40 protein-coding genes and 1 pseudogene (1 of these 41 cut by a window edge) are annotated in these 41,553 nt (G+C 67.8%); 22 read left to right on the top strand and 19 right to left on the bottom strand.

Going from position 1 to position 41,553, the window contains the following annotated elements:
• The coding region (locus tag H7I57_RS00620; RefSeq protein WP_443678325.1) for an Rv1157c family protein at positions 1–518 on the top strand (518 nt) is incomplete at its 5' end.
• 87 nt (positions 519–605) lie between these two features.
• On the opposite strand, the gene H7I57_RS00615 is transcribed toward H7I57_RS00620, so the two are convergent.
• On the bottom strand, positions 606–752 hold the full coding sequence (locus H7I57_RS00615; protein WP_011893038.1) for a DUF1059 domain-containing protein: 147 nt from the start codon (positions 750–752) through the stop codon (positions 606–608).
• Between the two features lie 49 nt (positions 753–801).
• Between H7I57_RS00615 and H7I57_RS00610 the strand changes: the two genes are divergently transcribed.
• Positions 802–1,461, top strand: a complete 660-nt coding sequence (locus tag H7I57_RS00610; RefSeq protein ID WP_264021268.1) for a nitroreductase family protein — start codon at positions 802–804, stop codon at positions 1,459–1,461.
• Between the two features lie 31 nt (positions 1,462–1,492).
• Positions 1,493–1,888: a recombinase family protein gene (locus tag H7I57_RS00605; protein ID WP_264021267.1), complete on the top strand. Its 396-nt coding sequence runs from the start codon at positions 1,493–1,495 to the stop codon at positions 1,886–1,888.
• A gap of 3 nt (positions 1,889–1,891) precedes the next feature.
• On the opposite strand, the gene H7I57_RS00600 is transcribed toward H7I57_RS00605, so the two are convergent.
• Positions 1,892–2,467: an HhH-GPD-type base excision DNA repair protein gene (locus H7I57_RS00600; protein ID WP_264021266.1), complete on the bottom strand. Its 576-nt coding sequence runs from the start codon at positions 2,465–2,467 to the stop codon at positions 1,892–1,894.
• A 40-nt stretch (positions 2,468–2,507) separates the two neighbouring features.
• Here H7I57_RS00600 and H7I57_RS00595 point away from each other — a divergent pair, with 40 nt between their 5' ends.
• The 8 genes from H7I57_RS00595 to H7I57_RS00560 all read left to right on the top strand — a co-directional run bounded on the left by H7I57_RS00595 (position 2,508) and on the right by H7I57_RS00560 (position 11,423).
• Positions 2,508–3,734 (top strand): sensor histidine kinase, encoded by a 1,227-nt coding sequence (locus H7I57_RS00595; protein ID WP_264021265.1) that lies wholly within the window; start codon positions 2,508–2,510, stop codon positions 3,732–3,734.
• Positions 3,731–4,546: a LytR/AlgR family response regulator transcription factor gene (locus H7I57_RS00590; RefSeq protein WP_264021264.1), complete on the top strand. Its 816-nt coding sequence runs from the start codon at positions 3,731–3,733 to the stop codon at positions 4,544–4,546. Before H7I57_RS00595 ends, H7I57_RS00590 begins: the two co-directional genes overlap by 4 nt.
• On the top strand, positions 4,533–4,907 hold the full coding sequence (locus H7I57_RS00585; RefSeq protein WP_264021263.1) for a hypothetical protein: 375 nt from the start codon (positions 4,533–4,535) through the stop codon (positions 4,905–4,907). The genes H7I57_RS00590 and H7I57_RS00585 overlap by 14 nt, the downstream gene beginning before the upstream one ends.
• Positions 4,904–6,646 carry a sodium/solute symporter gene (locus tag H7I57_RS00580; RefSeq protein WP_264021262.1) on the top strand — a complete coding sequence of 581 codons (1,743 nt, stop codon included), beginning with the start codon at positions 4,904–4,906 and terminating at the stop codon, positions 6,644–6,646. Before H7I57_RS00585 ends, H7I57_RS00580 begins: the two co-directional genes overlap by 4 nt.
• Before the next feature lie 152 nt (positions 6,647–6,798).
• Positions 6,799–7,149 (top strand): DUF485 domain-containing protein, encoded by a 351-nt coding sequence (locus H7I57_RS00575; protein ID WP_264021261.1) that lies wholly within the window; start codon positions 6,799–6,801, stop codon positions 7,147–7,149.
• A complete protein-coding gene (locus H7I57_RS00570; protein ID WP_264021260.1) occupies positions 7,146–8,777 on the top strand; it encodes a monocarboxylic acid transporter in 1,632 nt (543 codons plus the stop codon). The genes H7I57_RS00575 and H7I57_RS00570 overlap by 4 nt, the downstream gene beginning before the upstream one ends.
• Positions 8,778–8,853: 76 nt before the next feature.
• Positions 8,854–10,077 (top strand): MFS transporter, encoded by a 1,224-nt coding sequence (locus H7I57_RS00565; RefSeq protein ID WP_372510075.1) that lies wholly within the window; start codon positions 8,854–8,856, stop codon positions 10,075–10,077.
• 47 nt (positions 10,078–10,124) lie between these two features.
• Positions 10,125–11,423: an acyltransferase family protein gene (locus H7I57_RS00560; RefSeq protein ID WP_264021259.1), complete on the top strand. Its 1,299-nt coding sequence runs from the start codon at positions 10,125–10,127 to the stop codon at positions 11,421–11,423.
• A gap of 6 nt (positions 11,424–11,429) precedes the next feature.
• Here the strand turns inward: H7I57_RS00560 and H7I57_RS00555 are convergent, their stop codons facing one another.
• Positions 11,430–11,621: a DUF5302 domain-containing protein gene (locus tag H7I57_RS00555; RefSeq protein WP_264021258.1), complete on the bottom strand. Its 192-nt coding sequence runs from the start codon at positions 11,619–11,621 to the stop codon at positions 11,430–11,432.
• A gap of 29 nt (positions 11,622–11,650) precedes the next feature.
• Entirely contained in the window at positions 11,651–12,094 is a 444-nt protein-coding gene (locus H7I57_RS00550; protein ID WP_264021256.1) for a PPOX class F420-dependent oxidoreductase, read from the bottom strand.
• A 118-nt stretch (positions 12,095–12,212) separates the two neighbouring features.
• On the opposite strand from H7I57_RS00550, the pseudogene H7I57_RS00545 reads away from it, so the two are divergent.
• Both H7I57_RS00545 and H7I57_RS00540 read left to right on the top strand, forming a co-directional pair.
• A pseudogene (locus H7I57_RS00545) lies at positions 12,213–12,509 on the top strand (DUF1697 domain-containing protein); the annotation flags it as partial.
• Between the two features lie 98 nt (positions 12,510–12,607).
• The gene (locus tag H7I57_RS00540; RefSeq protein ID WP_264021255.1) at positions 12,608–13,432 is read left to right on the top strand and encodes a class I SAM-dependent methyltransferase; all 825 of its coding nucleotides are present in this window, start codon (positions 12,608–12,610) and stop codon (positions 13,430–13,432) included.
• On the opposite strand, the gene H7I57_RS00535 is transcribed toward H7I57_RS00540, so the two are convergent.
• Positions 13,433–13,798 carry an Rv1152 family transcriptional regulator gene (locus H7I57_RS00535; RefSeq protein WP_264021279.1) on the bottom strand — a complete coding sequence of 122 codons (366 nt, stop codon included), beginning with the start codon at positions 13,796–13,798 and terminating at the stop codon, positions 13,433–13,435.
• 36 nt (positions 13,799–13,834) lie between these two features.
• Here H7I57_RS00535 and H7I57_RS00530 point away from each other — a divergent pair, with 36 nt between their 5' ends.
• A complete protein-coding gene (locus H7I57_RS00530) occupies positions 13,835–14,548 on the top strand; it encodes an NAD-dependent deacylase (protein WP_264021254.1) in 714 nt (237 codons plus the stop codon).
• Between the two features lie 15 nt (positions 14,549–14,563).
• Here H7I57_RS00530 and H7I57_RS00525 read toward each other — a convergent pair whose 3' ends face one another.
• From H7I57_RS00525 to H7I57_RS00515, 3 genes are read right to left on the bottom strand one after another with little or no spacing between them, the layout of a single operon-like run.
• Positions 14,564–15,196 carry a class I SAM-dependent methyltransferase gene (locus H7I57_RS00525; protein ID WP_264021253.1) on the bottom strand — a complete coding sequence of 211 codons (633 nt, stop codon included), beginning with the start codon at positions 15,194–15,196 and terminating at the stop codon, positions 14,564–14,566.
• Positions 15,177–15,884 carry a TetR/AcrR family transcriptional regulator gene (locus H7I57_RS00520; RefSeq protein ID WP_264021252.1) on the bottom strand — a complete coding sequence of 236 codons (708 nt, stop codon included), beginning with the start codon at positions 15,882–15,884 and terminating at the stop codon, positions 15,177–15,179. Before H7I57_RS00520 ends, H7I57_RS00525 begins: the two co-directional genes overlap by 20 nt.
• A 1-nt stretch (position 15,885) precedes the next feature.
• Positions 15,886–18,270 carry an MMPL family transporter gene (locus H7I57_RS00515; RefSeq protein WP_264021251.1) on the bottom strand — a complete coding sequence of 795 codons (2,385 nt, stop codon included), beginning with the start codon at positions 18,268–18,270 and terminating at the stop codon, positions 15,886–15,888.
• A gap of 152 nt (positions 18,271–18,422) precedes the next feature.
• On the opposite strand from H7I57_RS00515, the gene H7I57_RS00510 reads away from it, so the two are divergent.
• Both H7I57_RS00510 and H7I57_RS00505 read left to right on the top strand, forming a co-directional pair.
• Positions 18,423–18,965, top strand: coding sequence for a DoxX family protein (locus H7I57_RS00510; protein ID WP_264021250.1), 543 nt, complete (start codon positions 18,423–18,425; stop codon positions 18,963–18,965).
• Positions 18,966–19,071: 106 nt separating this feature from the next.
• On the top strand, positions 19,072–19,203 hold the full coding sequence (locus H7I57_RS00505) for a hypothetical protein (protein ID WP_264021249.1): 132 nt from the start codon (positions 19,072–19,074) through the stop codon (positions 19,201–19,203).
• 107 nt (positions 19,204–19,310) lie between these two features.
• Here H7I57_RS00505 and H7I57_RS00500 read toward each other — a convergent pair whose 3' ends face one another.
• From H7I57_RS00500 to H7I57_RS00490, 3 genes are read right to left on the bottom strand one after another with little or no spacing between them, the layout of a single operon-like run.
• Complete coding sequence (locus H7I57_RS00500) at positions 19,311–20,309, bottom strand: NAD(P)H-dependent flavin oxidoreductase (protein WP_264021248.1); 999 nt, start codon at positions 20,307–20,309, stop codon at positions 19,311–19,313.
• Positions 20,310–20,315: 6 nt separating this feature from the next.
• On the bottom strand, positions 20,316–21,068 hold the full coding sequence (locus H7I57_RS00495) for a 3-hydroxyacyl-CoA dehydrogenase (RefSeq protein WP_264021246.1): 753 nt from the start codon (positions 21,066–21,068) through the stop codon (positions 20,316–20,318).
• 37 nt (positions 21,069–21,105) lie between these two features.
• Positions 21,106–22,200 carry a CaiB/BaiF CoA transferase family protein gene (locus tag H7I57_RS00490; protein WP_264021245.1) on the bottom strand — a complete coding sequence of 365 codons (1,095 nt, stop codon included), beginning with the start codon at positions 22,198–22,200 and terminating at the stop codon, positions 21,106–21,108.
• A 118-nt stretch (positions 22,201–22,318) separates the two neighbouring features.
• Here H7I57_RS00490 and H7I57_RS00485 point away from each other — a divergent pair, with 118 nt between their 5' ends.
• The 5 genes from H7I57_RS00485 (at position 22,319) to H7I57_RS00465 (ending at position 27,901) form a co-directional block, all read left to right on the top strand.
• Entirely contained in the window at positions 22,319–23,140 is an 822-nt protein-coding gene (locus H7I57_RS00485; protein ID WP_264021244.1) for an enoyl-CoA hydratase, read from the top strand.
• A gap of 123 nt (positions 23,141–23,263) precedes the next feature.
• The gene (tet(V), locus tag H7I57_RS00480; RefSeq protein ID WP_264021278.1) at positions 23,264–24,517 is read left to right on the top strand and encodes a tetracycline efflux MFS transporter Tet(V); all 1,254 of its coding nucleotides are present in this window, start codon (positions 23,264–23,266) and stop codon (positions 24,515–24,517) included.
• Between the two features lie 73 nt (positions 24,518–24,590).
• On the top strand, positions 24,591–25,889 hold the full coding sequence (locus H7I57_RS00475; RefSeq protein ID WP_264021243.1) for an NtaA/DmoA family FMN-dependent monooxygenase: 1,299 nt from the start codon (positions 24,591–24,593) through the stop codon (positions 25,887–25,889).
• Between the two features lie 2 nt (positions 25,890–25,891).
• Complete coding sequence (gene ribB / locus H7I57_RS00470; RefSeq protein ID WP_264021242.1) at positions 25,892–26,995, top strand: 3,4-dihydroxy-2-butanone-4-phosphate synthase; 1,104 nt, start codon at positions 25,892–25,894, stop codon at positions 26,993–26,995.
• A gap of 102 nt (positions 26,996–27,097) precedes the next feature.
• Positions 27,098–27,901, top strand: coding sequence for a GntR family transcriptional regulator (locus H7I57_RS00465; RefSeq protein ID WP_264021241.1), 804 nt, complete (start codon positions 27,098–27,100; stop codon positions 27,899–27,901).
• A 4-nt stretch (positions 27,902–27,905) separates the two neighbouring features.
• Here H7I57_RS00465 and H7I57_RS00460 read toward each other — a convergent pair whose 3' ends face one another.
• The gene (locus H7I57_RS00460; protein ID WP_264021240.1) at positions 27,906–29,222 is read right to left on the bottom strand and encodes an NtaA/DmoA family FMN-dependent monooxygenase; all 1,317 of its coding nucleotides are present in this window, start codon (positions 29,220–29,222) and stop codon (positions 27,906–27,908) included.
• Positions 29,223–29,548: 326 nt separating this feature from the next.
• Here H7I57_RS00460 and H7I57_RS00455 point away from each other — a divergent pair, with 326 nt between their 5' ends.
• The gene (locus H7I57_RS00455; RefSeq protein WP_264021238.1) at positions 29,549–30,319 is read left to right on the top strand and encodes a GntR family transcriptional regulator; all 771 of its coding nucleotides are present in this window, start codon (positions 29,549–29,551) and stop codon (positions 30,317–30,319) included.
• Here the strand turns inward: H7I57_RS00455 and H7I57_RS00450 are convergent.
• The 7 genes from H7I57_RS00450 to H7I57_RS00420 all read right to left on the bottom strand — a co-directional run.
• Complete coding sequence (locus tag H7I57_RS00450; protein ID WP_264021237.1) at positions 30,291–34,214, bottom strand: ABC transporter ATP-binding protein; 3,924 nt, start codon at positions 34,212–34,214, stop codon at positions 30,291–30,293. The genes H7I57_RS00455 and H7I57_RS00450 overlap by 29 nt on opposite strands.
• A 72-nt stretch (positions 34,215–34,286) precedes the next feature.
• Positions 34,287–35,282 carry an ABC transporter permease gene (locus H7I57_RS00445; RefSeq protein WP_264021236.1) on the bottom strand — a complete coding sequence of 332 codons (996 nt, stop codon included), beginning with the start codon at positions 35,280–35,282 and terminating at the stop codon, positions 34,287–34,289.
• A gap of 12 nt (positions 35,283–35,294) precedes the next feature.
• Entirely contained in the window at positions 35,295–36,179 is an 885-nt protein-coding gene (locus tag H7I57_RS00440) for an ABC transporter permease (protein ID WP_264021234.1), read from the bottom strand.
• A 145-nt stretch (positions 36,180–36,324) separates the two neighbouring features.
• A complete protein-coding gene (locus tag H7I57_RS00435) occupies positions 36,325–37,458 on the bottom strand; it encodes an MFS transporter (RefSeq protein WP_264021233.1) in 1,134 nt (377 codons plus the stop codon).
• Between the two features lie 111 nt (positions 37,459–37,569).
• Positions 37,570–38,955, bottom strand: a complete 1,386-nt coding sequence (locus tag H7I57_RS00430; protein WP_264021231.1) for an NtaA/DmoA family FMN-dependent monooxygenase — start codon at positions 38,953–38,955, stop codon at positions 37,570–37,572.
• Positions 38,956–38,990: 35 nt separating this feature from the next.
• Positions 38,991–40,274, bottom strand: a complete 1,284-nt coding sequence (locus H7I57_RS00425; protein WP_264021230.1) for an NtaA/DmoA family FMN-dependent monooxygenase — start codon at positions 40,272–40,274, stop codon at positions 38,991–38,993.
• 144 nt (positions 40,275–40,418) lie between these two features.
• On the bottom strand, positions 40,419–41,553 hold the 3' portion of the coding sequence (locus H7I57_RS00420; protein ID WP_264021229.1) for a dipeptide ABC transporter ATP-binding protein. The gene runs 854 nt beyond the window's last position; only the last 1,135 of its 1,989 coding nucleotides appear in the window; the start codon falls outside the window, past its right edge; its stop codon occupies positions 40,419–40,421.

Below are 41,553 nucleotides of genomic sequence, written 5' to 3'. Positions count from 1 at the left end.
CGGCTCCGGGCCCGGCTCCCGCACCTGCGCCCGTTGCGGCGCCTGCGCCTGCGCCCGCTCCGGCGCCCGGTGGAGTCGCCCCCGCGGGCACCACGGAGTTCGGGCCGGACGCGCCGGTCACGCAGGACTTCCTATATCCGTCGATCAGCAACGGCTGCCTGTCCGACGGTGGGAACGTGCTGGCCACGGCCATCTCGGTGGCCGGCCCCGCGACCATCCCGCTCCCGGGTCCCGGGCCCGGGCAGACCGCCTACGTCTTCACCGCGATCGGCACCCCCGGCCCCGCCGCGGAGCAGAAGCTGCCGCTGAATGTCACCTGGGTGAACCTGAGTACCGGCAAATCCGGCAGCGCGACGCTGACGCCGCGCGCGGACATCAACCCCGCCGGTCCGACCACGCTGACAGCGATCGCCGACACCGGGTCGGGCAGCATCATGTCGACGATCTTCGGCCAGGTCACCACGACCGAGAAGCAGTGCCAGTTCATGCCGACGATCGGCTCCACCGTCGTCCCGTGACCGGTCGTCCTGCACCGGCCGCGCCGAACGTGCGTTCCCTGTCGTCAATCCCTTCGGATCGCTACAAGGAATGCACGTTCGCGGTGATCAGTAGGCCATGAAGAGGATGGCGTCGCGGTCGTAGTCGCGGCCGGGATGTACCTCGGACAGGTGCGCCTGGGCCTTCTCCACGAGGTCTTCCTCGTCCTTGCCGGTGATCGCTTCGCCACAGGGGCAGTTCAGGTGTGTCTTCATCTCTTCACAATGTCACAGCGGCCGCGCGACCATGGGTCAAGATCGACACATGGAGTGCTATGACGTGATGCGGACGACGGGGGCCGTCCGCCGGTTCACCGACGAGCCCCTGCCCGACGATGTTCTCGAACGCATCCTCGACAACGCGCGGTTCGCGCCGAGCGGCGGCAACCGGCAGGGCGTGCACGTCATCGCGATCCGCGACCGCGCCACCCGGCAAGCCCTCGGGGAGTTGAGCGTGACCGGCGCCCGTCGCTACATCGCGCAGACCCGCCACGGCGAAGGCCCGTGGAACCCGTTGCACCCCATGGGCGTATCGGCTGAGCAGCTCGCCGCCACCGAGGTGCCCGCCGAGTTCTCCACCCCGCTGCTGACCTCTGCGGTGGCGCTCGTGGTCTGCATCGACCTCGCGGTGGTGGCCGCGTTCGACCAGCACCTCGACCGGATCGGTGTCATCGCCGGCGCATCGGTGTACCCGTTCGTGTGGAACGTGCTGCTCGCGGCCCGCAACGAGGGATACGGCGGAGTGCTCACCACGATGGCGGTCGCCGAGGAACCAGCGGTCAGAGAACTGCTCGGCATTCCCGACGACCACGCCGTCGCCGCGGTGCTCCCGCTGGGTAGACCACTGCGCCAGGTCACCCGGCTCACGCGCAATCCCGTGGCGCAGTTCGTCACCCGGGAGCGTTTCGACGGCGAGTCTCTGTGACCGCAGGCTCACCTCGTGAGACCTTGAAGAGGTGACGGTCACGTTGGGTTATGCGACGGTCGCAGGTAACGACCGGGAGCTCGACGAGCAACTCGCCGAACTCGCCGCCGAGGGCGTGGACCCTCGGCGGATCTTCACCGACAGGACGTCGGGGCCCGCGGACAAGATGCGCGCGGGGCTGCTGGCCATGCTCAGCTACGCCCGCTCGGGTGACGTCGTCGTGGTGGCGGCGCTCGATCGGCTGGGCAGATCGGCGACCGAGGTCCTCCAGACCGTCTCGGACCTCACCCGCCGCGGAATCACGCTGCGCTGCCTGGACAACGGCCTCGACACGGCCACCGCGACCGGACGCGTGGTGGCCGGGATTCTCGGCGAACTCGCGACCCTCGACGGCGTCGCCCACGGCGAGACTGCGCACAGATCGTGACGCTCAGCCCTTGGCCGCCTTCGCCGCCGCTTTGGCTTCCTTCTTGTATGTCCGCACCTTCTGCAGCGACCCGGCGTCCTTGACGTCGGCCACCGACATGTGGGTGCCCGCCTTGCCGTAGTCGCCGGCGGCGGCCCGCCAGCCCTGCGGCGTCACGCCGTACTGCTTGCCGAGGAGCGCGAGGAAGATCTTGGCCTTCTGCTCGCCGAAACCGGGCAGCGCCTTGAGCCGGCGCAGCACCTCTTTGCCGTCGGCGCCGTCCGACCAGACGGCGGCCGCATCGCCGCCGTACTCGTCGACGATCACCTGCGCCAGCGCCTGCACCCGCTTGGCCATCGAGCCCGGAAACCGGTGGATCGCAGGCGTTTGCGAGCACAGCGCGGCGAACTCCTCGGGGTTGTAGTCGGCGATCACGCGGGCGTCGAAGCCGCCGATGCGGTCGTCGATCTTCTTCGGGCCCGCGAACGCCACCTCCATTGGGATCTGCTGATCGAGCAGCATCCCGACCAACAGAGCGAACGGGTTGGCATCGAGCAGCGCGTCGGCCGCGGGTTCCTGAACTAACTGCAGTTTCGCCACGTCGCCAGTTTAAGGTTGCCTCAACTGCACACGAGGTGAGATGTCCGGCGAGCTCGCGATAGCCCTGACGACCGCGCTGATCCTGGCCGCGGTGGCCGCGGTGGTGCTCGCCGTGCGAACCAGGCGAGTGGTGGCCACCCCGACCGAACGCGCCGTGCACACCGCGCTGCATACCGCGTCGCTGGCCGCCCGGGCACTGCGCCAGGGCCTCGACGCCGAGTCCGCCGGGACGGCCGCACCGTTCCTGCGCGGGCTCACCGGCACCGATGGGGTGGCCCTGTTCGACGGTGACGGCCAGTTGCTCGCCCGTGACCCGGACGGGGACGGCATCTGGGACGACGACATCCTCGACGCGTGCGACGGCGCGGCGCAGCAGTCGATCGCCGGCGAACGCCGGGTGCTCACCCACGTGAAGGCCTCCGCGGTCGTCGCCCAGCCGCTGCTGGCCGAGAACGGCGACATGCTCGGCGTGCTGGTGGTGGTGACGACCCGCTCCCCCGCGCCGGGAATGCTCGGCGCTGTCGGTGAGGTCGCCCGCTATGCCGCCAGCCAGATCGAGCTCGCCGAACTCGACGCGTCACGCGCTCGACTGGACCGCGCCGAGGTGCTGGCACTGCGCGCCCAGATCAGCCCGCACTTCATCTACAACGCGCTCAACACGATCGCCTCGTTCGTGCGCACCGACCCCGACCGCGCCCGCGAGCTCATCCTCGAGTTCGCCGACTTCACGCGGTACTCGTTTCGCGCCGCAGGGCAGTACACCACCCTGGCCGACGAACTGCGCAACATCGACCGCTATCTCAACCTGGAACGCGCCCGCTTCGGCGCGGCGCTGACGGTCACGCTGCGGGTGGCGCCGGAGGTGCTCAACGTCGTCGTGCCGTTCCTGGCGCTGCAGCCGCTGGTGGAAAACGCCGTCCGGCACGGATTCGCGGGGCGCGGTAGCGGGTCGATCGAACTCGTCGCCCGCGACGAGGGCTCCGACTGTGTCATCACCGTCGAGGACGACGGGGTGGGGATGGACCCAGACGCGCTGCGCGCCGGCCCCAGCGACGCCCTTTCCGACGGGAGCCCGGTCACCGATGGGAACTCCGCGCACGTGGGCCTGACCAATGTGGACCATCGCCTGCGGGCGGCGTTCGGGAACGACTACGGTCTGGTGGTCGAAACGGCGATCGGCGCAGGCACCAAGGTGGTGATGAGGGTGCCGAAGTTCAGGTCGGGCGTGCGGGCCAGCGGAGGTGCGTTCGGGGTGGGCAAGCAGTGACGAAGCCACTCCTCGTGCTCGCGGTCGACGACGAGGCCCCCGCCCTCGACGAACTGGCGTACCTGCTCGGCAAGCACCCCGACATCGGTGAGGTCTTTCGCGCCGGCGACGCCACCTCGGCACTGCGGGAACTCAACGCGCGCACCATCGATGCCGTCTTCCTCGACATCAACATGCCCGGCCTGTCGGGTATCGAGTTGGCCGGCGTGTTGACGAACTTCTCCCAGCGGCCCGCCATCGTGTTCGTGACGGCCCACGACGACAAGGCCGTCGCCGCCTTCGATGTCGGCGCTGTGGACTACCTGCTGAAGCCGATCCGCGAGGACCGCCTCGACGAGGCGATCCGGCGGGTGACGGCGGCCCAGACGCCGGCGACGAGCCCCGCCGTCGAGGACCGGGACGGAAACGCCGCCAGGGAAACCGAATCCGACGTCGTCCCCGCCGAGTTGGGCGGCGTCACCCACTTGGTCCCCCGCGACAGCATCGGCTGGGTGGAGGCCGAGGGTGACTACGCCCGACTCCATTCGGCGTCGGGAAGCCATCTGGTGCGGATACCGTTGAGCACCCTCGAAACCCGTTGGCGTGACCATGGTTTCCAGCGGGTGCACCGTTCGTACCTGGTCGCGCTCCGTCTCGTCACGGGCCTTCGGACCACCGACGGCGCGGTGCTGGTGCGGTTGCGGCCCAATGGCGCGTCACCGGCGGTGGAGCTTCCCGTCAGCCGCCGCCAGGCCCGCGAACTCCGTGACCGTCTGATACGCAACCCCATGCGCAGCCTCCGACCCGCAGGGAGCGCCGATGACGAGCGGTGAACGACCGCAGCGCGAACGCGTGGTGCTCGCCCACCGGAGGGGAGCCCGGATGGTGCGCACCCGGGTCGAGGTCCAGGAGCAGACGCAGGTCGGCGACGCGCTGGTCCGCGGCCTGGTGCGCGCCCAGCTGGGCCTGGCGTTGCGGCTGGCCGCGGTCGTGGTGTGCCTGCTCGGCGCCATCCCCCTCCTCAATGCGGTCCTTCCAGGCCTCGGCGCCGTCACGGTGTTCGGGATACGGCTGAACTGGCTGGTACTCGCGGGTCTGGCGTACCCGCTGCTGTACGGGATCGGCTGGTTCTACGTGCGGCTCTCCGAACAGGCGGAACGCGACTTCGTCGGCGTCGTCGACGCGGAGCCATGACCGGCTCCCCGCTGACGGCCGTCGCGTTGCTCGCAGCGGCGGTGGCCACCGTCGCGATCGGCGCCTACGGCGTACGGTTCTCCCGCACCACATCCGACTTCCTCGTCGCGTCGCGCACCGTGGGATCCCAGTGGAATGCCGCCGCCATATCAGGTGAATACCTTTCGGCCGCATCGTTTCTCGGGGTCGCCGGGCTGATCGCCAAGTACGGCGCCGACGCGCTGTGGTATCCGGTGGGATTCACCGCGGGCTATCTCGGGCTGCTGTTGTTCGTGGCGGCGCCGCTGCGCCGCTCGGGCGCCTACACCGTCCCCGATTTCGCGGAGTTCCGCCTCGGCTCCGCACGCCTGCGCAAGGTCGCGATGCTCGTGGTGGTCGTCATCTGCATCTTCTATCTGGTGCCGCAGTACCAGGGAGCCGGGCTTGCGCTGAAAACGCTGTTGGGCATCCCGGTGTGGCTCGGACCTCTGGCCGTCGGTGCCATCGTGATCACCAATGTGGTGGCCGGTGGAATGCGCTCGATCACGTTCGTGCAGGCATTCCAGTACTGGCTCAAGCTGACCGCGATCGCCATTCCCGCGCTCGCGCTGACGGGGTTGTTCCTCACCGACCGCGGGGGCGAGCTGGGGGGACCGCTCCCGCCGATGGTGCCGCAGGCCACCACGGTGGCCATCGAGACCGACGTCGTCGTGCAGGTTCCCGAGCCCGCGGGCATCACCGTGACGGGAACACTCGATGGTCGCCGCGTCGACGCCGCGGCCATCGACTCGGCCGGGGAGCACACCCTCGGCGCCGGCAGCACGCTCGAGCTGGCCGCAGGGGCGGCGACCCCCGTGGTGGCGGGAACCCCGGCCGCGGGCGCCGACTGGATAGCTTCCGGCGGTGGCCTCGGTGGGCACCACCCGCTGTTCCAGGTGGTGTCCACGATGGTCGCGACCTTCCTGGGCACCATGGGGTTGCCGCATGTACTGGTGCGGTTCTACACCAATCCCGACGGCCGGGCCGCACGTCGCACCGCGCTCGCGGTGATCGCGCTGCTGTCGCTGTTCTATCTGTTTCCGACGCTGCTGGGCGTCTTCTCCAGGCTCTATGTCCCGCAGCTGCTGATCACCGGGACTGCCGACGCGGCAGTGCTGTTGGCGCCCGGCTCGGCGATCGCGGGCGCGGCAGGGCAATTGCTCGCCGCGCTGGTCGCCGCGGGGGCCATCGCCGCGTTCCTGGCCACCTCGTCGGGCCTGTTGGTCAGTTTCGCCGGCGCCCTGGCGACCGACGTGCTTCCGGGACGGGTCCGCGACTTCCGACTGGCCGCCGTCATCGGCGGGCTGATACCGATTCCGCTGGCGCTGGCCGCTTCCGGTGGTCTGGAGCTGTCCCGCAGCGTCGGGTTGGCGTTCGCGGTCGCGGCGTCCACGCTATGCCCGCTGCTCGTCCTCGGCATCTGGTGGCGCGGGCTGACGGCGACGGGGGCGACGTGTGGCCTCGCCGTCGGCGGACTGCTGTCCGGTGGCGCGGTGACCGTCGCGGTGGCCGGCGGCGTCAACGAGGACACCCTCGGCGGTTGGCCGGCCGTGCTGATCGGTTACCCGGCCGCGGTCAGCTTCCCGCTGGCCTTCATGACGATGATCGTCGTCAGTCGCCTCACCCGCGCCGCCGTCCCTGCGGACGTGGCGCAGACGTTCGCGCGCATGCATGTGCCGGAGAACCTGGGGATGGGCATCGAACGGATGCCCAGGGGCTGACTACCTCCCACCGTTCATCGACGGTGATCGACCGCTCACCGCACCGGCGCCCGACCTCACCGTGTCACCTGCGGCAACTGTGGGTATGTGACCCACATCTCAACTAGTTTCGCCGGAGAGCCGGTTCACTCAGTCAGGAGCGTGAGATCAAGGTGTCCGAGACAGATCTTCCCATTCGCCCGGAAGCCATCAGCGGTGAGCGCTATCTGGAAGTCCAAGCCAGCCCCGAGTTCCAGGAACTCCGAAGTAGGTTGCGCCGGTTCGTGTTCCCCATGACCGCAGTCTTCCTCATCTGGTACACCACCTACGTTCTGCTGGGCGCTTTCGCGACCGGCTTCATGGGCACCCGGGTCTGGGGCGACATCAACGTCGGCCTGCTCATCGGGCTGGGCCAGTTCCTCTCGACGTTCCTGATCACCGGAATCTACGTGCGGTTCGCCAACCGCGAACTCGACCCACGCGCCGGTGCCATCCGCGCCGAACTGGAGGCTGAGATCAAATGACAACCCTTCTGGCCCAAAGCGAGACGATCGGCAATCCGGTCGCCAACATCGGCATCTTCAGCCTGTTCGTGGTGGTCACGATGGTGGTGGTGATCCGGGCGAGCAAGAAGAATGCCACCGCCGCAGAGTTCTTCACCGGCGGGCGCGGGTTCTCGGGCACGCAGAACGGCATCGCGATCGCCGGTGACTACCTTTCGGCCGCCAGCTTCCTCGGCATCGCCGGGGCGATCGCGGTGTACGGCTACGACGGCTTCCTCTACTCGATCGGATTCCTGGTCGCGTGGCTGGTCGCCCTGCTGCTGGTAGCCGAATTGCTCCGCAACACAGGGAAGTTCACGATGGCTGACGTGTTGAGCTTCCGGCTCAAGCAGCGGCCGGTCCGTCTCGCAGCCGCGACCAACACGCTGACGGTGTCGCTGTTCTACCTGCTGGCCCAGATGGCAGGGGCCGGCGGACTGGTCGCGTTGCTGCTCGACATCAACAGCCGCAGCGGCCAGTCCGTCGTCATCGCAGTCGTCGGAATCCTGATGATCGTCTACGTCCTGGTCGGCGGCATGAAGGGCACCACCTGGGTGCAGATCATCAAGGCCGTCCTGCTGATCGCAGGCGCCGGGCTGATGACCGTCATGGTGCTGGCAAAGTTCGGCCTGAACTTCTCCGAGATCCTCGGCTCCGCGCAGTCGGCGATCAGTGGCGCCACCACCGCGGGTGTCGCCGATCGGGACGTGCTCGCACCGGGCGCTCAGTACGGCGGATCGCTGACGTCACAGATCAACTTCATCTCGCTGGCCATTGCCTTGGTTCTCGGCACGGCCGGCCTGCCGCACGTACTGATGCGCTTCTACACGGTGCCCACCGCCAAGGAGGCGCGCCGGTCGGTGGTGTGGGCGATCGCGCTCATCGGCGCTTTCTACCTGTTCACCCTCGTGCTCGGCTACGGCGCGGCCGCCCTGGTCGGTCCGGACACCATTCTCAGCGCGGCGGGTGGGGTCAACTCGGCGGCACCGCTTCTGGCTTTCCAGCTCGGTGGGGTGATCTTGCTCGGCGTCATCTCGGCGGTGGCGTTCGCGACCATCCTCGCGGTGGTCGCCGGCCTGACGATCACCGCGTCGGCCTCGTTCGCCCACGACGTCTACGCCACCCTGCGGAAGGATCACACGGTCACCGAATCCGAGCAGGTGCGGGTGTCCCGCATCACCGCGGTGGTGCTCGGCGTGCTCGCCATCGGGCTGGGCATCCTGGCCAATGGACAGAACATCGCGTTCCTGGTGGCACTGGCGTTCGCAGTCGCCGCGGCGGCGAACCTACCGACGATCGTCTACTCGCTGTACTGGCGGCGGTTCAACACCCGCGGCGCGCTGTGGAGCATGTACGGCGGCCTGATCTCGACGATCGTGCTGATCGTGTTCTCCCCCGCGGTGTCGGGGTCGCCGACCGCGATGATCCGCAGCGTCGACTTCGCCTGGTTCCCGCTGGCCAACCCGGGCATCGTGTCGATCCCGCTGGCCTTCATCCTGGGCATCGTCGGCACGTTCACGTCGCCCGATGACGAGGACCCGAAGGTCGCCGCCGAGATGGAGGTGCGTTCGCTCACCGGGATCGGCGCCGAGAAGGCCGTCGCCCACTAGACAACATGCGCCGAAACGGCATTCCAGCAGGCGAATCGCGAGAAGCGGCCTGCTGGAATGCCGTTTCGGCGGAATAATGGGCCGAGCCGTGCCGCTGTCATTGGTCGTGTCGAGAACCCGCTATCCGATGGCCCTGCTGGCCTACGCTTTCGCCGCGATCATGGTGGGCACGACCCTGCCCACCCCGATGTACGCATTGTTCGCAGACGACCTGCAGTTCCATGTCCTGACGACGACGGTCATCTTCGCCACGTACGCGGGCGGCGTGCTGTTCGCACTGCTGGCCTTCGGTCGGTGGTCGGATGTCCTCGGCCGGCGGCCGCTGCTGCTGGCAGGCATCGGGTTCGCCATCGTCAGCGCCGTCGTGTTCGTACTCGCCGACTCGGTGACCGAATTGCTGATCGGCCGGGTGCTCTCCGGACTGTCGGCGGGCATCTTCACCGGGACGGCCACCGCGGCCGTCATCGAGGCCGCACCCCCGGCATGGCGCGACCGCGCCGCTGCGGTCGCCACCGTCGCCAACATCGGCGGGTTGGGACTCGGGCCGATACTGGCCGGCGTGCTCGTCCAGTACGCACCGCACCCACTCGACCTCAGCTTCGTCGTGCATCTGGTCCTGGCCGCGTTCGCCGTCGTCGCGGTGCTGGCGGCGCCGGAGACCTCGCCGCGCACCGGCCGCCTGGGCATCCAGCGGCTGTCGGTCCCGCCGGAGGCTCGCTCGGTGTTCGTGGTGGCGTCCCTCGCCGCATTCGCCGGTTTCGCCGTCACCGGACTGTTCGCCGCGGTCGCCCCGTCGTTCCTGGCCGACATCCTCGGCATCGAGAACCATGCTCTGGCGGGGCTCATCGCCGGTTCGATTTTCATCGCCTCGGCGATCGCCCAGGTTGCGACCAGAACGGTGGATCCTCGACGGGCCGTGGCGGTCGGCTGCGCGATCCTGGTCGTCGGCATGATCGTTTTGGCTGCGGCACTGCACTTCTCGTCGTTGCCGGGGCTGATCGCCGCGGCCGTGGTGTCGGGTGTCGGTCAGGGCATCAGCTTCGGCCGTGGTCTCGCCGCGGTCGCGGAACGCACCCCTGCGGGCCGCCGCGCCGAGGTCAGCTCGACGTACTTCACCGTCGCTTACGTGGCGATCGCGATACCGGTGATCGGCGAGGGTCTCGCCGCGCAGGCCTGGGGACTGCAGACATCCGGCGTGCTGTTCGCCGTGGCGGTCGCCGCCCTCGCCACCGCCTGCCTGGCCGCCATCGTGCGCCAGACCCGCCGCGAGTCCCCCCAGGCCCAACTCGTGCACAGTTGAGTGCTTCTACTCACGCGTCGAGTCACCGGTGCGCCTAGATTCGCCGTATGAGCGTCGCCGCGCTGTTTCCCCGGCCCGCAGAGGTCGAGGCAAGCACTCCGCCTGAGCGTGATCGGGCGATCGACGTCATCCGGATCGCGGCACTCGTCGGCGTCGTCGTCGGTCACACCGTCATGGCCACCAGCACGGTGCGCGACGACGTCTTCATCTGGAGCAACCTGCTCACCGCATCTCCGGTGTTCCAGGCACTGACGTGGCTGTTTCAGATCATGCCGCTGTTCTTCTTCGCCGGCGTCGCCGCATCCGTGCAGTCATGGACACCCGGGACCAGCTGGGGGAACTGGCTGATGCGTCGGTGCACCCGGCTGTACCGACCGGTGTTCTACTACCTGGGGTTCTGGGGTGTGACGCTGGCGGTGCTGCGACTGGTCCTGCCGGTTCACGTCTACGAACCCGTCGCCGGGATCTCCGTTCAGCTGCTGTGGTTCCTGGGCGCCTACGTCCTGGTGCTGGCCGCGGTGCCGATCCTGGCGCGCATCACCTCCACGGGCCGGTTCGTCGCCGCCGCGGCCGCCACGTACGGCCTGATCGCCGTCGTCGACCTCATCAGGATCAACGCGACCCAGTGGTCGACGCTGGGCTATCTCAACCTCACCGTGTGGCTGATCCCCGGGATGTTCGGGGTGGCCTACCGTCGCGGTCTGCTATCTCCCCGGGCGGCCCTCGGCGTCGGCGCCGCGATGTTCGCCGTCAATGTGGCGCTGATGACCTGGGGCCCATACGAACTCAGCCTCGTCGGCCTCGAGACCCAACAACTCAAGAACATGTCACCGCCGTCGCTTCTCCTCGCCGGACACGCGATCATGATGTGCGCGTTGGCGATCGCCGCCGCGCCCGCGATCGCCAGATGGGCGCGCCGGCCACGGGTGTGGTGGCTGACGGTGATCGGCAACTCCGGAGCGATGACGCTGTACCTCTGGCACCTTCCGGCACTGCTGGCCATGCACCTGGGGTTCGACTACCTCGGCTATCCGCGCTTCGATCCCGGCGCTGCGAACTTCGTCGCGCTGTCGGTGCTGCAGGTGCTCGTCATGGCGGTGCTCGTCACCGCGGCGTTCGTGCTGCTGCGTCCGCTGGAGAGCAATCCGCTACCGCTCTGGGACGGCGGCTTCGTCGCGGGGCCGGGCCTGCGCAGCGCCGCGGTCGGCCTATTGCTGTGCACCGCGGGTGCGGCCACGCTGGCGTCGGTCGGGTGGGGGCTGAAGGACGAGGGCCTGTTCTGCGTCGCGGCGATGCTGCTCGCGCTGGTCGCCGCCCGCGCGCTCGCCGACGAGCGTCCGGATTAGCGCGGACTATCCGCTCTTGCGGCGGAATTCGCGACGGTTCTCCACCGGGCCGTGGGCGCGGGGCTGCTTGGGCCCGCTGTCGGCATGGGATGACCCGCCGCCTGACTTGGCCTTCTTGCGCTCCAGCGCCTCGCGGAACTTGCGCTTGGTGTCGTCCTCTGCCGGCTCTGAAGACTCAGCCGACCCCTTGGATGCCATGACCGCAGCCTAGCCTCTCGGCGCGCCGCTCAGCGGATTCCCGGTGGCATGCCGTAGACGTGAGAGATGGGCAGCGTCATCAAGACCCGCCGGTCGTCGACCATCGCCCTGCGGTAGTCGTCCCAGTCCGGATGCTCACCCGCGATGTCGCGGTACAGCGCGATCAGTCCCTCGACGGTGTCATCGCCGGGGTCGGCGGCGGGCGGACTGAGGACGGCGTCACCCTCGGCGACCGCGTAGGCCCAGCCGTCATCGGAACTGACGTGCAGCGCGGCGCGCGGATCGCGGCGCAGATTGCGGGTCTTGGCCCTGGGCTCGGTGATCGACGCCGAGATGGTCAGCGCGCGGGCGTCGAAGTGGTAGGAGACGTTGGACAGCTGCGGCCTCCCGTCGCGCTTGAGCGTGGCCAGCACGCCCAGCGAGTTCCCGGCGATCACCGCCAGCAGCTTGTCGTCGAAGACATCGCGCGTCATGCCAACGAGCCTACGTCCAGCGTCGGTCTGGGATGATCGAACAGATGGCAGGATTCTCCTCGATCGGCGACGACGTCCCCGGCGGCCCCTACGCCACTACGAACCGGACGCCGTCGCGATGACGCGCTATGCCGCGTTCCTGCGCGGGGTGAACGTCGGTGGCGTCAACCTCAAGATGGCCGCGGTCGCGCAGGCACTGGAGGCGGCGGGATTCGGCGACGTCAAGACCATCCTGGCCAGCGGCAACGTCCTGCTCGACAGCCGCGCCGGGGTGGCCGCCGTCCGGAGGACAGCCGAACAAGCGCTGCGTGATGAATTCGGTTACGACGCCTGGGTACTCGCCTACGACCTGGACACGCTCGCCGAGATCTCGGCGGCGTACCCGTTCGAGCGCGAGGTGGACGGCCACCATTCCTAGCGCTTCAAGTCGTCGACCACCACGCGCAATCTGCGCACAATCGACAAAGTCCTGCGCGGGTAGCGCAGGGCCAGATGGATCCAGATAGGAACCAGATGACGGGAAAACACACCGCCGACCTGACCGGGGTGTCCGAGACCGCACTGATGACGCTGCTGGTCAGAGCGACGGAGGCCAGGCGGCCCGACGCCATCCTCGACGACCCCATGGCGATTCACCTGGTCGACTCCATCGACTACGACTTCGCCAAGTTCGGCTTCATCCGGCGCCAGGATATGGCGTTGCGCGCGTTGACCTTCGACAAGCACGCCCGCCGCTACCTCCTCGACCACCCGAAGGCCACCGTGGTCGCGCTCGCCGAAGGCCTCCAGACCAGTTCCTACCGGCTCGACGCCGCCGGCCTCGGCGACCAGTTCCGTTGGCTGACCGTCGACCTCCCCCCGATGATCGAACTGCGCCGCAAGCTGCTGCCCGCATCCGACCGGGTGCAGCTGTGCGCGCAATCGGCCCTGGACTTCAGCTGGATGGACCAGGTCGATACCGATCACGGCGTGTTCATCACCGCCGAGGGGTTGCTGATGTATCTGCAGCCCGATGAGGCGATGGCGCTGATCACCGAGTGCGCGTCTCGCTTTCCCGGCGGGCAGATGATGTTCGACCTGCCGCCGTCGGGCTTGGCGGCGCTGGCCCGTCGCGGGGTGCGGACCTCGCTGCGCTACCGGGTGCCCTCGATGCCGTTCACGCTGTCGGTCGCCGAGGTGGCCGATCTCGTCAACACCGTGCCGGGGGTGCGCGCCGTGCACGACGTCCCGGTGGAGGGCGGACGCGGGCGGCTGGTCAACGCGCTGCTGTGGACGGTGCCGCGCTTCCGGCTGCTCGACCCCATACGACCGCTGACCACACTGCTCGAGTTCGGCTGATCAACCGAAGGCCGTCTCCACGTAACGCAGCGCCTCACCTTTGTCGACGCCCAGCGCTCGCGCCGCGGACACGAACGTGTGCGCCGCGGTCGCCATCGCCGCATCGGCCGGATCCGACCGCGCCACGAAAGTGCCGAATCGACCTCTCGTTTCGAGAATGCCCGCTGCTTCCAACTCCCGGTACGCACGCGCCACGGTGTTGACCGCCAGGTTGATCTGACCCGCCAGCTCACGGACCGTCGGCAGCCGGGTGCCCGGGGCGAGCTGCCCGTCGCGTACCCCGTCGATGATCTGCGATCTGAGCTGGTCGAACAACGGCCTGGCGGCGTCCGGATCGACGCGTACCCAATCCCCCAACTCGGCCACGTGCCCAGTATCACCCACAGCGACTAGTTTGGGGGGGTGCAGGTGACGGTGTTCAGCGGGGCCGGGATCTCGGCCGAGAGCGGTGTGCCCACATTCCGCGACGTGGAGACCGGGCTGTGGGCCAAGGTCGACCCCTACGAGATCTCCAGCGCTCAGGGTTGGCAAGCCCACCCCGAGCGGGTGTGGGCCTGGTACCTGTGGCGCCACCACATGATGAGGGCCGTCGCCCCCAACAACGCCCATCGAGCCGTCGCCGCGTGGGAGGACTATGCCGACGTGCACGTCGTGACCCAGAACGTGGACAACCTGCACGAGCGTGCCGGCAGCAGCCGGGTGCACCACGTCCACGGCAGTCTGTTCGAATTCCGTTGCGACCTGTGCCAATCCGCCTACCACGGCGACGTACCCACGATGCCGGAGCCGGTCGAGGCGGTCGAGCCGCCACGCTGTGAATGCGGCGGGTTGGTGCGGCCCAACGTGGTGTGGTTCGGCGAAGCGCTACCCGACGACGCGTGGCAACAGTCGGTGGACGCGGTGGCCAACGCCGACCTCGTCGTGGCGGTCGGCACGTCGTCGGTCGTCTATCCCGCAGCGGGCCTGCCCGAGATGGCCGTCGCCAACGGCACCCCCGTGATCGAGGTCAACCCGGAGCCCACGCCGCTGTCGAGGAGCGCGACGCTGACGCTGCGCGAGTCGGCGGCGACGGTGCTTCCGGGGCTGTTGCAGCGGCTGCCGGCCCTGCTGGGCTGACCGTACTTCGCCCGGTCAGGCCGGCTTGACCGCGACACCGATCGCGAACTCGGACACCGGCAGCGGCACCCAGGCCGGCAGCGCCCACTCGCGGCGGGCGCCCTCGACCCGGAATCCCGCCCCGACGATCGTCTGCTCGGTGTCGCGGTGGGTGTGGCAATTGCCCAGCATCTTCGGCCAGACCGTGGCGTCGGCGAACTTCTGCAGCCGGGCGCGGGCGCCGGAGCCTGCGATGTGTTCGAGGTAGCGAAGCTCCCCGCCGGGGCGCAACAGTGAATACAACTGCCTGACCACCTGTTGCGGATCGTCAACGGAGCACAGCACCAGCGAGCACACCACGGCGTCGAACTGTCCGTTGTCGGCGAACTTCTCGACGGTGCCGGTGTCGACCGTGACCGGTATCGGTGCGTCGGCGGCCGCGCGTTCGGCCACCTCCGCGAGCCTGCGTTCGGGCTCGACGGCGACCACCTCGGTGACGGTGCCGGGGTAGAGCTCGAAGTTGGTCCCGGTGCCGGCGCCGACCTCGAGCACCCGGCCGGACAGCCCGGCCAGGTTCTCGCGTCGCAACCTCCGAAGCGATTCGGGTTCCCGCGACGACATCGCGGTCCACAGCCGGGCGAAAAACGGATTATCGACGGTTTCGCTCATCCACAGCCTCCTTCAACCAGGTCACCGTGTCGCGTGGCGGATCGGCGGGCCGGATCGCGCCGGACACGATGTGCCCACAACAGACCGAACGCAACACCCGATCTGCGAACTCTTCCACATCTCCCCAGGGCAGGTAAGGACGGGAGATCAGCAGCGCCGCCACACCGTGCGCCACGGTCCACAGCTCGAGTGCCAGGGCGGTGGGGTCCCCCGGCGGGTAGATCCCCTCGTCGATCAGCGCCTCCACCGACGTGCGCATGTGGACGAACGCCGAACTGTTCAGCGTCATGTCCACGTCGCTCCCAGGGCTGCCCTGCCCCATGGTCGCAATGCGGTACAGCTCCGGGGTTTTCAGCGCGAACCGGACGTACGCCAGGCCCTGCGCCCGCAACACGTCCACCGCGGAGGCGCCGACGTCCCCCGCCCGCCCTGCAACCTCCTGCATCTCCTCGTCCAGTTTCTCGAAGTACCGCACGCACACCGCATCCAGCAGCGCGTCCTTGTCGGCGAAGTGCAGATAGATCGACGGCGGTGTGACGCCGACCCGCTGCGCCACCGACCGGATCGACACTGCTTTCGCGTCGCCCGTGTCGAGCAGCAGATCAGTTGCCGCGTCGAGTATCTCGTCTCGAAGCTGATCGCCTGATCCCCTGGGCGCCCGGCGGCGCCGGAGTCGTTGGACGCTCACGCTAACCGGCCCGCTTTCCCGACGTGATGCGATCGCCTGCGGCGGGTTCGCCGGGCAGGTCGTCGGCGAGGGTCTCGCGCAAGCCGATCCGTTCGTGCAACTTCACCAGGGGTGCGGGGGCCCACCAGTTCCAGCGGCCCAGCACATGCATGAAGGCGGGCACCAGCAGCATGCGGACCAATGTGGCGTCGGCCAGGATGGCGAGTGTCAGGCCGACACCGAACATCCGCATGAACGACACCTGGGCGGCGATCAACGCGGCGAACGAGATCGACATCACCAGTGCCGCGGCGGTCACCACCCGCCCGGTTCTTGCCAGACCGAGGGCGACGCTCTCGTCGCTTCGGACGTGAGGATCGATCGGGGTGCCGTCCGCGGCGGTCCGTTCCGAGTTGAGCCAATACTCCCTGATCCGGGAGACGAGGAAGACCTCGTAGTCCATCGACAGGCCGAAGGCGATGCAGAAGAGCAGCACCGGCATGTTGGCCACCAGGGTTCCCGTCGGGGTGGTGCCCAGCGCGCCGAGATGGCCGTCCTGGAAGATCCACACCAGTGCGCCGAACGCGGCGGTCAACGACAAAACGTTGAGCACCAACGCTTTCAGCGGCAAGACGACGCTTCCGGTCAACAGGAACAGCAGCACGAAGGTGATGGCCGCGATGACGGCGAGGACCAGCGGCAGCCGCGAGGTGATCGCGGTGGCGCTGTCCCGGTTGATCTGGGCCAGTCCGGTCAGCTGCACCTGCCCGCCTGCGGGCGGCTCGACGGAGTGCAGCCGGTCCAGTTGCGCTTCGGACGCGTCGGTGAACAGGGGTGCGCTGCTGGCGACGGTGAGGAAAGCACTGCCGTCGGCGAAGCCCGTCGCCGCCGACGGCGGACCGACTAGGGCTCCGTCGACGAACGTGCCGCCGGGCGCCGATACCGACGAGACGTCGTCGACGCGGGACAGTTCACCGGCGTAGTCGTCGAGCGTGCGTGGGGTGACTCCGGCGGTGTCCGGCAGCATTACCGTGACGTTCGTCGCGGAGTCGACCTCGAAGTCGCTGCGCAGTTGATCACCGATCTGGCGGGCCGACGCCGAGGGCGGGAGAACCCGGTCATCGGGGAACCCCCATGTGGCCCCGAGAAACGGAACGCCCAGCAGAATCAGCAGCGCGACGACCGCGAATCCGATCGGAATCGACCGGCGCATCACGAATTTGGTCGACCGGTACCAGAACATCTGCTCGATCGGCTTCGGCACCGGGGTGGGTCGGCCGAAGACGCGGCGCAGCAGCCTGCGCACATCCAGCGAGTCGAGCCTCGCGCCCGCCAGGACGATCGCGGCGGGCGCCACGACGATGGCGGCCAGCGCTGCGAACCCGACCACGGCGATGCCCGCGTAGGCGAACGACTTCAGGAAGTACATCGGGAACAGCACCATCGCGACCATGGACAGCGCCACCGTCAAGGCCGAGAACAGCACCGTGCGGCCGGCGGTCATCATGGTGCGCACCAACGCGCGTTCACGATCGGCGGAGCCGATCAAACGGCTCGAGTCGGCGGAGCCGATCAAACGGCTCGAGTCGGCGGAGCCGATCAAACGGCTCGAGTCGGCGGAGTCGGCGAGTTCGTCGCGGTATCTGCTGATGATCAGCAGCGTGTAATCGATCGCCAGCGCCATACCCATCGCGATCGTCAGGTTCAGCGCGAAGATCGAGACGTCGGTGACCAACGTGACGGCGCGCAGCACCGCCATGGAGCCCAGGATCGCGAACGCGCCGACGGCGAGCGGCAGTGCCGCGGCGAGCAGCCCGCCGAAAACCCACACGAGGACGACGAAGCTCAACGGAATCGCGATGGCTTCCATCAACAGCAGGTCTTTTTCACTCTGGCTGTTGATCTGCACATAGGTCATCGCCGTACCGCCGGCCCGCACGGTGACCCCGTCACGGTCGTGCACCAGTTCGTCGGTGAGTTCCTTGGCGTGCTTCTGGGCGCCGCTCTCACCGCCGGTGATCCCCGCGACGATCAGACCGGTCCTGCCGTCCTCACTGATCAGTGCCGGGGCGGCGCCTGGCGGCGCCGTCCACGCCGACGTCACGTTCCCCACGAAGGGGGACTCGGCCAGTTCGGCGACGATGTCGGTGCCGACGCCGCGTGCGGCTCCCTCGACTCCGGACTCTGAGGTCACGCCGATGACCAACTCCATGTCGCCCTGGCCGAACTTGTCGACCAGCAACTGGGTGGCTTCGGCGGACTCGGTGGTCGGATCCTGGAAGCCTCCGGCCGACAGGTGCTTCATCACCGGGACGCCGAAGAGGCCGCAACCCACCATCGCGAGCAGTGCCACGACCAGGATGCGCCGCGGCGCCGCGATGGCCATCAGTGCGATCCGGTGCAACAACGCGCGCCCTCCTGAGATATCGGCGCTAAGTTATCAGCGATAACTTGAAGGGGTCAATGCCTCTCCGATGACTTTTCGGACAGCGTCGAGTCGACATGGGCATGACCGAGGACACTGCACAGAAGTCACCGACCGCGATAAGTTCGTCCGCGATGACAACCGACCAACCAGCACCGTCGCCTGCTCGGAACGCCGGCCTGACCGACATCGGCCTGTTGGTGCTGAGGCTCGGCGCCGGCGGCGCCGCCCTCCAGGCGGGACTGATCAAGGCCTTCGATTTCTCCACGACGTCGCAGTTCATGGCGGACGCGGGATGGCGACTCCCGAAGTTCGCCGCGTTCATGGTGACGACCGCCGAGACCGTCGGCGGCATCGGGCTGTTACTGGGCGCGCTGACCCCACTGGCGGCGTGCGCGGTGCTCAGCGCGATGCTCTGCGCCTGGGCGGTCAACGTCTCCGGTGCGGCATTCTGGTCCGAACCGTTCAACGTCCCGTTCCTGATCGGCATCGGCGCGGCCGCCCTGCTGTTCGCCGGTGCGGGCAGCTACTCCGTGGACAGCCGGTTCTTGCGGCGTTTCTCCTGGTCAAGCCGGCTCATCATCGCCCTGCTGGTGCTCGCGGTGGCCGCAGCGGTGCTGACCTGGGTGGCCCTCTACGGCGTCAACCCGATCCATTTCACGGCGCCGGCGACATGATTGCTACCCGCCGGTAGATCACGGATCCTACCGAGCGGTAAGAATGCCATCATTTTGCGAATCGCAGCTCAAAGAATCCTTAAGAGCCGTGGTTACTGTTCAGTACATGTGGATCGACGACACCAGTGCTGATGTCATCAAGGTTGATTTCGATGCTCTCTACCACGGCGATGTCCTGGTAGAGGGAATCACCTCCGAGCAGCTCGACGACGAGCACCAACTCCCTACCGCAGTGTGAAAGAACGCGCGCCCCGCGGGGCGCGCGTTCCTCACTGATCGGTTTGCCTGACGCCGGGCGTGCCCCTTGACGGGCGTTCCCCACAGACGTCCCAGTCGATTCCCGGGCTACACGCCTATACGCGCGGCGGACTTCGTGACCATTCCCGCCAGTCGATCGCTGATGAGGCTTTCGGCCTCGCCGACGATGCGCGCAACCAGATCCCCGACAGTCGGGATGTCGTTGATCAATCCCATGGCCGTGCCCACGGTCCAGATTCCCGCGTCGACATCGCCCTCGTCGAAGACCCGACGCCCACGAACGCCGGCCACCAGATCCTTGACGTCCTCGAACTGACCGCCGTCCTTCAGGATCTGCACCACCTCGCGCGACACCTCGTTGGACGCCACCCGGGCGGTGTTGTGCAGGGTGCGGAAGATCAGCTCCGTGCCCCGCTCGTCACCGGCCACGATGGCCTCCTTGACGTTCTGGTGGATGCAGGACTCGACGGTGCACATGAACCGCGACCCCATGTTGATGCCGTCGGCGCCGAGCGCCAGTGCGGCGACCAGGCCGCGGGCGTCGGCGAAGCCGCCGGAGGCGATCATCGGGATCTCGATCTGGTCGGCCGCCGCGGGAATCAGCACCAGGCCAGGAACGTCGTCCTCACCCGGGTGACCGGCGCACTCGAAGCCGTCGATGCTGATGCCGTCCACGCCGAGACTCTGCGCCTTGACCGCATGCCGCACCGAGGTGCACTTGTGCAGCACCTTGATGCCGTTGTCGTGGAACATCGGCAGGTGCGGCGCCGGGTTGGAGCCGGCCGTCTCGACGATCTTGATACCGGCGTCCACGATTACCTGGCGGTACTCGTCGTACGGCGGCGGGTTGATCGCGGGCAGGATCGTCAGGTTGACCCCAAACGGCTTGTCGGTCAGGTCACGGGTCTTGGCGATCTCGTTGGCCAGATCCGCAGGGGTCGGCTGGGTCAGCGCGGTAATAAATCCTAGGCAGCCCGAGTCAGCAACCGCCGCAACGAGTTCCGCGCGTCCCACCCATTGCATACCACCCTGGGCGATCGGATGCTCGACGCCGAAGGTCTCGGTGAACTTCGTCTTCAGTGACATCGCGGCCTACCTCGGGGCCATGCGGATGGCGCCGTCCAGGCGGATCGTCTCGCCGTTGAGCATCGGGTTCTCGACGATGTGCACGGCCAGCGCGCCGTACTCGTCGGGGTCGCCGAGCCGGGCCGGGTGCGGTACCTGCTTGCCCAGCGAGGCCTGCGCCTCCTCGGGCAGCGAGCCCAGCAGCGGGGTCTTGAACAGACCCGGGGCGATGGTGCAGACGCGGATCAGCTCGCGCGACAGGTCACGGGCGATCGGCAGGGTCATGCCGACCACGCCACCCTTGGACGCCGAGTAGGCCGCCTGCCCGATCTGGCCCTCGAACGCCGCGACCGACGCGGTGTTGATGATGACGCCGCGCTCGCCGTTGATGGGCTCGGTCTTCGCGATCCGCTCGGCGGCGAGCCGGATGACGTTGAACGTGCCGATCAGGTTGACCTCAACGACCTTTTTGAAACCGTCCAGCGGGAACGGTCCGTCCTTGCCCAGCGTCTTGGCCGCGTTGCCGATGCCGGCGCAGTTGACGTCGATGCGCAGCGGACCCATCTCCTCGGCGGCGTCCAGCGCGGCGGCCACCTGCTCGGGGTCGGTGACGTTGGTCTCGACGAACTTGGCGCGCGCACCGAGCTCCTTGACGGCCTCCTCACCCCTGAGGTCCATGACCACGACCGAGGCGCCCCGGTCGAGCAGTCGCTTGGTGGTCGCCAGGCCGAGGCCGGACGCACCTCCGGTGACTACGGCTACGGCGTCTTTGATCTCCACAGATCTTGTCCTTTCATTCCTGAATCAAAAAGCGGGGTCAAACCCATTCCTGCAGAACAGCTTCGGTGTCCGCGCCAGGTACGCCGGGAGGCGTGGGGGCTGCCGGCGCGCTGCGCGAGAACCGCGGCGCGGGCGCCGGGTACAGGTAGCCGTTCTCGCGGTAGAACGTGTCGCGCTCGGTGTTGTGCGGTTCGGACTCGACTTCGGCGAACGACAGCACGGGCGTGACGCAGGCGTCGGTGCCGGCGAAGACCTCGGCCCAGTGGTCCCGGTCCTTCGCCGCGAAGGCTTCGGTGAACCGCGCCTTCAACTCCGGCCACCGGCTCATGTCGTTCTGGTCGGGCAGGTCGGCCACGTCCAGCCCGAGACCCGAGAGCAACTGGGCGTAGAACTGCGGCTCGATCGCCCCGACCGCGACGTAGCGGCCGTCGGCGCAGGTGTAGGTGTCGTAGTACGGCGCGCCGGTGTCGAGCATGTTCACGCCGCGCTCGTCGCTCCACATGCCCATGCCGCGGAACGCCCACATCATCATCGACAGCACGCTGGAACCGTCGACCATCGCGGCGTCGACGACCTGCCCCTTGCCGGACCGCTCCCGTTCGTACAGGGCCGAGAGCACCCCGACGAGAAGGAACATCGAGCCGCCGCCGAAGTCACCGACGAGGTTCAGCGGGGGCACCGGGCGTTCGCCGGCCCGGCCGATGGCGTGCAGCGCGCCGTTGAGCGAGATGTAGTTGATGTCGTGCCCGGCCTGCTGGGCACGCGGGCCGTCCTGACCCCAGCCGGTCATCCGGGCGTAGATCAGCTTCTCGTTGACTTTGGCGCAGTCCTGCGGACCGAGGCCCAGACGTTCGGTGACCCCGGGCCGAAAGCCTTCGATCAGCACGTCGGCCTTGGCGATGAGCCGCAGCACCATGCCGCGGTCCTCTTCGCTCTTCAGGTTCGCCGCCACCGACCGGCGGTTGCGCAGCAGGTAGTCGCCACCGGGTTTGGTCGCCGGTCCGGGGCCCTTACCTGGCCGTTCGATGCGGACGACGTCGGCACCGAGGTCGCCGAGAATCATTGCCGCATGGGGTCCGGGGCCGATACCGGCCAGCTCCACAACTCGAAGTCCCTGTAGTGGTCCAGCCATGCCTGACCGCCCTTCATGAGTATCGCTCGGTTGACCGCGACATAGCTTACTTGTATAACCAAGTCGACCGGCCACGGGGCTTCAGCAGTCCGGAAGGCCCCCAATGAAGGGGACATTCATGACCACCACCGACCCGAGCACCGACGTCTACGAAGGCATCGACGACCTCACCGTGAGCCTCGACGAAGGCGTCCTCACCGTCACCCTCAATCGGCCGAACAGCCTGAACTCGCTCACGGCACCGATGCTGCAGACGTTCGCGGCGACGCTGGAACGCGCCGCGGGCGACCCGCGGGTCCGGGTGGTGCGCATCGGCGGGGCGGGCCGCGGCTTCTGCTCGGGCGCAGGAATCAGCGAGGAAGACCACGCTAACCCCGGCGCGGCGGGGCCCCCGACCGACGTGCTGGACGGGGCGAACCGCTGCATCCGCGCGATCGCGCACCTGCCACAGCCATCGGTGGCCGTCGTACAGGGCGCCGCGGCGGGCGTGGGTGTGTCGCTGGCCCTGGCCTGTGACGTCGTAATCGCCTCGGAGAGGGCATTTTTCATGCTGGCGTTCACCAGGATCGGGTTGATGCCCGACGGTGGGGCTTCCGCCCTGATCGCGGCTGCGGTGGGGCGCATCCGGGCGATGCGGATGGCGCTGCTGGCCGAACGCATCTCGGCTCACGAAGCCTACGACTGGGGCCTGGTGAGCTCGGTGCACCCGGTCGAGGAGTTCGACGCCGAGGTCGACAAGGTGATCGCCACGCTGGTGGCGGGCCCCGCGGTGGCGTTGCGGAAGACCAAGGACGCGATCAACGCCGCCACCCTGACCGAGCTGGAGGCCGCGCTCGAGCGCGAGACGGCGGGCCAGTTGATCCTGCTGAAATCCGACGACTTCGCCGAGGGCACCAAGGCGTTCCAGCAGCGCAGGGCCGCGAACTTCACCGACTCCTGACAGCGGTTTCCGTGTAGTGGGTCATCGCCAGATTGACCGGCGGCACCGAAAAATCGTTCGACTCGGCCGTCGCGCGTGCGCGACCATCTGTTGGTGAGCACGCAATTCGACCTCCAGCAGCCGGTGGCCCCCGGCCGCTGGCGGGTGCTCGCCCCGTTCCGGTCCCGCGAGTACCGGCTGCTGATCGCGGCGGTGTCGCTGTCGATCTTCGCCGAGGGCATGTGGGCCGTGGTGATGGCGCTTCAGGTGATCGAGCTCGACAACGACCCCACGTCGCTGTCGTTGGTGGCAACCTGCCTCGGCGTGGGTCTGGTCGCGTTCGTGTTGGTCGGCGGTCTGGCCGCCGACCGTCTCAGCCAACGCGGGATCATCATCGTCGTCGAAGCCGTCAACACCCTTGTCGTCGCGATGGTCGCCGTCCTCGGACTCGTTGGCGCGCTGCAGATCTGGCATATGGCGGTGGCCGCCGCCGCGCTCGGCATCGCGGCGGCGTTCTTCTTCCCCGCCTACAGTGCGCTGCTGCCGCGGATTCTGCCCGCCGAGCAGCTGCTGGCGGCCAACGGGGTCGAAGGCGTCGTGCGACCGGTGTTCCAGCGCGCCGTCGGACCGGCCGTCGCCGGCCTGGTCGTCGGTGCGACGTTCCCGTCGCTGGGTGCGGTCGTGGTGGCGGCACTGTTCGCCATCGGGTTACTGTTGCTGCTGGCCGCCGGGAAGACGGTGAAAGGCGCTGCCCCGCAGCAGGATCAGCAGCGGGCGCGGTTGCTCGGGGACCTGCGGGACGGCTTCGTCTTCGTGCTGGGCACGCCGTGGCTGTTGTGGACCCTGCTGTTCGCGAGCATGTTCGTCCTGGTGGTGCTCGGCCCGATCGAAGTGCTGCTGCCCTTCGTCGTGCAGGACCGGTTCGAAAACGGCGCGCAAACCTTCGGGTTCATCCTCGCGTTCTTCGGAATGGGCAGCGCGCTGGGCGCTTTGGGTGTCTCGTCGCGACGGCTGCCGCGCCGCTATCTGTCGGTGATGATGGCGATGTGGAGTGTCGGCTCCATTCCACTGGTGGTCGTCGGAGTCACGTCCTCCTTCTCGCTGATGGCTGCGGCGACGTTCGTCGTCGGCGTCACCGACGGCGCGGGCATGGTCATCTGGGGCACGCTGCTGCAGCGCCGGGTGCCGCCCGCGATGCTGGGCAGGGTGTCGAGCCTGGACTTCTTCGTGTCGCTGGCGTTCATGCCGGTGTCGTTCGCCGTCGTCGGGCCGCTGTCGAAGGTCGTGTCGATGGAGGCGATCTTCCTCGCGGCCGGCACGGCACCGGTGGTGTTCGCCGCGGTGGCGATGTGGGCGGCCGGGATGCGCCGCGACGAGGCGGCCCACCCGCTGAACTAGACGCGGTCGCGGCGCAATCACGGCGGTACCCGCACGTCACCCCCGAGTAACGCCTCTCAACTTGGCTTTGTCCATGACGAAGAAGTTCCACCTGGCGTGGTTCCTCAATTTTGTGGCCGACGAATGGAACGGGACCTGGGGCGACGGGGCGCGCGATTTCACCGGGGAGTTCTACGTCGAGATGGCTCGCGACCTCGAGCGCGCGAAGTTCGACTACGTCCTCATCGAGGACAAACTCATGGTGTCGACGGCCTATGGCGGCACGATGGAGTACGACCTCAAACACGGGGTCAACCCCAAACACGACCCCGTGCCCCTCGCTGTGCTGATGGCCAACGCCACCAACCGACTCGGGGTCGTCCCCACGATGTCGACCAGTTTCTACCCGCCGTTCCTGCTGGCTCGCCTGTGCAGCACCGTCGACCACATCGCCCGCGGCCGGTTCGGCTGGAACGTCGTCACCTCCGCCGAAGACCGCGCCGCCCAGAACTTCGGACTCGAGAAGCTCTACGAACACGACGAGCGCTACGTGCGTGCCAGTGAATACCTGGAGTTGGTCAGCAAGCTCTGGGAGTCTTGGGAACCCGACGCCGTCGAACGCGACCACACCACCGGGGTGTACGCCAACTACAAGAAAGTGCACACCGTCGACTTCGAGGGCAAATACTTCAAGTCACGCGGTCCGCTGAACACCGCGCCGTCCCCGCAGTACCGTCCCACGATCGCCCAGGCCGGCGCGTCACCGCCGGGTCGGGAGCTGGCCGCCCAGCACGCCGACACGATCGTCGCCCCGGCCAACGGCATCGAGGCGATGAAGGCCTACCGCGACGACATCCATGCCCGGATGACGGCCAACGGCCGGGATCCCGAGCACTGCAGGGTGTTCTACCTCGTCTCGCCGATCGTCGCGGACACCCACGAGGAGGCGTTGGCCAAACGCGAGCGCTGGTTCAACGATCCGCTGTACATCGAGTACATGCTGGCCGAGATCTCGTCGATCACCGAGATCGACTTCGCCCAGTTCGATCTCGACGAGCCGCTGCCCGAGGTGTCGACCAACGGTGAACGTGGGTCGCTGGAGAGCTTCATGTCCCGCGGTAGGGACAAGACCCTGCGCGAATTGGTGACCGGCAGCGGGCTGACCGGAAACGTCGAGTTCGTCGGCACGCCCGATGAGGTCGCCGAGGAGATGGGCTCGGTGATGGACCAGGTCGGCGGCGACGGCTTCCTGATCACCAGTCCGGTGATGCGGCTCAACCGCCGCTATGTCACCGAGATAACCGACGGCCTGGTTCCCGCACTGCAGAAGCGGAACCTGACCCGTCGTGACTACACCACCACGATGCTTCGCGACCACCTGCGCGAATTCTGACGATGTCGGTCATCGAAACGCGATTGCACAACTCGGGCACCGACGACCCTGTCGGCTCCGCGATCGCGGCTGCGGTCGCGGCGCTGAGATCGGGCCGCATGGTGATCATTGTCGACGCCGACAACCCTTATGACGATGGCGATCTCATGCTCTCGGCGGCGTACGCCACGCCCGAGCGAGTGGCATTCATGATGCGCCACACCAGTGGCATCCTCTGTGTCCCGATGTCGGCGCCCGACCTCGATCGGCTGCAACTTCCACCGATGGTGGCGCTCAACGAGGACCCCAATGGTGCCGGTTACACGGTGTCGGTGAACGCCCGCAAGGGAATCGGCAGCGGAATCTCCGCGGCTGACCGGGCCAGGACCATATCGATACTCGCAGATCCCAGCAGCACGCCGAGCGACCTGAACCGGCCAGGCCACGTCTTCCCGTTGCGGGCAGTGGAAGGAGGAGTGCTTCGCCGGACGGGACACACGGAGGCGGCCGTCGACCTGGCCCGGTTGGCGGGGTTACCGCCCGTCGCGGTGATCTGCGAGGTGGTCGACGACGAGGGCGCGGCGCTGCGCGGGTCGCGCCTGCGCCTCTTCGCCGCCGAACACCGGCTGCCCATCGTCACGATGTCGGACCTGATCGCGTACCGACGCAGTACCGAGCGGCTCGTCGAGTTCAAGGCGGCCAGCCGCCTGCCCACCGACCACGGCGTGTTCCGGGCATGCGGATTCCGTTCGGTGCTCGACGGCCGTGAGCATCTCGCGCTGGTGATGGGAGATATTGCGGAGCCAGGGGTTTCGCCGACACTGGTACGCGTCCACACCGAATGCTTGATGGGCAACGTCTTCGGCTCCGAGGGCTGTGACTGCGAGCTGCAGCTGTCGTACGCGATGAAGATGGTCGCAGCCGAGGGCCGAGGTGTCGTGCTCTACCTGCGTGGCCACGCAGACCCGCACGGCGGCACGGACGCCCGCGATCAGGGAGTGGGTGCCCAGATCCTCGCGGACCTCGGGGTGCGGCACATGCGCCTGTTGACGAACCATCAGGTCAACCGGACAGGCCTCGGCGCCTACGGTCTCGAAGTTGTCGAGACCCTGCCGCTGCCTGCGTGATTCGGGCTGCGATGTAACCCGGACGAATCACCGTCGGCTGATTGCGTTAACAATCGGCTGCTTCCATGTGCGGGTGGGGTTCGGTGAAAGGAGCACGGAACAGTGTCAGCGGGCGAACCGTACGGCGCATGCAGGCCGAAGCTCCACCACACCGGGTCGATCCGTCCCGACGTACTCTACCAACGACAGCGCCATAGCCCAGATCGGCTGAACAACTCGCAGCGGCGCACCTACGACCTCCTGCGGTCGACCCTGATGTCGACGAGCAGGAACCTTCTTCTCGTCGAACGGGAGCTCACCGACGCCCTGTCGGCCAGCCGCAGCACGGTCCGGGCGGTGCTACAGCAACTCGCCCGGGAAGGCCTGGTCACCCGCGAACCCAAGAACGGAACCCGAGCCACTGGTTCGCTGTTGCTGCCCATCGATGAGCTCAAGACGATGGCCCAGCTTTCCAGCGAACCGTCTCCCCCGGTCGAATCCCGCACGATCGAATGCCGGCCGGTCGGCTGCCCGCCGTTGGTGCGCGACCGCCTGCGGCTGCCGGTCGACTGGAACGTCCTGATGATCGAGAGCCTGATGATGCACGACGGGCTCACGATCGGGCTGACGGTCGGCTACATCGCTGTGAGCGAGGACCAGTCCTGCGGTATCGACGTGGAGGGCCAGGACGTCATCTCGATTCTGGAGCGGCAGCTCGGGATTCGCATCGGCCCCAGCCGTACCACCGTCGGCGCCGTCGCCGCCGACGAACAGACCGCCGACCTGATCGGCGTCGACGTCGGCGCCCCACTGATCTGGCTCGAGGACGTCATCGAGGACCAGAACGGACAGCCAAGGGCGCTGTCCCAGCTCCGGCTGCGCGGTGACCGAATCGCGTTCAGCGCCACGGCCCGTCGAACCACGTGACGCTTCAGAAACTCGCCAGGTTTCCGCGCAGGTGCGGGGAGTCGTACGACGTCCGGGCCAGCCCGCGTACCTGTAGCTCCGGCACCAGGCCGTCGGCGATCTCGGCAACCACCCGCCGGTTGAGGGGCCCGGCCACGAACAGAACGCCGTCACCGCCGACTTCGCCGATCATCTTGCCCAGCTCGTCGGCCACCTCTGCGGGGGTACCCACCGGCTCGACGGCGTGGGTGTCGGCCGCGACCTCCCGCAGGGTGCGCCCCGGATCCCCGAGACGTGCCGCCAGTGAACTCTGGTGTCCGTTGGTCTCGAACGTTGCGGCCAGGTCCCGCAGCGGGGTGTCGACGTCGTAGGGCGAGAAGTCGATGTCGGTGATGAAGCCCAGGCTCGCGAGTCCGGCTTCGGGGTTCTCCCAGACCTCGTCGTCGTGACGCTTCTTGCGGTCCACCGCCTCGGCATGGGTCTCACCCAGGTACGGCGTGCACAGGAACAGCACTTTGACTTCGGCGGGATCTCGCCCGGCCGCCTCCGCACGGCCGAGGACGTCGTCGCGGTACTCCTTCATCTCCTCCACCGACGTCGCGGCGGCGATGATGCTGTCCGCGTTGCGGGCGGCGAATTCCCTTCCGGCAGAAGATCCACCGGCCTGGATCAGTGCAGGCCGACCCTGCGGCGGCGGCGTCGTGTTGAGCGGACCCCGGCTGCGGAAGAACCTGCCGTCGAAATCCACCGGGCGCACCTTGGTGTGGTCGGCGAAGACCTCGGCCTCCAGGTCCGCGACCACGGCGTCGGCGTCCCAAGAGGACCACAGCGCGCAGACGGCGTCGGTCATCTCCTGGGCGATCTCGTAGCGAAGGTCGTGCGCGGGCTGGCCCTGCTTGCCGTAATTCTGTGCCGCCCGGTCCGAGCTCCCCGTCACGATGTTCCACCCCGCCCGGCCGTCGGACAGGTTGTCCAGCGTCGCGACCAACCGGGCCAGCAGGTAGGGCTGGTACTCGGTCACCGCGAGGGTGGGTACGACGCCGATGCGGCGCGTCGCGCTGAGCATCACGGTGGCCAGTACCGCCGGATCGTGTTTGGGTACCGCACGCGCATTCTGGAGGTAGTAACGCATCGATTTCTCGTAACCGTCGGGCACGTAGGCGGAGTCCTCGATGATCAGGTAGTCGAAGCAGGCGCGTTCGAGCGCGCGGATGAAGTCGACGTGGAACTCGCCGTTCATCCAGTCCGTGGCGGCCGTGCCGCGCCACTGGCTCTTCCAGTCGTGCACCCCGAAGCCGTTGCCGAGGAACCACGCCAGGTGCATCCTCCGGTCACCATCCACCCGAGCGCCTCCTCGTCGACGTCGACACCTCGGTTCGGGCGCCGTCCATGTTGTCGCACCACTCAACGCGGCGCGGGTCATCGGCGTATGTCGGACACCGAACGACTCCATTGCGCCGCACCGGCATTCGTGACGGCAGGGCATCGGCCCCACGTGATCGTGATCACCGGCCCGCCGCACCCGCGTAAAGCGCCCGACTTCTCATCGGCGAAGAGTTGAAACAAACCCATTTGTTAATTGGTGTCACCACGTCCACGCAACCCGCCTGAAGAGGAGGATTTCATGAGGATCGGCCTTCACGAGCTCTGGACCGGCGGCGGTGTGCATTGAGGCCCAGCCCGACCCGGCCCGTGCGGCCCGAGACGCTCTACCAGCGGAACCGGCAGACGCCGGACCGCCTCAACAACTCGCTGCGACGGACCTACGATCTACTGCGCTCGACCCTGCAGAACGGACATGGTGACCAGTTCCTCGTCGAGGGCGAGCTCATCGACGCACTGTCGGCGAGCCGCAACACCGTCAGGGCCGTGCTGCAGCAGCTCGCCAAGGATGGCCTGGTCACCCGCAGCCCCAAGCGCGGTACCCGGTCGGCGGCCGCGGTGATGCTGCGCATCAACCAGCTCTCTCCCGTCAGGGAGTTCGGTGGTGACGCCAGTATCCGCACCGAGCTCAAGACGCTCGAATACCGAACCCTGGGCGGCCTGCGGTTGGTGCGCGAACGCCTGCGCCTGCCGTCCGATTGGACGGTGCTCATGATCGAGTCACTGCTCGTACAGGACACCCAGCCGCTGGGCATCTCGGTGAGCTACATCGCGATGCACCCCGACCAGTCCCGTGACCTCGAGATCACCGAGCCGGACCCCCTCCTTTTCCTGGAGCGCCACCTCGACGTCAAGATCACCGGCAGTCGCACCACGATCGGTGCCACCGCGGCCGACGAGCAGTCGGCCGCCCTGGTCGGCGTCGTGCTCGGAGCGCCGATGATCTTCTTGGAGGACATCCTCGAGGACGCGAGCGGGCAGCCGCGCGCGCTGTCGCAGTTCCGGATGCGGAGCGACCGGATCGCGTTCACGGCGTGTGCGTCGCGCTCGGCCTGACACGTCCCCCGGTTGCGCGGCGTTCACCCCTGGGCCGACCTGAGGCCGGCGCCGATGGGCGACAAGCCGATTCGTGGTGTCCGGTCGCCGGGTGGTGCTGGGTGTTGGCGGACCACAGGGCGGCGTAGCGGCCGCCCAGTGCCAGCAGTTCGTCGTGGGCTCCGTCCTCGACGATCAGCCCGTTGTCCACGACCAGGACGCGTTGCGCGGCGCGGGCGGTCTGCAGCCGGTGGGCGATGACGATCGTGGTGCGGCCCCGCGAGACCTGACTCATGGCGCGCTGCACCTGCGCCTCGGTGGCCAGGTCCAGATTGGCCGTCGCCTCGTCCAGCAGCAGGATGCGCGGGTCGACCAGCAGGGCGCGGGCCAGGCCCAGCAGTTGGCGCTGCCCTGCCGACAGTGACCCGCCCTGCTCACTGACGGGAGTGTGGTAACCGCAGGACAATTCGGCGATGAAAGCGTGCGCTCCGACCGCGCGGGCCGCCTGCTCGACGGCCAGGTCGGGTGCATCCGGATTGCCATAGGCGATGTTGGATCGGATCGTTCCGGAGAACAGGAACGGCTCCTGCGGGACGTAGCCGAGTTGTCGGCGGTACGCCACCAGGTCGAGTTCGGTGAGGGGCAACCCGTCGATCAGCACGGCGCCGGAGGTCGGGTCGTAGAACCGGGCGATCAGCTTCACCAGCGTCGACTTCCCCGCTCCGGTGGTGCCGACCAGCGCCACCGTCTGCCCCGCCGGGATGTCCAGGGAGACATCGTTCATCGCGACCAGGCCGGTGCTCGGGTAGACGAACGTGACGTGCTCCAGCTGGATCCGGCCGTCCAGCCGCTCCCTGCGGAAACCCGACGCCGGCGCAGGGGTCGCGCTCGGCGTCCTCAGCAGTTCGCGCAGCTGGGTCAGCGCAACGCGCGCCTGCAGCCATTGATCGAACACGAAGGACAGCTGCTGAATCGGAGTGAAGAACAGATCCAGGTACAGCAGGAAGGCGATGAGCACGCCGTAGCTGAGATCCCCTGCGGCCAGCCGCGGCGCCGCCACCGCGAGGGCGATCGCCTTCGCAACGATGCTGAGCAGCAGCAGGAACGGAAAGAACCGGGCCATCAGCTCGGCCGAGCGAACCCGCGCCGTGCAGTAGGCGTCCGCCAGCACCGCGAACCGCGCCTCGTTGGCCGGTTGCTGGCAGTAGGCCTGGCTCACCGCGACCCCCGCCAGGCTCTCCTGCATGTTGCCGTACAGCACCGAAACCCGTTCCCGGGCAAGTAGGTAGGTCCGCCCCGACTCGCGGCGGAACCACATCGTCGCGGCGATCAGGAACGGCAGCACCACCGCGGTGGCAAGGGCCAGCTGCGGATCGAAGATGGCCAGCGCCACCGCCACCCCGGCGCAGGACAACAGGCTGACCATCGCCGTCAGCAGGCCCTGCTGCAGAAGCTGGGCGAAGGCCTCCACATCGGAGGTCATCCGGGTCATGATGTGGCCCGCCATGTATTGCTCGTAGTAGTCGAGCGCGAGCCGCTGCAGGTGGGAGAAGGTGCGCACGCGCAGACCGAAAAGCACCCGCTCCGCCGTTCGCTGGGTGTAGACCACCATCACCCTGGTGTTGAGCCAGATCAGCACCTGCACCGCCGCGAGCACCAGGCACACCACGACCAGGGCCCGGTGGGAGTTGTTCAGCACGCCGTGGTCGAGTCCGAACCGGATCAGGATCGGCGCAGAGATCCACAGCGCCCCGTCGACCACCACCAGCAGGCTCGCCAGCAGCAGTGGCCGGCGGAACGGTCGGAATACGCTGGCCATGGTCAGTTCTCGGACCGGCGCGGTTGCCTCTGCCATGTCGATGTCCGGCTCGCCCCGCAGCGGCGGAAGTGCCGCCACCGCGTCCGTCAGCTTCGGGGATACGCTCGACAGCCCGGCCAGGGTGGAGGCGTCTCCGCTCATCCCGGGTCCCTGCGATCCCGAGGCGGCCCGGGTGGCCGCCTCGCTGGTGAAGCTGCTCATCTTCGGCGCGCCCAGCCGGGAGACGCCCTGGGGCCAGGCCGCCGCGTCGAGCACGGTCACCGGCGCCTCGGCCGACGCCGGACCGGCGGATTCGGCATCGGGACCGGTGAGCAGCTCGCGGAACAGCGCTGACCGCGCCAGCAGCTCCTCGGTCGTCCCGGTGTCGACGATCCGGCCGCGGTCCAGCACGATCACCCGATCGGCGAGCATCAGGGTCGAACGCCGGTGCGCGATCAGCACCGTGGTGCGCCGGGCGCGCACCTCCTCGAGTGAGCGGTGGACAGCGTGTTCGGTGCGCGCGTCGATCGCCGACGTGGCGTCGTCGAGGATGAGCACGGTCGGGTTGGTCAGCGCCGCGCGGGCCAGCGCAAGTCGCTGCCGCTGGCCGCCGGACAGGGTGAAGCCACGCTCCCCGACCAACGTGTCGTAGCCGTCGGGCAGCCCCGCGACGAACCCGTGGGCGTGTGCGGCCACGGCGGCGCGTTCGACGTCGTCGTCAGCGGCGTCGGGGCACCCGAACGCGATGTTGTCCCTGATCGTCGTCGAGAACAGGAAACCCTCCTCGAAGACGATGCCGACGTTCGCGCGCAGCGAGGTCAGGCCGTAATCGCGGATGTCGCGGCCATCAAGCCGGACTGCTCCGGCGGTGGGGTCGTGGAAGCGCGCCAACAGATGGGCCAACGTCGACTTGCCGGACCCCGACGCGCCGACGATGGCGACGGTCTCCCCCGGCGCGATCCGAAGGCAGACATCGCGCAGGACCGCGCCCCCACCGGGATAACCGAAGTCCACGTGGTCGAGTTCGACGAGGCCGACCGGCTCGGTCAGCACGACGGGGTCCGGCCGCTCCTGAACGCGCGACTGGACCGACAGCAGCTCCACGATCCGTTGCGCGCCGGCGCGCGCCTGCTGGCTGGTGGCCATGAGGCCCGACAGGAAGCGCACCGGCGCGACGAGTTGCAGGATGTAACTGCCGAAGGCCAGGAACACCCCGAGCGACACCCGGCCTTCCATCACCAGCCAGCCCCCGAGCGCGAGCACCGCGAGCTGGGTGAGCCCCGGAATCGCGTCCAGTGCGGCGGCATAGACAGCGGTGATCCGCGCCGTGCGCAGCCGGGACTGGAACAGCTTGCCCGCCTCGGCATGCAGCGCGTCCTGCTCCTGGCTCTCCTGGCCGAACGCCTTGACGACGCGGACACCGGTGACCGCTTCCTCGACCACCCCGGCGACGCTGCCCTGGAAGCGTTGGTCCATCCAGCTGGCCGGAAAAGACCTGCTGCGGAACCGCATCGCGACGATCAGGAAGGTCGGCACCGACACCACCATGATCAGCGCGAGCAGCGGTGACAGCACCACCATGACGACCAGCGAGACGGCGAGCAGCGCGATGTTGCCGTAGGCGACGCCGAGTTGTTGCAGGAACATCTGGATCAGGGTCAGGTCGCAGGTGGCCCGGGACATGATGTCGCCGGCCCGCAACTCGTCGCGACGGGAGGCGTCCAGGTACTGCATGTGATGGTGCACCCTGACCTGCAGGTCGCGTTGAGCGCGGACCGCCGCACGCCCGCCGACGGAGCGCCGCAGATAGTTGGCCACGAAACTCGCCAGACCCACGGCGAGCAGGATGCCCAGCCACAGCGGCAGGGAGCGCCGGTGTTCGACGATCGCGTCGTCGAGGATGATCTGCTGGATCAGCGGGACCAGGCCGATCAGTCCCATGGCGACGATCGCGAGCACCACCCCGGCCCAGATCCCGAATCGGTTGCGCCGGCTCAGCACCGGTGCCAGCAGGCGCAGTGTGCCGCGTCCGAACCGTCCGTGGCGTTCCGACTCGACCGGGGGCAACGGAGAGGATTTGCCGGCTTTCGCTTCCCGAATGTCGAGTGGAGTTGTCATCGCTAAATAGCACAGCGTCAGCGAGTCCGTCCGAAAACGTTACTGTTGCGGGCAGATTGCGCTATGGGCGCCTCAGACGGCGACGCGTGGGTCCGCGACGGCCTGCATGAGATCGACGACGATGTTGGCCAGCACGTAGAGGACACCGATGACCAGGGTGACGCCGGCGATCGTGTTGAAGTCTCCCTTGGAGATGGCCTGGGCGATGAAGAGGCCGATGCCGGGCCGGGCGAAGATCAACTCCACCACGATGCTGTTGCCGATCATCCCGGCCAGCTGCAGACCCAGCAGGGCGAACACCGGACCTACGGCGTTACGCAGTGCGTGCTGGATCAGAATGCGTTTCTCGCCAATGCCTTTGGACCGGGCGGTGCGGATGTATTCCGCTCGCATCGTGCCCTCGAGGCTGCTGCGCAGCACACGACCCACGGCGACCGCGGGCGTGATGGCGATGCACAGCGCAGGCAGGATGAGGTGTTTGAGCGCGTCCCAGAACAGCATTGGGCGGCCCGCCAGTAGGCTGTCGATCAGCAGGAAATGTGTTGGCCCGGTCGGTGCGTCGTAGAACGAGGTCTGCCCGGTGACCGGCAGGATGTCCAGCCAGCGGTAGAAGATCAGCATCGCCAGCAGACAGGCGAGGAACACCGGCACCGACGCGCCGGAGATCATCACCACCCGGAGCACCCCCGAGCCGCGCCAGCCCTGAGCGGTCGCCAGGCCGAGGAAGAACCCGATCACCGCGATGAGGATGCCTGCGATGAAGACCAATTCCAATGTCACAGGGAGGAACTCGAGGATGTTGTCTGCCACCGGCGTCCGTGTCACGGTGGACACACCGAGGTCACCCTGCAACGCCTTGCCGAGATAGCCGAGCAGCTGCACGGGCAGTGGGTCGTTGAGCCCGAGCTTCTCCCGAGCGGCCTCGTACACCTCCGGAGGCGCCTTCTCACCGACCAACGCCACCACCGGGTCGACCGGGGCGATCTTCTGCAGTGTGAAAACGACCGCGACGAGTGCGAGCAACACGGGAACGGCGCCCAGGAAACGCCGGCCGAGCGTCATCAGCATGGCGGTTTCCCCTCAGCGGTCGCGGATGCGGTCGCGCAGCGCGTCACCGGCGAAGTTACTGACGATGGCGATGAGCCCGACGGCCACGGCCGGGAAGATCGGGATCCACCAGGCGCTGAAGATATGGGTCAGTCCCTGCGCACTCATCGCGCCCAGTTCCGGCGCGGGTTGCGGCGCTCCCAGTCCCAGGAAGGACAGACCGGACAACAGCAGCACCAGAGCGGAGATGTCAAGGCTCGCAGTGACGATGGTGACCGGCACCGCTCCCGGCAGCAGGTGGCGGGTGAGCTGGCGCTGCCGGCCGGCACCGGCGATGCGGGCCGCCTCCATGTGGGGTGAGGCGCGCAACTTGCGAATCTCGGCACGCACGATCCGCGCGTAGAGCGGCCACCACACGATCGCGACACCGATGAGCGTGTGGATGTAGGACGGGCCCATGGCGGCCACCACCGCGATCGCGAGGATTGGCCCCGGCAGGGAGAGGAAGACGTCGGTGATCCGCATGAGTGCGGCGTCGACGATCCCCCCGACAGCGCCGGCGATCAGGCCGATGAGACCGCCGATGAGCACTCCCGAGGCGACCACTGCCAGCGCCCCCCACCAGCTGGTGGACATTCCGACCAGGACCCGGGACAACACGTCACGGCCCACGGTGTCGGTGCCCAACCAGTTCTCCGCACTGGGTGCGACCATGGCCTTCCCGGCCGGCACCAGTGGGTCGAACGGGGCCAGCAGCGGCGCGAAGATCGCGACGAAGAACATCGCCGCGAGCGCGCCGAAGGCGAGCCAACTCGGCACCGACGTACCGCGGAAGTAGTGCCTGACCGCCAGGGTGGCTTTCCTGCCGGAGGGAATGGGAACCCGGATTCCGGGGATATACGGTTGTGCGACTGCCACGGTTCCTCCTGTGGGGACTGCATGGGACGTCTCTGGTGCGAAGTTCACACGCAGCCGGTATCGCCAACAGATCGATTACGTTGCGGGCCTATTGCGCGTCGGGCCTTGAGGTTTCACCGGGTGTCACATTGGCCGCGCTGCGCGGTCAGCCCGGGGCGGGTGCGGCAGGCGGAAACCGGCGGGCCGTGCTGCGGGCGAGCACGGCGCCGACCGCAAGGATCCCCGACACCACCGCCAGACCGCCGCCGGCACCGAGCACGGCGATGAGGAGGTTCACGCTTCCGGCGCCGAGAAACGACCCCATCCCACACGCGATGCGGTAGGTGGCCACCCCGGTGGACGGGTTGGGGCTCAGCGCCACGATGAGTACCGGAGGCGCCGACAGGGCGATGCCGTCGACCACGCCGAACAGGGCGGCCGCCGCGAGGAACCCGCGAAGATCCTGGACGGTGGCCAGCAGGACCACCGCGACGATGCCGAGCAGCAGCGCGACGGCCAGGCAGCGCGCCGGCGGTACTCGCTCGAAGAGGCGCCCTGCCAGCGCCAGCACCACGATCTGGACCGCGGACAGGATCCCCAGCGCCACACCGATGTTCGCCGCAGACAGCCCGTAGGCGTGGCCGACCAGCGGCAGCGCGGTGTTCTCGATGCCGCTGCGCAGGTAGTTGCCGAAGAGGCCGAGCGCGAGCGCCATCCGCAGAACCGGTGGCAAGCTGAGTTCGGGCAACCCGATCCGGGGTCGGTAGCCGTCGCCCGGGGGCGGCAGCCCGGGCAACAGAAGAACTGCCGCCACGGCGACGACCACGCCGAGCCCGGCGCAGACCAGGAAGCTGAGTCGGTAGCCGTCCAGCCCGGAGAGCAGCCCGGCGATGATGCCGCCGGTGGGTGCACCCAGGGCCGCACCGAGCAGCTGAAGCCCCTGATTGGAACCCAGCACCTGGTGGGGACGGCTGTGCATCCGGACTGCGACCTGCAGCGCCGCACCGGCGACCACGGCGCTGGCGAGACCTTGCAGGACACGTGAGGCGAGCAGGCCAGTTGTCCCCTGGGACAACATGAAGCACCCCTCGCTGGCCGCGAACAGTGCGAGACCGATCGCGATGGTCGTTCGCGCGTCGACACGGGTGATCACGCGGGTGCCGAGCACGTCGACGGCGACGACGCCCAGCGCCGAGACCAGGATGAAAGCGGTCACCTCGGCGGTGGACAGGCCGAGTTTGATGGCGTAGAGCAGTTCGATCGGAGCGGTCATCGCCATGATGAAACCGGCCAAGACCATGGTGACCGGATAGCTCCATGGATGTGCGCCCGGAATATGCCCTGACGGGGCAGGTGGTGGTGTCGGCGTGGTCACCGGTGGCCACGCAGCATCTGGTTGATATCAGCGCCCTCAGAACTCGCGGAGGGTGTCGCGCAGAGTCGTTGTGGTGTAGGCGGTGCGGGTGAGCCCGCGCCGCTGCAGGGCGGGCACCAGTCCGTCGCAGATCGACTCGATGTACTTTCGCGAGAGGTCCCAGCCGGGCTTGGCGATCAGGAAGCCGTCGCCGCCGACCTCCTCCATGGCCTGGCCCATCTTCTCGGCGACCTGATCGGGAGTGCCGACGAGTTCCAGGCCGCGCTTGGCCCGGTGCAGCACGAGTTGGCGCAGTGTCTTGGGCCCGGGGGTGCCGTCACCGCGCATGAAGTACTCCAGCGACCCGCGTTCGCCGTTGGTGGTCAGGTCGGCAGGCAGTGGCTCGTCGAGATCGAACTGCTTGAAGTCGATCTCGGTGTTCGACGAGATGCTGACCAGCGATTTCTCCACGTAGGAGGGATGATTGAGCAACCGATCGACCTCCGCGCGGGCTTCGGCCTCGGTGGCGGCGATCGTCGGTGAGACGACGAAGAGAAGTTTGACGTCATCGGGATTGCGGCCGGCGGCCTTGGCACGGGCCCGGATGTCGTCGCGGTACTCCTTCATCCCCTCGACCCCGGTGCCGACCGCGACGATCGCGTCGGCGGCACCGGCGGCGAACTGACGGCCTTTCGGCGAGGCACCCGCCTGCAGGAAAGCGGGCCGGTGCTGCGGGGAGGGCACGGTGTTCAGCGGGCCGCGGGACTTGAAGTACTTCCCGTCGAAATCGATGGTGTGAACCTTGTTGAAGTCGGCGAAGGTATGTGTCTTGCGGTCCATCACCACCGCATCGGCCTCCCACGAGTCCCACAACTGGTTGACGACGTCGAAATACTCCTCGGCGACGTTGTAGCGCTCGTCGTGCTCGGGCAACCCTTCCAAACCGAAGTTCTGCGCCGCCCGATCCTCGGCCGAGGACACGATGTTCCACCCGAAACGGCCCTCGGCGATCGAGTCGACCGTCGAACACAACCGCGCCAACGAGGACACGATGTTCCACCCGAAACGGCCCTCGGCGATCGAGTCGACCGTCGAACACAACCGCGCCAACAGATACGGCGGATAGAAACTCGTCGACATCGTCGACACCACACCAAGATTGGACGTGTTGCACGCCACCTGGACCGCCAACGGCACCGGATCGTGCTTCGGCGCGAAGGCCGAGTGCTTCAGCGCACCTTCCATGGTGCCGCCGTAGGCGTCGGCCACCATCACCGTGTCCTCGATCATGATGAGGTCGAAACACGCCCGCTCCATGGCCCGCGCCATGTCGACATAGAACCGCCCGTTCGGCCACATCCGGACGTCCGGCGAGGCGTCGTCGGTGTCCCACTCCGGCGGGATGAAGTTCATGAACCAGCCGAGGTGAAACTTCTTGGTCATCTCAATCTCCTGAATAGTGGTGGAATGAACCGCGTTTAAAACTCACGCAAGGTTTCGCGCAGAGTGGACGTGGTGTACTCGGTGCGCATCAGCCCGCGCCGCTGCAGGGCGGGCACCAACCCGTCGCACACCTCGGTGATGTACTCGCGGGACAGGTCGCGCCCACCCCTGCTGATCAGGAAGCCGTCGCCGCCGATCTCCTCCATGGCTTCGCCCATCTTCTCGGCGACCTGGTCGGCGGTGCCGACGAGTTCCAATCCGCGGGTGGTCCGCTCGTGCACGAGTTCGCGGAGGGTCTTGGGTCCAGGAGCACCGTTGCCGCGCATGAAGTGTTCGAGCGATCCGCGTTCGCCGTTGGTGGTCAGATCCGCCGGCAGCGGTTCGTCGAGATCGAACTGCTTGAAGTCGATCTCGGTGTTCGACGAGATGCCGACCAGCGCCTTCTCCTCGAAGTTCGGGGCGGCCGCGAATCGGGCCACCTTCGCGCGGGCTTCGGCTTCGGTCGCCGCGATCGTCGGTGAGACGACGAAGAGAAGTTTGACGTCATCGGGATTGCGGCCGGCGGCCTTGGCACGGGCCCGGATGTCGTCGCGGTACTCCTTCATTCCCTCGACCCCGGTGCCGACCGCGATGATCGCATCAGCAGCACCCGCGGCGAACTGCCGACCCTTCGGCGACGCACCCGCCTGCAAGAAAGTGGGCCGATGCTGCGGAGACGGCACCGTGTTCAACGGACCACGGGACTTGAAATACTTACCGTCGAAATCGATGGTGTGAACCTTGTTGAAGTCGGCGAAGGTGTGGGTCTTGCGGTCCATCACCACCGCATCGGCCTCCCAGGAATCCCACAACTGGTTGACGACGTCGAAATACTCCTCGGCGACGTTGTAGCGCTCGTCGTGCTCGGGCAACCCCCCGAGCCCGAAGTTCTGCGCCGCCCGATCCTCGGCCGAGGACACGATGTTCCACCCGAAACGGCCCTCGGCGATCGAGTCGACCGTCGAACACAACCGCGCCAACGCCACCACACCAAGGTTGGAGGTATTGCACGCCACCTGAATCGCCAACGGCACCGGATCCTGCTTCGGCGCGAAGATCGCGTTCTTCAACGACCCCTCCATGGTGCCGCCATACGCATCGGCCACCATCACCGTGTCCTCGATCATCATGAAGTCGAAACACGCCCGCTCCATACTCTTCGCCATATCCACGTAGAACCGCCCATTGGCCCACTGCGCCACATCCGGGGAAGCCCACTCCGACTCCCAATCCGGCGGCGTGAAATTCATGAACCAGCCGAGGTGAAACTTCTTGGTCATGGAATGCTCCTGGGTCCGTTGTCCTTTGAAGCCATCACAGCGCGCGCGGATGTCGGGGTGAATGCGCCGCCGTGGCGCCTCTATTGCGCCGATCTGTCGGACATTCCGCCGGCTTCCTGCCCGCCTGCCGAATCGAGCCGCTCGTCAGGAGGCGGCCCGCTGCGGGTTCTCCTGATCTGCCTGGGTGAGAAGACAAGCCGCGAAGCGGTTGCTCGTGCCGTCGAGTGAGTAGAGGATCGGCTCGTCGGTCTCACACCGGTCGATCCGCTCCGGGCACCGTGGATGGAACGAGCACCCCGGCGGTACCGCGAGCGCACTGGCCGGTTCGCCGGGCAGGCGGACCGGTGCGGTCCCGGGCGAGGGGATCGCGGCCAGCAGCGCCTTGGTGTAGGGGTGCGTCGGGTTGCTGATGACTTCCAGGGTGGGGCCCACCTCGACGATCTGGCCGAGATACATCACCGCGGTGCGGTCGGAGATGAACCGGGCGGCGGCCAGGTCATGCGTCACGAACATCACCGCCATGCCGAGCTCGCGACGCAGTTCCTGCAGCAGGTTCAGCACCGAGGCGGCCAGTGATGCATCCAGTGCCGACGTGGGCTCGTCGCACAGCAGCAGCTTGGGCGGGACGATGATGGCCCGGGCGAACGCGACCCGCTGCCGCTGACCGCCCGACAGCAGGCCGGCCTTGACGCTCGCCACGTCGGGAGGCAAGCCCACCTGACGAAGTGCCCGGTCCACCATCTTGCGCCGCTCGGCCCGGCCGGACGTCTTGATCAGCCGCTCCCCGACGATCTCGCCGACGCTCAACCATGGAGTGAGGGAGGCGCCGGCGTCCTGGAACACCATCTGCGGCTGGCCGAGGGGTCGTTCGACGTTGCCGCTCTCCGGTTTCATCAGCCCGGCAACCACCCGCAGCAGGGTGGACTTACCCGATCCGGACTCGCCGACCACGGCCACCGACTCGCCGGGGGCGATGTCGAGGATGACGTTGCGCAGCGCATGGAGTTTGTCCTTGTGCAGCAGGCCGCGCCGCACGTCGAACTGCTTGTCGACGCCGTTGACCCGGGCGGCCGGCACCGTGTCCTGCGGTTCTCTCATCGGCTTGAACGGTTCCGTCTCGGCGAGATCGGCGATCACCGAGGTCGACTCGGGGACCAGGCAGGCGGCCACGCCGTCGTGGGTGGTCGCCGGTGTGGGGGCGGGAAGGGTCTCCAGGCAGGGCGCGACCGCGGCCGGGCAGCGGGGCGCGAAGGCGCAGCCGGGCGGGTGCGCACGAGGA

Origin of the sequence: Mycolicibacterium pyrenivorans (genome assembly GCF_025821625.1) — a bacterium.
Taxonomy (GTDB): Bacteria; Actinomycetota; Actinomycetes; order Mycobacteriales; family Mycobacteriaceae; genus Mycobacterium; species Mycobacterium pyrenivorans.
This window is presented reverse-complemented; position numbering and strand designations above follow the sequence as displayed.

Coding starts and splice junctions, on each gene's coding strand:
- H7I57_RS00565 (WP_372510075.1), top strand. CDS start 8,854: ATGGGCCGAGCCGTGCCGCTGTCATTGGTCGTGTCGAGAACCCGCTAT.
- H7I57_RS00570 (WP_264021260.1), top strand. CDS start 7,146: ATGACAACCCTTCTGGCCCAAAGCGAGACGATCGGCAATCCGGTCGCC.
- H7I57_RS00525 (WP_264021253.1), bottom strand. CDS start 15,196: ATGAGCGAAACCGTCGATAATCCGTTTTTCGCCCGGCTGTGGACCGCG.
- H7I57_RS00435 (WP_264021233.1), bottom strand. CDS start 37,458: ATGGTCTTGGCCGGTTTCATCATGGCGATGACCGCTCCGATCGAACTG.
- H7I57_RS00615 (WP_011893038.1), bottom strand. CDS start 752: ATGAAGACACACCTGAACTGCCCCTGTGGCGAAGCGATCACCGGCAAG.
- H7I57_RS00540 (WP_264021255.1), top strand. CDS start 12,608: ATGACGGGAAAACACACCGCCGACCTGACCGGGGTGTCCGAGACCGCA.
- H7I57_RS00505 (WP_264021249.1), top strand. CDS start 19,072: ATGTGGATCGACGACACCAGTGCTGATGTCATCAAGGTTGATTTCGAT.
- H7I57_RS00550 (WP_264021256.1), bottom strand. CDS start 12,094: ATGACGCGCGATGTCTTCGACGACAAGCTGCTGGCGGTGATCGCCGGG.
- H7I57_RS00585 (WP_264021263.1), top strand. CDS start 4,533: ATGACGAGCGGTGAACGACCGCAGCGCGAACGCGTGGTGCTCGCCCAC.
- H7I57_RS00430 (WP_264021231.1), bottom strand. CDS start 38,955: ATGACCAAGAAGTTTCACCTCGGCTGGTTCATGAACTTCATCCCGCCG.
- H7I57_RS00475 (WP_264021243.1), top strand. CDS start 24,591: ATGACGAAGAAGTTCCACCTGGCGTGGTTCCTCAATTTTGTGGCCGAC.
- H7I57_RS00610 (WP_264021268.1), top strand. CDS start 802: ATGGAGTGCTATGACGTGATGCGGACGACGGGGGCCGTCCGCCGGTTC.
- H7I57_RS00485 (WP_264021244.1), top strand. CDS start 22,319: ATGACCACCACCGACCCGAGCACCGACGTCTACGAAGGCATCGACGAC.
- H7I57_RS00425 (WP_264021230.1), bottom strand. CDS start 40,274: ATGACCAAGAAGTTTCACCTCGGCTGGTTCATGAATTTCACGCCGCCG.
- H7I57_RS00560 (WP_264021259.1), top strand. CDS start 10,125: ATGAGCGTCGCCGCGCTGTTTCCCCGGCCCGCAGAGGTCGAGGCAAGC.
- H7I57_RS00555 (WP_264021258.1), bottom strand. CDS start 11,621: ATGGCATCCAAGGGGTCGGCTGAGTCTTCAGAGCCGGCAGAGGACGAC.
- H7I57_RS00510 (WP_264021250.1), top strand. CDS start 18,423: ATGACAACCGACCAACCAGCACCGTCGCCTGCTCGGAACGCCGGCCTG.
- H7I57_RS00450 (WP_264021237.1), bottom strand. CDS start 34,214: ATGACAACTCCACTCGACATTCGGGAAGCGAAAGCCGGCAAATCCTCT.
- H7I57_RS00490 (WP_264021245.1), bottom strand. CDS start 22,200: ATGGCTGGACCACTACAGGGACTTCGAGTTGTGGAGCTGGCCGGTATC.
- H7I57_RS00580 (WP_264021262.1), top strand. CDS start 4,904: ATGACCGGCTCCCCGCTGACGGCCGTCGCGTTGCTCGCAGCGGCGGTG.
- H7I57_RS00500 (WP_264021248.1), bottom strand. CDS start 20,309: ATGTCACTGAAGACGAAGTTCACCGAGACCTTCGGCGTCGAGCATCCG.
- ribB (WP_264021242.1), top strand. CDS start 25,892: ATGTCGGTCATCGAAACGCGATTGCACAACTCGGGCACCGACGACCCT.
- H7I57_RS00595 (WP_264021265.1), top strand. CDS start 2,508: ATGTCCGGCGAGCTCGCGATAGCCCTGACGACCGCGCTGATCCTGGCC.
- H7I57_RS00445 (WP_264021236.1), bottom strand. CDS start 35,282: ATGCTGATGACGCTCGGCCGGCGTTTCCTGGGCGCCGTTCCCGTGTTG.